This is a genomic window from Negativicutes bacterium, from assembly GCA_021372785.1.
Classification (GTDB): Bacteria; Bacillota; JAAYKD01; order JAAYKD01; family JAAYKD01; genus JAJFTT01.
In genome coordinates, this window is the sequence record JAJFTT010000036.1 from 1 (window position 1) to 57,671 (window position 57,671).

The 57,671-nt window shown below is 48.3% G+C and carries 53 protein-coding genes, 3 tRNA genes, 1 other RNA gene, 1 pseudogene and 1 other annotated feature (1 of these 59 running past the window's edge); of the genes and pseudogenes, 27 read left to right on the forward strand and 31 right to left on the reverse strand.

Annotation, left to right across the window (positions count from 1 at the left end; genetic code table 11):
• Nucleotides 1-29 precede the first annotated feature (29 nt).
• From dtd to LLG09_04720, 17 genes are all read left to right on the forward strand, one after another.
• Nucleotides 30-422 carry a D-tyrosyl-tRNA(Tyr) deacylase gene (gene dtd, locus LLG09_04640; protein ID MCE5196403.1) on the forward strand — a complete coding sequence of 131 codons (393 nt, stop codon included), beginning with the start codon at nt 30-32 and terminating at the stop codon, nt 420-422.
• A 10-nt stretch (nt 423-432) separates the two neighbouring features.
• Nucleotides 433-1,068 (forward strand): MBL fold metallo-hydrolase, encoded by a 636-nt coding sequence (locus tag LLG09_04645; GenBank protein ID MCE5196404.1) that lies wholly within the window; start codon nt 433-435, stop codon nt 1,066-1,068.
• Entirely contained in the window at nt 1,038-2,255 is a 1,218-nt protein-coding gene (gene hemZ / locus LLG09_04650) for a coproporphyrinogen dehydrogenase HemZ (GenBank protein ID MCE5196405.1), read from the forward strand. Before LLG09_04645 ends, hemZ begins: the two co-directional genes overlap by 31 nt.
• Nucleotides 2,245-3,513 (forward strand): histidine--tRNA ligase, encoded by a 1,269-nt coding sequence (gene hisS / locus LLG09_04655; GenBank protein MCE5196406.1) that lies wholly within the window; start codon nt 2,245-2,247, stop codon nt 3,511-3,513. Before hemZ ends, hisS begins: the two co-directional genes overlap by 11 nt.
• A gap of 37 nt (nt 3,514-3,550) precedes the next feature.
• A non-coding RNA gene (ssrS, locus tag LLG09_04660) (6S RNA) lies at nt 3,551-3,730 on the forward strand.
• A gap of 100 nt (nt 3,731-3,830) precedes the next feature.
• Nucleotides 3,831-4,868, forward strand: coding sequence for a low-specificity L-threonine aldolase (gene ltaE / locus LLG09_04665; protein ID MCE5196407.1), 1,038 nt, complete (start codon nt 3,831-3,833; stop codon nt 4,866-4,868).
• 14 nt (nt 4,869-4,882) lie between these two features.
• On the forward strand, nt 4,883-6,031 hold the full coding sequence (locus tag LLG09_04670; GenBank protein MCE5196408.1) for an amidohydrolase: 1,149 nt from the start codon (nt 4,883-4,885) through the stop codon (nt 6,029-6,031).
• Between the two features lies 1 nt (nt 6,032).
• Nucleotides 6,033-7,193: an amidohydrolase gene (locus LLG09_04675; GenBank protein ID MCE5196409.1), complete on the forward strand. Its 1,161-nt coding sequence runs from the start codon at nt 6,033-6,035 to the stop codon at nt 7,191-7,193.
• A 126-nt stretch (nt 7,194-7,319) separates the two neighbouring features.
• Nucleotides 7,320-8,222: a bifunctional enoyl-CoA hydratase/phosphate acetyltransferase gene (locus tag LLG09_04680; protein MCE5196410.1), complete on the forward strand. Its 903-nt coding sequence runs from the start codon at nt 7,320-7,322 to the stop codon at nt 8,220-8,222.
• Between the two features lie 9 nt (nt 8,223-8,231).
• Nucleotides 8,232-9,302 carry a butyrate kinase gene (gene buk / locus LLG09_04685; GenBank protein ID MCE5196411.1) on the forward strand — a complete coding sequence of 357 codons (1,071 nt, stop codon included), beginning with the start codon at nt 8,232-8,234 and terminating at the stop codon, nt 9,300-9,302.
• A gap of 62 nt (nt 9,303-9,364) precedes the next feature.
• Nucleotides 9,365-10,696: a replication-associated recombination protein A gene (locus tag LLG09_04690; protein MCE5196412.1), complete on the forward strand. Its 1,332-nt coding sequence runs from the start codon at nt 9,365-9,367 to the stop codon at nt 10,694-10,696.
• Nucleotides 10,686-11,309 carry a YigZ family protein gene (locus LLG09_04695; protein MCE5196413.1) on the forward strand — a complete coding sequence of 208 codons (624 nt, stop codon included), beginning with the start codon at nt 10,686-10,688 and terminating at the stop codon, nt 11,307-11,309. The genes LLG09_04690 and LLG09_04695 overlap by 11 nt, the downstream gene beginning before the upstream one ends.
• The gene (gene mnmA, locus LLG09_04700) at nt 11,306-12,391 is read left to right on the forward strand and encodes a tRNA 2-thiouridine(34) synthase MnmA (GenBank protein ID MCE5196414.1); all 1,086 of its coding nucleotides are present in this window, start codon (nt 11,306-11,308) and stop codon (nt 12,389-12,391) included. The genes LLG09_04695 and mnmA overlap by 4 nt, the downstream gene beginning before the upstream one ends.
• A gap of 22 nt (nt 12,392-12,413) precedes the next feature.
• Nucleotides 12,414-12,677 (forward strand): hypothetical protein, encoded by a 264-nt coding sequence (locus LLG09_04705; GenBank protein ID MCE5196415.1) that lies wholly within the window; start codon nt 12,414-12,416, stop codon nt 12,675-12,677.
• A 35-nt stretch (nt 12,678-12,712) separates the two neighbouring features.
• Nucleotides 12,713-12,798 (forward strand) — tRNA-Leu (locus tag LLG09_04710).
• 235 nt (nt 12,799-13,033) lie between these two features.
• Nucleotides 13,034-14,620, forward strand: a complete 1,587-nt coding sequence (locus LLG09_04715; protein ID MCE5196416.1) for an FAD-dependent monooxygenase — start codon at nt 13,034-13,036, stop codon at nt 14,618-14,620.
• Between the two features lie 5 nt (nt 14,621-14,625).
• Complete coding sequence (locus tag LLG09_04720) at nt 14,626-15,882, forward strand: aminoacetone oxidase family FAD-binding enzyme (GenBank protein MCE5196417.1); 1,257 nt, start codon at nt 14,626-14,628, stop codon at nt 15,880-15,882.
• 151 nt (nt 15,883-16,033) lie between these two features.
• Here the strand turns inward: LLG09_04720 and rocD are convergent, their stop codons facing one another.
• Nucleotides 16,034-17,233 (reverse strand): ornithine--oxo-acid transaminase, encoded by a 1,200-nt coding sequence (gene rocD / locus LLG09_04725; protein MCE5196418.1) that lies wholly within the window; start codon nt 17,231-17,233, stop codon nt 16,034-16,036.
• Between the two features lie 279 nt (nt 17,234-17,512).
• Between rocD and pepT the strand changes: the two genes are divergently transcribed.
• The 6 genes and pseudogenes from pepT to LLG09_04755 all read left to right on the forward strand — a co-directional run bounded on the left by pepT (nt 17,513) and on the right by LLG09_04755 (nt 22,101).
• Nucleotides 17,513-18,757 carry a peptidase T gene (gene pepT, locus LLG09_04730; protein MCE5196419.1) on the forward strand — a complete coding sequence of 415 codons (1,245 nt, stop codon included), beginning with the start codon at nt 17,513-17,515 and terminating at the stop codon, nt 18,755-18,757.
• Complete coding sequence (locus tag LLG09_04735; GenBank protein ID MCE5196420.1) at nt 18,758-19,504, forward strand: rRNA pseudouridine synthase; 747 nt, start codon at nt 18,758-18,760, stop codon at nt 19,502-19,504.
• 132 nt (nt 19,505-19,636) lie between these two features.
• Nucleotides 19,637-20,125 (forward strand): DNA-deoxyinosine glycosylase, encoded by a 489-nt coding sequence (locus LLG09_04740; protein ID MCE5196421.1) that lies wholly within the window; start codon nt 19,637-19,639, stop codon nt 20,123-20,125.
• The gene (mutY, locus tag LLG09_04745) at nt 20,122-21,237 is read left to right on the forward strand and encodes an A/G-specific adenine glycosylase (GenBank protein MCE5196422.1); all 1,116 of its coding nucleotides are present in this window, start codon (nt 20,122-20,124) and stop codon (nt 21,235-21,237) included. Before LLG09_04740 ends, mutY begins: the two co-directional genes overlap by 4 nt.
• 314 nt (nt 21,238-21,551) lie before the next feature.
• A pseudogene (locus LLG09_04750) lies at nt 21,552-21,695 on the forward strand (histidine--tRNA ligase).
• 330 nt (nt 21,696-22,025) lie between these two features.
• Nucleotides 22,026-22,101, forward strand: a tRNA-Trp gene (locus LLG09_04755).
• A gap of 416 nt (nt 22,102-22,517) precedes the next feature.
• Here LLG09_04755 and LLG09_04760 read toward each other — a convergent pair.
• The 4 genes from LLG09_04760 to LLG09_04775 form a co-directional block, all read right to left on the reverse strand.
• Nucleotides 22,518-23,171 (reverse strand): GNAT family N-acetyltransferase, encoded by a 654-nt coding sequence (locus LLG09_04760; GenBank protein ID MCE5196423.1) that lies wholly within the window; start codon nt 23,169-23,171, stop codon nt 22,518-22,520.
• Between the two features lie 18 nt (nt 23,172-23,189).
• Nucleotides 23,190-23,801, reverse strand: coding sequence for a glycerol-3-phosphate 1-O-acyltransferase PlsY (gene plsY / locus LLG09_04765; protein MCE5196424.1), 612 nt, complete (start codon nt 23,799-23,801; stop codon nt 23,190-23,192).
• Between the two features lie 35 nt (nt 23,802-23,836).
• Complete coding sequence (locus LLG09_04770; GenBank protein MCE5196425.1) at nt 23,837-24,322, reverse strand: sporulation protein; 486 nt, start codon at nt 24,320-24,322, stop codon at nt 23,837-23,839.
• A 747-nt stretch (nt 24,323-25,069) separates the two neighbouring features.
• The gene (locus LLG09_04775; protein MCE5196426.1) at nt 25,070-25,306 is read right to left on the reverse strand and encodes a hypothetical protein; all 237 of its coding nucleotides are present in this window, start codon (nt 25,304-25,306) and stop codon (nt 25,070-25,072) included.
• A gap of 232 nt (nt 25,307-25,538) precedes the next feature.
• Here LLG09_04775 and LLG09_04780 point away from each other — a divergent pair, with 232 nt between their 5' ends.
• Nucleotides 25,539-25,856 (forward strand): EamA family transporter, encoded by a 318-nt coding sequence (locus tag LLG09_04780; protein MCE5196427.1) that lies wholly within the window; start codon nt 25,539-25,541, stop codon nt 25,854-25,856.
• Nucleotides 25,857-26,084: 228 nt separating this feature from the next.
• Here LLG09_04780 and LLG09_04785 read toward each other — a convergent pair whose 3' ends face one another.
• Complete coding sequence (locus LLG09_04785) at nt 26,085-27,311, reverse strand: UDPGP type 1 family protein (protein ID MCE5196428.1); 1,227 nt, start codon at nt 27,309-27,311, stop codon at nt 26,085-26,087.
• 244 nt (nt 27,312-27,555) lie between these two features.
• Nucleotides 27,556-28,458 (reverse strand): hypothetical protein, encoded by a 903-nt coding sequence (locus tag LLG09_04790; GenBank protein MCE5196429.1) that lies wholly within the window; start codon nt 28,456-28,458, stop codon nt 27,556-27,558.
• Between the two features lie 203 nt (nt 28,459-28,661).
• Here LLG09_04790 and LLG09_04795 point away from each other — a divergent pair, with 203 nt between their 5' ends.
• Complete coding sequence (locus LLG09_04795; protein MCE5196430.1) at nt 28,662-29,078, forward strand: rhodanese-like domain-containing protein; 417 nt, start codon at nt 28,662-28,664, stop codon at nt 29,076-29,078.
• A gap of 168 nt (nt 29,079-29,246) precedes the next feature.
• Here LLG09_04795 and LLG09_04800 read toward each other — a convergent pair whose 3' ends face one another.
• Nucleotides 29,247-30,977 (reverse strand): ABC transporter ATP-binding protein/permease, encoded by a 1,731-nt coding sequence (locus LLG09_04800; GenBank protein ID MCE5196431.1) that lies wholly within the window; start codon nt 30,975-30,977, stop codon nt 29,247-29,249.
• A gap of 565 nt (nt 30,978-31,542) precedes the next feature.
• Between LLG09_04800 and LLG09_04805 the strand changes: the two genes are divergently transcribed.
• Nucleotides 31,543-32,160 (forward strand): hypothetical protein, encoded by a 618-nt coding sequence (locus LLG09_04805; GenBank protein MCE5196432.1) that lies wholly within the window; start codon nt 31,543-31,545, stop codon nt 32,158-32,160.
• A gap of 554 nt (nt 32,161-32,714) precedes the next feature.
• On the opposite strand, the gene LLG09_04810 is transcribed toward LLG09_04805, so the two are convergent.
• The 17 genes from LLG09_04810 to LLG09_04890 form a co-directional block, all read right to left on the reverse strand.
• Complete coding sequence (locus LLG09_04810; GenBank protein MCE5196433.1) at nt 32,715-34,163, reverse strand: tryptophanase; 1,449 nt, start codon at nt 34,161-34,163, stop codon at nt 32,715-32,717.
• Nucleotides 34,164-34,295: 132 nt separating this feature from the next.
• Nucleotides 34,296-34,559 (reverse strand) — a binding site (T-box leader).
• Between the two features lie 223 nt (nt 34,560-34,782).
• The gene (gene phoU, locus LLG09_04815; GenBank protein ID MCE5196434.1) at nt 34,783-35,433 is read right to left on the reverse strand and encodes a phosphate signaling complex protein PhoU; all 651 of its coding nucleotides are present in this window, start codon (nt 35,431-35,433) and stop codon (nt 34,783-34,785) included.
• A 78-nt stretch (nt 35,434-35,511) separates the two neighbouring features.
• Nucleotides 35,512-36,273: a phosphate ABC transporter ATP-binding protein gene (locus LLG09_04820; protein MCE5196435.1), complete on the reverse strand. Its 762-nt coding sequence runs from the start codon at nt 36,271-36,273 to the stop codon at nt 35,512-35,514.
• Between the two features lie 10 nt (nt 36,274-36,283).
• Complete coding sequence (pstA, locus tag LLG09_04825) at nt 36,284-37,120, reverse strand: phosphate ABC transporter permease PstA (protein MCE5196436.1); 837 nt, start codon at nt 37,118-37,120, stop codon at nt 36,284-36,286.
• A gap of 6 nt (nt 37,121-37,126) precedes the next feature.
• Nucleotides 37,127-37,972 carry a phosphate ABC transporter permease subunit PstC gene (gene pstC, locus LLG09_04830; protein MCE5196437.1) on the reverse strand — a complete coding sequence of 282 codons (846 nt, stop codon included), beginning with the start codon at nt 37,970-37,972 and terminating at the stop codon, nt 37,127-37,129.
• Nucleotides 37,969-38,817, reverse strand: coding sequence for a phosphate ABC transporter substrate-binding protein (locus LLG09_04835; protein ID MCE5196438.1), 849 nt, complete (start codon nt 38,815-38,817; stop codon nt 37,969-37,971). Before LLG09_04835 ends, pstC begins: the two co-directional genes overlap by 4 nt.
• A 151-nt stretch (nt 38,818-38,968) precedes the next feature.
• The gene (pstB, locus tag LLG09_04840) at nt 38,969-39,763 is read right to left on the reverse strand and encodes a phosphate ABC transporter ATP-binding protein PstB (GenBank protein MCE5196439.1); all 795 of its coding nucleotides are present in this window, start codon (nt 39,761-39,763) and stop codon (nt 38,969-38,971) included.
• Between the two features lie 343 nt (nt 39,764-40,106).
• Nucleotides 40,107-41,405, reverse strand: coding sequence for a DUF4173 domain-containing protein (locus LLG09_04845; protein MCE5196440.1), 1,299 nt, complete (start codon nt 41,403-41,405; stop codon nt 40,107-40,109).
• 43 nt (nt 41,406-41,448) lie between these two features.
• Nucleotides 41,449-41,661 (reverse strand): helix-turn-helix transcriptional regulator, encoded by a 213-nt coding sequence (locus LLG09_04850; GenBank protein ID MCE5196441.1) that lies wholly within the window; start codon nt 41,659-41,661, stop codon nt 41,449-41,451.
• Nucleotides 41,662-41,672: 11 nt separating this feature from the next.
• Nucleotides 41,673-42,128, reverse strand: coding sequence for a DUF2975 domain-containing protein (locus LLG09_04855; protein ID MCE5196442.1), 456 nt, complete (start codon nt 42,126-42,128; stop codon nt 41,673-41,675).
• Nucleotides 42,129-42,318: 190 nt separating this feature from the next.
• Nucleotides 42,319-43,446 (reverse strand): nitronate monooxygenase family protein, encoded by a 1,128-nt coding sequence (locus LLG09_04860; protein ID MCE5196443.1) that lies wholly within the window; start codon nt 43,444-43,446, stop codon nt 42,319-42,321.
• Between the two features lie 125 nt (nt 43,447-43,571).
• Complete coding sequence (locus LLG09_04865; protein MCE5196444.1) at nt 43,572-43,892, reverse strand: rhodanese-like domain-containing protein; 321 nt, start codon at nt 43,890-43,892, stop codon at nt 43,572-43,574.
• 211 nt (nt 43,893-44,103) lie between these two features.
• Nucleotides 44,104-44,541: a universal stress protein gene (locus tag LLG09_04870; GenBank protein ID MCE5196445.1), complete on the reverse strand. Its 438-nt coding sequence runs from the start codon at nt 44,539-44,541 to the stop codon at nt 44,104-44,106.
• Nucleotides 44,542-44,701: 160 nt separating this feature from the next.
• Nucleotides 44,702-46,501: a diguanylate cyclase gene (locus tag LLG09_04875; GenBank protein MCE5196446.1), complete on the reverse strand. Its 1,800-nt coding sequence runs from the start codon at nt 46,499-46,501 to the stop codon at nt 44,702-44,704.
• Between the two features lie 45 nt (nt 46,502-46,546).
• Complete coding sequence (locus LLG09_04880; GenBank protein MCE5196447.1) at nt 46,547-47,992, reverse strand: hypothetical protein; 1,446 nt, start codon at nt 47,990-47,992, stop codon at nt 46,547-46,549.
• Nucleotides 47,993-48,530: 538 nt separating this feature from the next.
• Entirely contained in the window at nt 48,531-48,710 is a 180-nt protein-coding gene (locus LLG09_04885) for a hypothetical protein (GenBank protein MCE5196448.1), read from the reverse strand.
• Between the two features lie 121 nt (nt 48,711-48,831).
• The gene (locus LLG09_04890) at nt 48,832-50,316 is read right to left on the reverse strand and encodes a hypothetical protein (protein MCE5196449.1); all 1,485 of its coding nucleotides are present in this window, start codon (nt 50,314-50,316) and stop codon (nt 48,832-48,834) included.
• Nucleotides 50,317-51,196: 880 nt separating this feature from the next.
• Here LLG09_04890 and LLG09_04895 point away from each other — a divergent pair.
• Complete coding sequence (locus LLG09_04895) at nt 51,197-52,741, forward strand: glycosyltransferase (GenBank protein MCE5196450.1); 1,545 nt, start codon at nt 51,197-51,199, stop codon at nt 52,739-52,741.
• 539 nt (nt 52,742-53,280) lie between these two features.
• Here LLG09_04895 and LLG09_04900 read toward each other — a convergent pair.
• The 6 genes from LLG09_04900 to LLG09_04925 all read right to left on the reverse strand — a co-directional run.
• Nucleotides 53,281-53,356 (reverse strand) — tRNA-Ala (locus LLG09_04900).
• 42 nt (nt 53,357-53,398) lie between these two features.
• Nucleotides 53,399-54,322, reverse strand: a complete 924-nt coding sequence (locus LLG09_04905) for an EamA family transporter (GenBank protein ID MCE5196451.1) — start codon at nt 54,320-54,322, stop codon at nt 53,399-53,401.
• A gap of 98 nt (nt 54,323-54,420) precedes the next feature.
• Complete coding sequence (locus LLG09_04910) at nt 54,421-55,422, reverse strand: M42 family metallopeptidase (GenBank protein MCE5196452.1); 1,002 nt, start codon at nt 55,420-55,422, stop codon at nt 54,421-54,423.
• On the reverse strand, nt 55,419-56,447 hold the full coding sequence (locus LLG09_04915; GenBank protein ID MCE5196453.1) for a M42 family metallopeptidase: 1,029 nt from the start codon (nt 56,445-56,447) through the stop codon (nt 55,419-55,421). The genes LLG09_04910 and LLG09_04915 overlap by 4 nt, the downstream gene beginning before the upstream one ends.
• Nucleotides 56,438-57,493 (reverse strand): M42 family metallopeptidase, encoded by a 1,056-nt coding sequence (locus LLG09_04920; GenBank protein MCE5196454.1) that lies wholly within the window; start codon nt 57,491-57,493, stop codon nt 56,438-56,440. The genes LLG09_04915 and LLG09_04920 overlap by 10 nt, the downstream gene beginning before the upstream one ends.
• A 42-nt stretch (nt 57,494-57,535) precedes the next feature.
• Nucleotides 57,536-57,671, reverse strand: the end of a protein-coding gene (locus tag LLG09_04925) for a DUF4438 domain-containing protein (protein MCE5196455.1). The gene runs 731 nt beyond the window's last position; only the last 136 of its 867 coding nucleotides appear in the window; its start codon lies beyond the right edge, outside the window — the gene reads right to left on this strand; it ends in the stop codon at nt 57,536-57,538.

Here is a 57,671-nt window from a genome sequence, read left to right on the forward strand (position 1 = left end):
CACGACGCTCTTCCGATCTAGGCGAAAGAATAGCAGAAATCGGAGCGGGACTGCTGGTTTTCTTGGGTGTCGGTAAAGAAGATGACAGCGCTGACTGCCGCTATTTGGCTGAAAAAATCGTCCATCTGCGCATTTTTGAAGATGAACAGCAAAAAATGAACCGATCTCTCAGGCAGACCGGCGGTCAAATCTTATTGGTCTCCCAATTCACGCTCTTTGCTGATACCAGAAAGGGCCGGCGGCCGGGATTCAGCGACGCAGCGCCGCCGGAGCAGGCAGATCTGCTTTATCTCGAGACAGCGGCTTGCCTGCGTGCCGAGGGAATTGAGGTGCAGACCGGTCGCTTTCAGGCGCATATGCAGGTGACTTTATGCAATGACGGTCCGGTTACCTTGCTGATTGACAGTAAAAAACAGAGTTGAGGTGGTAAATGTGAATATCAAACGTTTTCGGGTCGGATCGCTTGCTTCCAATGCCTATCTGGTATCCAATCAACAGCGGCAGGCTTTTCTGGTGGATGCCGGCGGCGGTGCCCAAGAAATCCTGGCTGAGATCAGCGCAAACCGGTTGTCCTTACTCTACCTGATTAATACGCACGGGCATTACGATCATATCGCGGATGATGCCGTCATTGTGGCGGCAACCGGAGCACGACTCCTGATCCACCAACAAGACCTGCCTGCTCTGCAGGATGCGAAGCTGAACCTGGCAGGCTTGCTGGCTTCTCAATTTACGCCTGTGCCGAACGGGGAAGCTTTGATGGGGGGAGAACGCATCCCCTTTGGTGAAACAGAGATCCAGGTACTGCATACACCAGGACACACACCCGGTGGTATTTGTCTTTTGCTCGGCGAAGATGTTTTTAGCGGTGATACGCTGTTTGCCGGTTCGATTGGACGCAGTGATCTGAGCGGCGGAGATCGCGCTGCTCTGATGGCTTCCCTTCAGTATCTTCTTCGTCTGCTGCCGGATCAGGTTGTGGTCCATCCCGGGCACAATCGGGAGACAACGATCGGAGAGGAAAAGGCAACGAATCCATGGCTAAAAATGGCGATGTCTGTCAAATGAAACCATGGGGGCAACTGAACGGGGTACGTCCGGGTAAGATCGTGCACAAATTATGGCAGCAAGGCAAAACAGATGCGGAGATTTTACGCCATCTGCAGGAAAACGATCAGGTCAGCCCAGCCAAAAGTCTGCTGCTGCTGCGCGTCTGTCAGGAGGAAAGGCTTGCTTTTACAGCTAACTTTCCTGTGGAAAAGAAAATCGGTATTTATCTGGGCATCCCGTTCTGCCCCAGCCGCTGTGTTTATTGCTCCTTCGCTTCACATCCGATCGGCAAGGTGCAAGCCCTGGTTCAGCCATTTTGTGATCAGCTCCTGCGGGAAGTGGAAGCAACGGTCGATGCTTTTCCGGAAATGCGTCAGCGCACCGACCAAATTTACATCGGTGGCGGTACACCCGCTTGCCTGAGCGGGGAGCAGGTGGAAACGCTGCTGGATTGCCTGCAGCGAAATTTCCCCCGGGCAACGGAAATCACTTTTGAAGGCGGCAGACCGGAATTGATGACCGAAGCGCTGCTGCGGCGCTTACAGGGACGGGTCAGCCGGATCTGTATCAATCCGCAGTCGCTGCAAACCAAGACACTGCAGCGCATTGGCCGTTTTCATACGGCGCATCAAGTGGAACAAGCACTGAATACGGCGCGCCGCTTAGGTTTTTCCTGGATCAATATGGATTTGATTGCCGGGTTGCCGGCGGAAAGCCGAGCGGAATTCGACGAGGGCCTGCAGCAGATCCTGCAGTGGCGTCCGGAAAATATTACCATTCATGCCTTAGCCCTGAAACGAGCCTCCCGTCTGCATCAGGATCAGGCAATGCTGCGGCAATTGGATCATCAGGTTACAGCCGGAATGATTGATGACTCGCAAAATCTGCTTGCCAGGCACGGTTATTTGGCGTATTATTTATACCGGCAGCGGGATATTCTGGCCGGTGCGGAGAATATCGGTTATACGCTGCCGGGGTTTGCCTCCCATTATAATATCCTGATGATTGCGGAACGCATGAATATCATCGGATTTGGAGTAGGCGCCGCTTCCAAATTTATGCTGCAGCAAGCAGGCGAGCGAAAGCCTTATCGTGTCGCCAATCCAAAAGATGTTTATATTTATTTACAGCGCGGGGAAGAGAATGCCGTCAAGAAATTCGCTTTCCTGGAAAAAATACTGAGAGGTGATCAGCTTGATGATTAATGCCCCACGCGGAACCATGGATATTCTGCCGAAAGACAGTCGGGTTTGGCGCTATGTGGAAGGCGTTTTTGCCGATGTTTGCGATGCGTTTGGTTATGGAGAACTGCGCCTGCCAATTTTTGAACATAGTGAGCTCTATTTACGTGGTGTCGGTGAGACCACCGACATCGTCCAAAAAGAAATGTATACTTTCAGTGACCGCGGGTTACGCTCTCTCACCCTGCGCCCGGAAGGAACAGCCGGAGTGGTACGCGCTTTTTTGGAGAACAAGCTGCAAAATGAACCGCTGCCGGCGAAACTCTATTATAACGGACCGATGTTCCGTTATGAGCGACCGGAAGCAGGCCGTTTCCGACAATTCAGCCAACTGGGCATTGAAGCCATCGGCAGTCATGATCCGGCTATGGATGCCGAAATTATCGCGCTGACCATGGAATTTTATCGCCGCCTGGGGATTGAGAAGGCGGATTTGGTGATCAACAGTGTCGGTTGTAGCAAATGCCGGCCGCTCCATCGCCGGGCCTTAATTGACAGTCTCAGCAGCCGTCGGCAGGAACTCTGTACCGATTGTCAAAACCGTCTGGAGAAGAATCCGCTGCGGCTGTTCGACTGCAAAAATGAACATTGTCAGGAGATCCTGGCTGCCGCTCCCAGAATTACCGATTATTTGTGTGATGACTGCAGGCAGCATTTGGAAACGCTGCAAGCCTATCTGCAGGCGTACGGTCTCGCGTATCGCATTGATACCAATCTGGTACGTGGTTTGGATTATTATACGCGAACCGTCTTTGAAGTCTATTACCCGGACAGAAGCGTGCTCAGTTCTGCCATCGGAGCCGGCGGACGCTATAACGGCTTAGTGGAAGAATTGGGCGGCAGTGCTTTGCCGGGTGTGGGGGTTGCTTTGGGCGTCGATCGGGCGATCATGGTTCTGCAGGCCGCCAAAACAAATCCTGTAGTCCAGCCGCCTCTGCAGGTTTTTTTTGCCGCCATCGGTCAGGCGGCGCATCTGCTCGCCACCGAACTGATGGCCGAGCTGCGAAAGAATGGCATTTATTGCGATCAGGATTATCTCAACCGCGGCTTAAAAGCGCAAATGAAATATGCCGACAAGCTCGGCGCCAAAAACGTGGCCATCCTGGGAGAAGAGGAATTGAGTCGTGGGATCTTTGTCTTGCGTGATATGGCAACGAAAGAGCAGACGGAAATGAGCAAAGCAGAGCTGCTGACCCGCTTCCTGGCGAAACAGGAAAAATAGGTCTTGCTTCACTCCGCGCTCTATGATACAATTAAAGTAGTTCCTGCGGTGTTCGATCGGATGATTCGTTTTGAGCCAACATCAAAACATAGGAGTTCTATATTTGCTCTAAGTCATGATACTCTTTTCCAAGAGGACTCAGCTTTTGGCGTGCGAACACCACCCTGCCGTCAAAGCAGGTTCAAATAGTCATCCAAAACGGCATTGCGGGAATAAAAAACGGCGTAACAGCCGTTTTTTATTATCTCATTTGAGAAAGGAATATCTGGTTCGGGAGTCGAAATACAGCTTTGATTAATGAGTTGGGAGGTAATTTCATGAAGATGCTTGATTTCCGCAGTGATACGATCACCAAACCCAGTCTGGCGATGCGAGCCGCAATGGCTGCCGCCGAGGTGGGTGACGATGTGTATGGGGAAGACCCCACCATCAACAAATTGGAAGAACTGGCAGCTGAAATGACCGGGTTTGAAGCCGCTCTTTTTGTCACCAGCGGTACTCAGGGCAATTTATTGGCTTTGCTCAGTCATTGCCGTTCCGGCGACGAAGTCATTCTGGAAGAAGACAGTCATATTTTTGTTAACGAAGTGGGCGGCATGGCAGCCTTGGGCGGCATCCAGGCAAAAACGCTGCGCGGACCGCTTTCAGCACAGGGTGCGCTGGATCCGGCTGCTGTGGAGGCCGCCATCCGGGCGGATAATATCCATTATCCCGTAACAACCTTAGTTTGTTTGGAAAATACCCATAACAAAGGCGGCGGCGCCGCTTCTACCCCGGCTCAGATGCAGGCAGTGGCCAAGGTTGCCCACGCGCACGGTATGCATATTCATCTGGATGGCGCGCGCGCCTTCAATGCCGCCGTGGCGCAGCAGATCACGATTAAAACCCTTTTGCAGGGTTTGGATTCTGCTCAGCTCTGTTTGTCCAAAGGCTTAGGCGCTCCGGTCGGATCGGTGTTGGTGGGAGAGCGTGATTTCATCAGGCGAGCCAGGAAATGGCGTAAAATGGTCGGCGGCGGCATGCGTCAGGCCGGCGTGATTGCCGCGGCCGGTTTGTATGCTTTGCAGTATAATATTCCGCAGCTGAGTGTAGATCATGCCCATGCCGCTTTGCTGGCCGATGCACTGGATCAAGTCAAAGGGCTGCAAGTGGTCAGACCGAATATCATGACCAACCTGGTCGTGGTGAATACGGAAGCTTCCGGTAAAAAAGGTACGGAATGGGTGGCGGTGATGGCCGGGAAAGGCATTAAAATTGGCGCTAACGGCCCTTACAGCATCCGTTTTGCGACGCATCTGGATCTCTCTCATGCGGATATCAAAGAAGCCGTCGAGCGGATTGATAGCATTGAATAGGAGGAATTGAGGTTATGCTGGCATTTATCAATGCAGAAATCTGGACAGCGGCGCACGGAAAACTTAAAAACGCCAAAATCCTGCTGCAGGACGGGAAAATCAGTGCGATTGGTCAGGATATTGTCATTCCGGCGGCGGCAACCGTGATTGACGCAGAGGGGAAGATCATCACGCCCGGTTTGATTGATACGCACAGCCATGTTGGTGTGATGGAAGAATCAATCGGCTGGGCCGGTGACGATGTCAACGAGTGCAGCGATCCCAATACGGCGCAGGTCAGAGCCTTAGACGGAATCAATCCTTATGATCAGGGTTTTACAGATTGTCTGGCCGGCGGTGTCACGACGGTGCAGGTGGGACCTGGTTCCGGCAACGTCATCGGCGGCGAAATGGTGGTCTTAAAGACTGCCGGCAGCGTGGTGGATCAAATGGTGATCAAGCAATTATCCGGTATGAAGGCCGCTTTGGGTGAAAATCCCAAGAATGTTTATGGCGGTCAAAAAAAGATGCCTTCCACCCGCATGGGGTCCGCGGCGGTACTGCGTACGGCTTTGCTGGAGGCCAGGAATTATCTGCTGAAAAAGGAAACCGGTAAGGAACAGGCCTTCGATATGCGCAAGGAAAATCTGAGCAAGGTTTTAACGCGTGAAATTCCTTTGCGAATACATGCGCATCGAGCCGACGATATTATGACCGCCCTGCGCATCGGCGAGGAATTCCAAATTGAAATTTCTTTGGAACACTGCACAGAGGGAGATAAAGTGGCGGAACTGATTGCCGCCAGGGGGATTTATGCCGCAGTCGGTCCGACCATGAGCGCAAAATCAAAAGTCGAGTTAAAGAATATGGGTTATCACACGCCCGTGGCTTTGGCCAAAGCCGGCGTAGCTTTTTCCATCATTTCGGATCATCCGATTATCCCGGAAAAATATCTGCATATTTCCGCGGGACTGGCCGTTCGCGAAGGTTTGGATGAAGAAATTGCCTTCCAAGCCATCACCGAAATTCCGGCGAAAATGTTGGGTCTGTCCGATCGGATCGGGTCTCTGGAAGTCGGCAAAGATGCCGATTTGGTTGTCTGGAGCGAAGATCCCTTTGAGCTGATGGCGCAGGTCTGCTATACCGTGATTAACGGAACGATCGTCTGGCAGGGAGGGGAATAAGATGCTGGCTATCATCAATGCTAACTTATATCCGATTTCCACGAGTAAGATGACTGGCGCTACCATGCTGGTGGAGAACGGCAAAATCATCGCAGTCGGTCAGAATATTGCCATCCCAAATGACGCGGAACGGATCGATGCCGCCACTTGCACGATTCTGCCCGGCTGGGTCGATGCGCATACCCACGTCGGTCTCTGGGGGGAAGCCGAAGGTCATGCCAGTTACGACGGCAATGAGAGTTCTTCTCCCATCACACCGCAGGTGCGCGGGCTGGACGCCGTCAATCCGGCGCACCACAGTTTTGCCGACGCCAGAAGCATTGGCACTACGACCGTGCAAACCGGTCCCGGTTCCGGCAACATCCTGGGCGGTGAAATGCTGACCATCAAGACGGCCGGCAATGTGATCGATCAGATGGTATTAAGGGCTCCCAGCGGTATTAAATCGGCTTTGGGTGAAAATCCCAAACGCTTCCACGGTCAGGTCATGAAGCGGATGCCTTCCACCCGGATGGGTTCTGCCGCCATGCTGCGCGAGTATCTGATCAAAGGCCGCGAGTATATGGCGAAACTCAAAGAGGGCAAGGCGGATTTTGATTTGGGCTTAGAGAATATCGCGAAAGTTCTGCGCCTGGAATTGCCGCTGCGCGTGCATGCGCACCGTGCCGATGACATTGTTACCGCCACCCGCATTGCCGCCGAATTCCAGATTCAAATTTCCATCGAGCATTGCACAGAAGGTCACCTGATTGCCGATTATTTGGCGGAAAAAGGGTTTCCCGCCTGTGTGGGACCAACGCTTGCTCACCGCTCTAAAGTTGAAACACAAAACTTGAGTTTTACCACACCGGCTATCCTGCATGCAGCCGGCGTGAAAATTGCTTTGATCACCGATCATCCCTTTGTGCCGATTCCCTTCTATAATGTGGTAGGCGCTTTGGCAACCGCCAATGGTTTACCGGAAGCGGCCGCCCTGCGGGCGATGACCTTGTCGCCGGCGGAGATTCTCGGTGTGCAGGCGCGGGTTGGTTCCCTCGAAGCGGGAAAGGATGCCGATTTCGTCATTTGGTCCGGTCATCCATTTAAAACCCGCTCTCAGGTTCTGGCCACCTATATTGAAGGAAAGCGAGTCTATCAAAAAGAAGATTCGTTTCCTGCATAACGATTTTTAACGGTTTACAAAGAGCAGGAATTTGGCATTGATTGGCCGATTCCTGTTTTTTTGTTGCTTTTCATCCGGAAAAATGATATGATTTGGAACAAAGAAACTCCGAAGGGAGAGAATAGCGTGGCTTTTCAGACTTTTGATCAACTGATCCGCTTTGCCCTGGAAAGACAGACCCAAAAGACGGTCGCAGCGGTTTGTCCGGATGATCCGGCTACGCTGCAGGCGCTTTTTGACTGCCAACAGCAAGGGTTGCTGCGCGTACTTTTCGTTGGTGAGCAAGAGAAAATCCGCCGTCTTTGGCTTGCTCTGGGCGGAAAAACCGCCGAAATTGAGATCATCGACACCGCGGACAAAACGCTGGCGGCCGAGAGAGCGGTCGCGGAAATCCGGGCCGGCCGGGCTGATTTTCTGATGAAGGGAAATCTCGAGACTGCGGTTTTATTGAAAGCCGTTGTAGACAAAGCAAAAGGTTTGCGCAGCGGTCAACTGATTTCGCATCTGGCCTTTTTACAAATTCCGGGTTATCCTAAATTAATCGTTTTAACCGACAGCGGGATGGTGCTGAAACCGGATCTCAGCCAAAAAAAAGCCATCCTGCTCAATGCGGTGCTGACACTGCAGTCTTTGGGTTATCCCTGTCCCAAAGTGGGGATTTTAGCGGCGGTAGAAAAAGTCAATCCGTCCATGCCGGAAACGCTCGACGCGGCTGCCCTGACCGCCATGAACCGCAGCGGGGAACTGCCGGGCTGCTGGGTGGAGGGACCGATCTCCTATGATTTGCTGATCAGCCGGGAAATCGCCGAAAAAAAAGGCTACAGCAGCCCGATTGTAGGGGATGCGGATATTATGCTGGTCAGTGATATGACCAGCGGTAATCTGTTGGGCAAAGCGCTGACCGTTTCCGCTCACGCCGAAATGGCCGGTTTGATTGTGGGGGCAAGCGTGCCGATCGCCCTGACTTCCCGCGGCTCACACCGGACAGAAAAGCGAAACTCTCTGATTTTAGCGGCTATTTGCTGCTGAGGAGGCTTTATGCAGACCATCTTAGTGCTCAATCCCGGTTCCACTTCCACCAAAGTGGCGTTGTTTCAGGATAAAAACAAACAGTATGAATGTAATTTGCAGCATGCAGCCGCTGTTTTAAAGCAATTTCCCCAGATTAACGATCAGATCGAACTGCGCAAAGCGGCAATCTTGGCTTATCTGCAGGAGATTGGTTTTAATACCAAAACTTTGACTGCGATCGCTGCCCGCGGCGGAGTCATCGGTCAATTGGAGAGCGGCGCTTATCGGATCGATGCCGCCCTGGTCCGGGCATCGCGTCTTTCCCCGGCGCCGCACGCCTCCAATTTGGCGCCGATCATCGCTTACGAATTAGCGGAACAATGGCAGCGGCCGGCTTATATCTATGATCCTGTCTGCGGCTGCGGTATACCGGAGCCGCTTTACACGATTTCCGGTATCAAAGAACTGCCCAGACTGTTCCTGTCCCACGTTTTGAACAGCAGAGCGGTTTGCTTTGAATATGCGGACCGGGCGGGACTGGATATCCTGCGCAGCAGCTTTATCGTGACCCATCTGGGCGGCGGCATCACCAGCAACCTGATTCGCAATGGTAAAATCCTGGATCTGGTGGCAGACGACGAAGGCAGCTTCTCGCCGGAACGTTCCGGCGGAGTACCCTGCCGCGCTTTGGTCAAACTATGTTATTCCGGCCGCTATACGGAAAGCGAAATGCAGACACTGCTGAAAGGCAAAGGCGGTTTGGTCGATTATCTCGGCAGCAATGATTTTATCGAAGTGGAAAAGAGAGCCTATGCCGAGGGAGATGAACAAGCTTTGCTGCTGATCCAGGCGCTGGCACTGCAGGTTGCCAAGGGTATCGGGTCGTTGGCGACCGTGGTCAACGGTGCCGTGGATGCGATCCTGCTGACGGGCGGCTTAGCGCATTCCGACAGGCTCTGCAGTCTGATCACACAGAGAATCCGCTTTTTGGCTCCCGTTGCCGTACTGGCCGGTTCACGTGAAATGGAAGCATTGGCTTTCGGTGTGCTGCGGGTTTTAAACGGGGAAGAAGCGGCACATACCTTTCCGGGAAAATGAAAGCGGCTGAAAACCAATCAACGGGTTTTTTAAGAGGAAAGAACGGAGAAGGAGACGGAAGCATGGATCTGTTTGATTTGGCGGCTGCGGACGACAATCGGCGCAGCGAACCGCTTGCTTCGCGTATGCGGCCGCGGACTTTAGATGAAATCATCGGGCAGGAAGCAATCATCGGCAAAGGGACCCAACTGCGCCGCGCGATCGAGGCGGATCGCATCGGCTCGATTATCTTCTACGGACCGCCCGGCAGTGGCAAAACGACCATAGCCCGTCTGATTGCTCATTATACCAAGGCGGAATTTCATTCGCTCAGCGCAGTTTCTGCCGGAGTTGCCGATGTAAAAAAAGTAATCGCCGACGCTGCGGATTTGCGAAAAATGTATCGCAAAAAAACCATTCTCTTTGTTGATGAGATTCATCGCTTCAACAAAGCGCAGCAGGATGCTTTGCTCTCGGCGGTGGAAGAGGGGATCATTGGCCTGATCGGCGCTACCACAGCCAATCCTTTTTTTGATGTCAATTCGGCACTCCTGAGCCGGGCGAGAATTTATAAATTGGAGCCTCTGACTGCGGCAAGCCTGGAAAGTATTTTGCGCCGGGCGATCACTGACAAAGAACGCGGTCTGGGCGAATTGCCTCTGGAAATCGAAGCGGAAGCGATGCGGCATCTGATCAACAGCGCCAACGGCGATGCCCGCAAAGCGCTCAATGGGTTGGAGTTGGCAGCGCTGACGACACCGCCGGGCGAGAACGGCAAAATCCAACTGACCCTGGAAATCATTGCGGAAGCGATGCAGAGCAAAGCCTTGCGTTATGATAAGGACGGCGATCAGCATTATGATATCATTTCGGCTTTTATCAAATCGATGCGCGGCAGTGATCCGGATGCCGCCTTGTTTTGGCTGGCTGCCATGCTGGCAGCGGGGGAGAGCCCTCGGTTTATCGCCCGGCGCGTGGTAATCTGCGCCAGCGAAGATGTCGGCAACGCCGACCCCATGGCTTTGTTGGTAGCCACTGCCGCGGCGCAGGCGGTAGAATTGATCGGCCTGCCGGAAGCGCGCATTAATCTGGCGCAGGCGGTTTCTTATGTCGCAGCCGCTGCCAAAAGCAACGCTTCGTACAAAGCCTATGAAGCAGCCGCTGCCGCAGTCGAACAGGCGGATAACATTGAAGTACCGCCGCACCTGCGCGACGCCAGTTATCAGGGGGCAATTTCGTTCGGACATGGCCAAGGTTATCAGTATGCGCATGATTATCCGGAGCATTTTGTCAAACAACAATACTTACCGACAGCGCTGCAGGGGTCCAGTTTCTATCAGCCGACGGAAAACGGTCAGGAAGCCAAGATCAAAGAACGATTGCGGCGGCTTTGGAGAGATCGTTATGACTCTTGAGTATTATGTGCCAGACCATCCCGCCAGCGTAAAAATCGCCGTGGGTCTTTGCCGCTTTTATGGCAATGCGGCCGAGGTGGAGAAAGAAGAGGAGATCAGAACTTTCCTGGAAGAGATGAAAAAGAAATATCCGGGTGCCTCGCATCATTGCTGGGCCTACCGGCTCGGCTATGACAGCAAAAGCACGTTTCGTTACAGCGACGACGGCGAGCCGTCCCAAACGGCGGGTGCTCCGATTCTGACAGCCATCGACCACCTCAAACTGACCAATACGATGGTCATCGTCACGCGTTATTACGGCGGTGTCAAGCAGGGGGTTGGCGGCCTGATCCGGGCTTACCATGCGGCGGCGGCCGGCGTGTTGCAGGAAGCCGGCAGAAAAACCGTAACAATCCTGACCGAGATCCGGATACCCTGCCGGTATGATCAGATCGGCTGGGTGACAAGGGAATTGCAAGCCATCCAGGCTGTCATTGTTGAGACGGAGTATCAACTGGAAGTGTTGGTGCGGGCAAAAATTCGTCCGGTGGACCTGGCACGATTCTCGGCGCGTCTGTTTGATTTGTCCGGTGGCAGCATTCGCGTAATAAAAGCAGAGGAAGAAGCAGAGTGATGAAAAAACAACGGGTGCTGATGGCAATGAGCGGCGGCGTGGACAGTTCCTTAGCCGCTTGTTTGTTGCAGGAGCAGGGTTATGCAGTGATCGGGGTGACGATCCGCAATTGGACACCGCCCGGATGGGAAGAATTAACCGCTGATCTTGGCGGTTGCTGTTCCCTTTCCGCGGTGGAGGATGCCAGACGAGTGGCTTTTCAGTTGCAGATTCCTTTTTATGTGCTGAATTTCGCCGAGAGTTTTGAAAACGAAGTGGTTAAACCTTTTGTTGCAGCCTATCTGGCGGGGGAAACACCGAATCCTTGTGTGCTCTGCAATAAAACCATGCGTTTCGGCTTGCTTTATCAGAAGGCGAGAGAATTGCAAGCCGATTTTGTTGCTACGGGTCATTATGCTCGCGTGTGTTATGCCGCAGGGCGTTATCACTTGCTGAAAGGGATCGATGTCCAAAAAGATCAAAGTTATATGCTATACAGCGCAACGCAGCAGGCACTGGCTATGACGCTATATCCGCTCGGCACTTACAACAAGCAGCAGACCAGACAAATGGCGCGCGAAAGAGGTTTGGCCGTGGCGGAAAAACCGGACAGTCAGGATATCTGCTTTATCCCGGACGGCAATATCGGTGGATTTCTTACAGCTTACCGGCCCGGTAATTACGCAGGAGAGATCGTATATCGTGACGGGCGGATTCTGGGCAGACATACAGGCTATCAGCAGTTTACCATCGGACAAAGAAAAGGGCTTGGTCTCGCCTGGCCGCAGCCGCTCTATGTACTGAAGATTGACGCCGTCAGCAAAAGGGTAATCGTTGCTGAAAAAGAATTTCTCTACAGCAGGAGCTTACTGGCCGATCAGCTGAATTGGATTGCCTTTGATGCACTGCAGGAACCCTTGCAGGCATCAGCAAAAATCCGTTACGCCGCAAAACCGGTGGACGTGCTGATCAAACCGTCTCCGGATGGAGGCTGTTTGGTGGAATTCAGAGAAGAACAGCAATCGATTACGCCCGGCCAGGCCATCGTATTTTACAAGGGCGACGAACTGCTCGGCGGCGGACGGATCCGCCAAATCATTTAAAAAACAAGGAGAGAAAATCACCATGCAATGCCAGACAATCGATTTTTGTGAAGATAACTTACGTACGGTGGCAGGCGCTGCCCAAACAGCGGAGAATATCAAAACGTCGCTGCAGAATACCCCGCTGCGTTTTTATACGCAAAGATGTATCAATGCCTGCCGGCCCTGTCACCGCAGCAGTTTAATCTTAAGATTAAACGATGAGCTGATCGAAGCCGGGACAAATGAGGAAATCATGGATAAAATACTAAAAAAAATCAGCCAAAGCGCTTGCGAAAACAGCTGAAATATGTTATATTCTTGATGCGCCAGAAAAAACATGCCGGAGTGGCGGAATGGCAGACGCACTTGACTCAAAATCAAGCGTATTTACGTACATGCCGGTTCAAGTCCGGCCTTCGGCACCAGAAAAGAACACACGCTTGTCTTTGAAGATAAGCGTGTGTTCTTTTCTGGTGTGTCCGCCCGCCGCGCATTATGTAGGCTGAAAGTCCAGCGGCGAACCGTGACCATTTGCCGCAAATGAGGCGGCAGATGCAGAGACAGCGGGGTTGAGACTCGTAGCATCGGAAAAAGCAGCGGTCACCTAAAATTACCGGCAATACAAAACAGTTTCTTCTGAGAAGAAAAGGAAGGATCACCATGGCATTTCTTGTGCAAAGTCTTCGCGTCCCTTTAGAGGAGCGCGGTCAGGTTCTGCCGCATTTGGCGGAACGCATCGGTTGTCCGATCAGCGAGATCGGGAACCTGCAGATCGTTCATGAGGCTATCGATGCCAGGCGCAACCAAATTACGTTTGTGTATCATCTCGAGTTTGAACTCCGGCAGCCGCAAAAATGGTTGTCCCGTTCGCACATTCCTCTGCTGCCGGCACCGCGGCGCGAATACATCACGCCGCAGCCCGGCAGCCTGAAACTGGCGCATGCGCCGGTGATTGTGGGAGCGGGTCCCGCCGGCTTATTTGCCGCCCTGCTTTTGGCGGAAAATGGCTATCAGCCGCTGTTATTGGAACGGGGAGGCCCGATTGAAGAACGCGTCAAAGCGGTTGAACAGTTCTGGCAGAGCGGCAGCCTTGATGTGCAAAGCAACGTGCAGTTCGGCGAGGGTGGAGCCGGTACCTTCTCAGACGGAAAACTGACGACGCAGATTCGCGATCCGCGCATTTATCGGGTTTTACAGCAGTTCGTAGCAGCCAGCGCACCGGCGGATATTCTTTACAGCCATAAGCCGCATATCGGGACGGACCGTCTGCGTCAAATCATGATCTGCATGCGGCAGCGAATTCTTGCCTTAGGCGGGCAGATCCATTTCTATTCCTGTTTGGATCGTCTGCTTCTGACAGACGATCGCCTGCGGGGAATCCGTCTGACTGACGGCAGGGAAATTGCCGCCGAAGTCCTGATCCTGGCCATCGGGCACAGTGCCAGAGATACCTTTGCCAATCTCTTTGCACAGGAACTGGCGATGGAAAGCAAGGCATTTTCCTTGGGCGTGCGCATCGAACACCTGCAAAGCTGGATTGACGCGGCGCAGTATGGCAGCTTTGCAGGACATCCCAAGCTTGACGCCGCCGATTACAAATTGGTCTACCATGCCAAGAACGGCAGAACCGTCTATAGTTTTTGTATGTGCCCCGGCGGGCAGGTGGTCGCCTCGGCCAGTGAGCCAGGTCATTTGGTCACCAACGGCATGAGTTACCATGCCAGAGACGGCAAAAACGCCAACAGCGGTTTGGTGGTGGCGGTTTCACCGCAGGATTTTGCTTCCTCTGACCCCTTGGCGGGGATGGAATTTCAAAGAAAATGGGAAGCGTTGGCTTTTGCTGCCGGCGGCTCGGCTTTTCGGGCGCCGCTGCAGCGTCTGGATGATTTCCTGCAGGGAACTGTGACAAAGGAACCGGTGGCAGTGCAGCCAACCTACCGCCCCGGCGTGAAAATTGCCGATCTGAATCGCTGTCTGCCGGGTTATGTCACGGAAGCCTTACGGGAAGCAATTCCGGCTTTGGCTCGCAAACTCAAAGGTTTTGATCAGCCGCAGGCCATTTTAACCGGTGTAGAGACGCGCAGCTCGTCACCTCTGCGTATTTTGCGGAAAGAAGACGGCGAGAGTTCCATCAAAGGACTGTATCCCGCCGGAGAAGGTGCGGGTTATGCCGGCGGGATCGTTTCTTCCGCCGTGGATGGTTTGCGTGCTGCCGAACAGATTATATTGCAGTATGCGGCGAGGTGACGAAGATGCAAAAGGAACGAAGCAGGACATACGATATCGCGATTTTGGGCGGCGGGGCGGCCGGGATGATGGCGGCGATTGCGGCGCACCGTGCGAATCCGCTGCTAAAAATTCTGATTTTAGAAAAGAACGACCAACTGGGCCGCAAATTACTGGCCACCGGCAACGGACGTTGTAATTTCAGCAATGCTGATCAATCGCTGCAGAATTATCGCAGCAACGATCCACAGATCGTCAGGCAAGTGCTGCAGAATTTCGGGTTGGAGCAGACACTGGACTTTTTTCAGCGGCTCGGTTTGTATTCGTATTGTGAGGAATCCCGTTATTATCCGCGCAGCAATCAGGGAAAAATCGTTCGTGAGCTTTTGAAAAATGAGATTGACAGTTATCCTCTAACGCAGCAGTTAAGCACGTCTGTGACTGAAATCGAGGTATTAACGCAAGGTTTCCGTTTGTCATCCTCAAACGGCCCGCTTGGCACGGCCCGCAAGCTGATCTTGTGCTGCGGCGGCGCAGCCGCGCCACAGTTGGGAACATCCGGTGATTTTTATGCCTGGCTGCGGCAAAACGGTCATCAAATCATCGAGCCGGTAGCGGCTCTAGTGCCGCTGCAATTAAAAATGGACCGTTTAAAAAAGTTAGCCGGTATCCGCTTTCAGGCTAAAGTCTCTTTGCTGGCAGACACTCAGACGGCAGCCCAGGCGACAGGAGAACTGCTTTGGACGAAGTATGGCATCTCCGGTATTCCAACACTTCAGATCAGCCGCTTCGCCGCTCGCGCACTGTCTGAACAGAAAAAAGTGGAGCTGCAATTGGATTTTTTACCGGAATTTGAGCCGCAGGCAGTACAGAATCTGGTATTCGACTGGCTGATGCAGGATGCCGCTCAGGTCACTGTCTCGCTGAGCGGTTTGCTGCACAGCGATCTGGCTGCTTATTTGGTTGGGAAAGTGGAACAGCAAATCGGTGTAATTCGCTTCCTGCATCCCGGACAAGCAGGTTATTTGGCAAGCTTGCTGAAAGGATATACGGTCGGCGTCAGCGGTTGCAAAGAGTGGTCGGATGCTCAGACCACCTGCGGCGGCGCTGTTTTAACGGAAGTGGAACCTGCTACGATGCAGTCAAAAAAACTGCGCAATTTGTTCCTGGCCGGCGAAGTCCTGGATGTGGATGGCAATTGCGGCGGTTATAATCTGCAATGGGCCTGGTCCTCCGGATTTTTGGCGGGCAGAGCAGCCGCCGGGGCTTGTCAGGAGCAGTGATTTCTGCGTAATCAAAAGCCTGAGTCAGTGTCTTTGCGACCGCTCCGTTTTCCGCTGGAGTTGTCGGCTTATGACACTGACTCAGGCTTTCCGTTATGCAGTTTTTTAATGTTATCATCCCATTTCCGTTCATTGTCGAGCTTTTTTAAGCTTAAGCTAGTTTTGTGAAAACCCTTTCGATACGCTCTAAGGCCCAATCGAGTTCCGGTTTGCTGATGATCAGAGGCGGGGTGAATCGGATGGTGGTGACATGAGTCTCCTTACAGAGCAGACCTTCCGCCATCAGCGCTTCACAATATTTACGGGCAGCGCCATATTCGGGCTTGATCTCCACTCCGATCATCAATCCTTTGCTGCGAATTTCTTTCACGGCAGGACAAACAATTGTTCTGAGCCTTTCGGAGAAATAATCACCCATTTCTGCAGCGCGAGCAGGCAGGTTCTCCTCAATTAAGACATCCAGAGAGGCGATGCCGATGGCCGCAGCCAGAGGATTGCCGCCGAAGGTGGAACCATGATCGCCGGGTGAAAAGACAGACATGATGGCGCGGTCGGCTAAAACCACTGAGATCGGATAGACGCCGCCACCCAGAGCTTTGGCTAAAATCAAGAGGTCCGGTTTAACGTTCTCATGTTCAAAACAGAACATCTTGCCGGTGCGGCCCAAGCCGACCTGAATTTCATCAAAAATCAGCAAAACATGATGCTGATCCGCGATCCGGCGGAGCTGCTGCAAATAGCCTTGCGGCGGTATTATCACGCCGCCTTCTCCCTGAATGGGTTCAACTAAAATAGCACAGGTGTTCTGATCGATCAACTGTTCGATCGCCTGGCTGTCACCATAGGGAGCGATGCGAAAACCGGGTGTAAAGGGACCGAAACCATCCTGATATTGTTCTTCGGTCGAGAAGGAGATCACGGTTATGGTACGGCCGTGAAAATTATTGGCGCAGACAATCAGATTGCCTTGATTCCTGGCAATTCCTTTGACTTTTTCTCCCCATTTGCGGGCGATTTTCAGAGCGGATTCCACCGCTTCGGAACCGGTATTCATGGGCAGCGCCTGTTCATAACCGGCCAGATCCGCAATCTTTTTCAAAAATAACCCCATTTGGTTATTGACAAAAGCGCGGGAAGTGATGGTGATTTTACCCATTTGATCGATCGCAGCTTTAATGATTTTGGGATGACAATGACCTTGATTGACAGCAGAATAGGAAGCCAGCATATCGAGATATTTTCTGCCTTCCGTATCCCATACCCAGCATCCCTGACCTCGTTCGATCACCACGGGCAGCGGATGATAGTTATGTGCCCCGTATTGATCTTCTAATTTTAAGTACTCCTGCATAGCATCCTTCCTTTCTTGCAATTTGAAACGGTTCCTTAATATAACTCGGTGTAATCAAATCAAACATGGAACCAATGCAAAGAATACTGTATAAAAATACTATGTTTTGATTTGATATACACGGATATTATATTATTCTATATCATATCAGTTTCGCTGCCGTTTGTCAAGACGGTGACTTCGGCCGATTCAAGCGAAGCGGTTATTGTGCTTTGGCGGCAAATGTGCTATGATGACGTTGTTATGACTCAGGCAAAAATAGAGGAGGAGTGTGTTGTTATGGACAGAAATACATTATTGAATGAAGGAATTCTGGCGAAGTTTCTCCGTTATGTGGAAATGGATTCGCAATCCCGTGATGGCAGTCTGACGGTACCCAGTTCTGACTGCCAGCTCAAATTAGCGGCGGTATTACAGGAGGAATTGCTTACTTTGGGATTAAAAGATGCGATGGTGGATGAGTTTGGCATTGTCACCGCCACGCTGCCGGCAACAGCGGGCAAAGAAAATACGCCGGCGATCGGATATTTAGCGCATATGGATACCGTTCCGGCTGTGCCTGCCAGCAATGTCAAACCACAAGTCATTCGTAATTATGACGGCGGCAAGATTGTGCTCGCTTCCGGTGACCTGATCGATCCGGATGTTTGCAAAGAATTGAAACTCGTAGTCGGACATGACCTGGTTACTTCCGATGGCAGTACTTTACTCGGTGCGGACGATAAGAGCGGCATTGCGGCGATTATGGAAGCACTTTGCCGTATGCTGAAAGAGGAAAGTCTGGTACATGGTCCTTTCAAAGTAGGATTTACCGTCGACGAAGAGATTGGTTCCGGCATTCAGCATTTTAATGTCAAACGCTTTGGGGCAGAAGCCGCTTATACCCTTGATGGTGGCATGATTGGCGATTATCAGGACGAAACCTTTAACGCTTACAATGTGAAAGTGAATATCAAAGGGCGCAGCAGTCATACCGGCAGCGCCAAAGGTGTGATGATCAATGCCATGCATCTGGCGGCCCAGCTCTGCGCTGCGATCCCGGCCAATATGCGTCCGGAAACCACCGATGGTTATGACGGTTTTGTGCATCCCAATACAATCAGCGGAACATTTGAAACCGTAACGATGAGCATGATCCTTCGTGATTTTAATGCGGAAGGTTTAAAGCGCAAAGTAGCTTGGCTGGAAGCGCAATGTGCGGCTTTGCAAGCTGCCTACCCAGGTTCTCTGGTGGAAATCGTGCACAGCGGCGGTTACCGCAATATGAATGAAGTGCTGAAAGACAAGAAAGAAATCGTCGAGATTGCCCGTACGGCCATGATCAATTGCCAGGTGGAACCGAAGAAATCGATCGTGCGCGGTGGTACCGACGGTTCTCAGTTGACCTTCATGGGTCTGCCGACGCCCAACCTGTTTTACGGCGGCTGCAATGCGCATTCCCGCACGGAATGGGCTTCGGTACAGTTTATGCAAAAAGCAGCCGATGTAATCGTGGAAATTGCCCGCTTATGGAGTATGCAATAGATGGTTAGTAAGCCGGAGCGCCTCGACAAGATCCTGGTGCATATGAATGTCGGTTCCCGCAGTGATATCAAAAAAATGGCGCGTCAGGGTATGATTGAAGTGAACGGTGAGATCGTCCGCGATAGCTCTCTGCATTTCAATGCGGAAGAAGTCATCATCAAAGTGGATGGCAAAGCAATCAAATATAGCCGCTTCGTCTACTGGCTGATGAATAAGCCGCAGGGTGTGATCACGGCAACCCGCGACGGACGTGAACGGACAGTCTGCAATCTGCTTAGCGAAGAAGATTTTTTATTTGAACCGTTTCCGATTGGACGTCTGGATCGAGACACGGAAGGCTTGCTGCTATTAACCAATGACGGGGAATTATCCCATTTTTTGCTATCACCGAAGTTCCATATAGCGAAAACCTATTACCTGGAGGTAAATGGTTTGTTGGACACTGCCGCCGTCGCTGCCTGTCAAGAGGGAATCAGGCTGGACGACGGTTATCGGACGCTGCCGTCTCAATTGAAAATCCTTACGGCTAGGCCAACAGCTTCCACAGCGGAGCTGACAATCCATGAAGGCAAATATCACCAGGTCAAACGGATGATGGAAGCTCTGGGTTGTAGAGTGACCTATCTGAAACGAATTTCCTTTGGACCGCTGCAACTGGATGCTACTCTGCCGTTGGGCGCTTACCGTCCTTTGCGTGAAGCGGAGATTGCCGCACTGCGTCAAGCGGTGCATTGGGACGAAAAATAGTCAGAGCGCAAAGCCATCCGAATGAAATGCTGAATCAAAAGCCTTCGGATGGCTTTTTCTGATTGAAAAAACATATTTCAAGCTCAGGTAAAAGATCGAGTGAGGTGTTTTCTTTTGCAGGAGGCAAATCTAGTGATCCATCCTTTGCAACCGATTTATAATCGGCAATCGAAGCTGCTGATTCTGGGAACGATGCCGTCGCCGGTTTCACGCCGGGTCATGTTTTACTATGGTCATCCTCAAAATCGTTTTTGGCCGGTGATGGCGGCGATTTGTGGGGAGACAGTACCGGAAGGAAATGAGAGCAGGAAGCGTTTTGCCCTGCGGCATGGTTTTGCCCTCTGGGATGTCCTGCAGAGCTGTATGATCCGCGGTGCGCAAGATACAACCATCCGCCGGCCGGTGGCCAATGATTTCAGCGAAATCTTACAGTCGAGTCAGATCAGCCGCATCTTTACGACCGGAATGCAGGCCACACGGCTTTATCAGAAGCTCTGTCTGCCGCAAACGGGTTTGCCGTCGGTTTATTTGCCTTCAACCAGCGCGGCAAACCGAGGCAGCTATCCCTGGCAGGATTTAGTGAATTATTATGCCAAAGAACTGCAGGGATTGTTACGATGAGTGATTGGATGCACATAAAACAGGTCCTGCAGTTGGCGGAGCCGGGATTGCTGACGGATTTTTGCTTTCCCAGGCGGGAATTGTTGGCCTGGTATGCCCAAAACGCCCGTGTTTTACCCTGGCGGCAGCAGCCGAGCGCTTACCATACCTGGATTTCAGAAATCATGCTGCAGCAAACGAGAGTGGAAGCCGTGATTCCCTATTATCTGCGTTTCCTCGAAGCATTGCCTGACCTTCCTGCTTTGGCTGCAGTCGAGCCGGAACGCCTGCTCAAATTATGGCAGGGTTTGGGTTATTATACGAGAGCGCGCAATCTGCAAAAGACAGCACAGCTGTTGCTGCAAAATGAGCAGGGCAAGCTGCCGGCTGCACCGGAAGAATTGAAGCAACTGCCTGGGATCGGAGAATATACGGCTGCTGCGATTGCTTCGATTGCTTATGGCGTGGCGGTTCCTGTTTTGGATGGCAATGTGCTGCGCGTGATGGCGAGATTATTGGCAGTTGAGGCGGAAATTGAAACGACTGCCGTTAAAAATGCGCTGCGGCAAATTGCGTTCGATTGGATCAGCAGGGAAGAGCCGGGTGATTATAACCAGGCGATGATGGATCTGGGGGCCACTGTTTGTCTGCCGAACGGGATTCCGCTCTGCGCTGCCTGTCCGCTGCAGGCCGTCTGTCTGGCTAAGCGCTTACAGCGCGGCGATCTGCCCAGACGCAGAGCCAAAACAGCGCGCCAAAAACAAATGCTGACGGTTTTAGTCATTCAAGCCGGAGAACAATTCCTCTTGCAGCAGCGCAGCCAGAAAGGACTTTTAGCCGGTTTATGGGAATTCCCCAATTTCCCCGGTCATCTTGAGAAAGATGAGATTTGGCAGCTGCTAGAGGATCGGCAAAGCCAAGCGCTCGGGCTGGAAGCGCTGCCGTCCGGCTATCATCTTTTTACGCATATCGAATGGGAAATGTCGGCCTGGAAAATCCGGGTCAGCAGCCAAAAGGGAGCATGGCCAGGTGTCTGGGCCACAAGAGAGGAAATCACCAACCATTATGCCATTCCCAATGCTTTTGCTTTTCTGCTGCAGCCGTTATTGCAGCAAACAGAAGAAAAATGTTGATCACAGCGGTCTTGCCCGTGTCATAACGCCATCACAATCAAGTTTCAGCAGAGAACGCTTTTGCGTGCAGAGAGGCAAGGGGCTCTCTGCAAAAAGAGAGTGGAGACGGAGATCACAGCGAATAATACCTTAAAAATGCCGTGAATTCCTATTCTCCCAACTTCTCAAAATACTAATTTTGAGAAGTTGGGAGAATAGGCAGCAAGTTTGCTTCCCGTATTCTCAGCTTCCTAACTGATTGAGACTTGACTATCAATTCCTTTCTTTTATCCTTTCTTTTTTCTTACCGCTTATTTCATCTTCTTCATATTTCAATTTTCAATCTACGTGGTGTCGGTGAGACTAGCGATATCGTCCAAAAAATAATGTAAACCTTCAGTGACCGCGGGTTACGCTCTCTCACCCTGCGCCCGGAAGAAACTGCCGGTGTGGTATGCGCTTTTTTGGAGAACAAGCTGCAGAATGAACCGCTGCCGGCTAAACATTATTATAACTGACCGATGTTTCTGTTACGCTGTCTCTGATACTGAAAGTAATCGCTGCCTGATTCAATCATCTGTTTCAGATATACTAAGCAACTCTTTGCTAAAATATTGAAAATACACCTCAATTTAAGAAAACTACGATGAATAAACCATATAATGGCAATCTATACAACGATAATTAAGGAAATATTTCGTTGAGCATACGATAATTGAAAATATTTCTTTGAAACCTGTTGACGAATCGAACTGATTTATAGTATAATGGCTTGCGTTGGGGTAAAAACTTGCCTCGAACTTATTTATAGGGGAGTAGCTCAATTGGTAGAGTACCGGTCTCCAAAACCGTAGGTTGCGGGTTCGAGTCCCTCCTCCCCTGCCAAAAAATATCGTCACAATGGATACAACTCTGTATCATTGTGACGATATTTTTTATAGGAACTTTTTTTTTCACTCTCGGTAGTCGTTAACAAAACCGGCAAGTGCATCTTAGGTATACCAAACAATTTGAAATGCCTTGCTGACTGGTTTTTCAAGGCTATAACCGCTCATCAGTATTTTTCGACTCCGCATTTTCCAATACCACGGATCAAAGTAAATGGTTTCTCGCACGAGATCATGGCTCCTTTGTCGATCGATTGTTTTGACACCTGCACACGCTGACAGGCAAAAGATTCGCGCAGGCCGGACTTTGCGGCATCTTTAAGCAAGAGACGAGTCTTTGCATTGCTGCGCCATACCACACCGAGTAGGGATCGCCGGACAAGGTAGTAGGAATAGCAGCGATTCCGATCATAGTTATTGCGGTTTGTTTGTATTTCTGATTCTGGCTTTTTGATCGGCCCGATTGAGTGTCAGACCAAAGGCGATGCCGCTGATCAAACCAATGGTCAAGCCATAAGCAAGGCGATCAAAAGCAATACCGAGATAGAGACCGCCGGCAAAACCCAGCAAAAGATAAATCGGCAGCCAGGTGAATTTTGGTTTTTCCAATTCGAAGCGCAACCTTTCCTCCCCTGCGCCGATCTGCCGAAAATGATTCTTTGCCAATACTTCTTGCGCCGCCGTGTTTTGCACTGAAGTCTCGGCCTGCACGTAAAAACAATCTGCATGACGAAACGCCCAAGCGCAGAGTTCTTCCAGCGCTTCTGTCCTATAGCCTTGATTCTGACAGGCAGCGCCTAGATCATAATCGATTTCGACTTCATGATTGTCATTGGGAGGGCCCATAAAGCGGGCGCTGCCGAGGATAAGACCGGATTGTTGCAAACAGATCTTCCAATTGGTATACCACAGGTACTGGTCTTGATGATCCCGCATGCCTTGCAGCATGGCACGATAAGCTTCGTTTTTGTTGCAATCATCCGTCGCTGCGATTAATTGATCCATTTCTTCCTCTGTATATGCCGATATGATCAGCCGTTTGCTGGTGACTTTATCGATGAAATACATGAATCTAACCTTTCCGCCTTATGTTTGCTCACTTTTTCGAAAAACAATTTCGCGTTCCGAATGATGCAGCAGTCGCTGAATATTACCTTGGTGCATCAGCCAGATCAGAACAGTCAGACAGCCGGCAAAGAGCAAATCAGGCCAAGCGGCAGAACTCGCAAAGAGCATCAGAGGCCAAAGCAGCGACATCACCAGCGATCCCAGGGAAACATAGCGGGTCAACCAAACTACGACTACCAGGATGACCAACGATAGGATACAAATCCGGGGGAAAAACAGCAGGATCAGGGTTGTAGAGACTGCAACACCTTTGCCGCCTTTAAAGTGTAAGAAAACCGGCCAGTTATGCCCGCAAATTGCCGCCAATCCGCTGATATAAAAGGCGCTTTGCGGTGCATTCAGATAAAAAGGCAGTGCAAGAGCCAGTAAGGTTTTCAGGATATCAAAGAGCAGAGAGATCAAAGCTCCTTTTACGCCTAAGGTGCGCAGCGCGTTGGTAGCTCCCACATTGCCGCTGCCGTATTTTCGGATATCAATGTTCTGCGTCACGCGGGCAATCAGATAGGCCGAGGGGATGGAACCGCAAAGGTAAGCGTAAACTGCAAAATAAAGCAAAGATAATTTATCCATTCAAAATCGCCGTTTCTATCATGTATTTGAAATCGTTAAAGCTTAGGTTTGGCAGGATTTTGAGCGGCTTCTTGAGCGGCTTTTTGAGCGGCTTCCTGCTTTATTTCCTCTGCCACTTGGTGCAAAGCCGCTTCGCTGGCCGTATCAGTGACTTTTTTTTGTTTTTTCAGGAATTGGTTCGATACTTTATCCACTAATCCGGGCATTATGTCAATCAAACGGTCCAAACTGGTATTGGCTTTTTGATTCTGGACTTGCAGCATGGTTACCTGGTCTCCATTGACAACCAAAAAGGCGATCGGACAGATTTTGGCACCAGCCCCGGCCCCTAAACCGCCGCCCGCTTTGGCGGCATCCTCCGCTTGTTTATCGTTGCCTCCGGAACCGAAGCCGAATGTAATATTGACTACCGGTAAAATTGTGATAGCGCCGATTTCAATCGGCTCCCCTATAACCGTTTCCGAAGTGACAAGATTTTTCAAATCTCCAATTAGTGTGGCAAGATATTCCTTTTGTTGCATAATCGTCCATCCTTTCTTTTCTTTGTTTTCCCTTTTCTTGAATTCGCTGAGTCTTCTGAAAACTGCCGCCGCCAAATTCATTCGAAACGAAAAAATTAAAGCTTGTCTGCTTTGTAAAGTTTATAAACCTGAATCAGAGGCCGCCTCAAATCCTTGTCCAGTAAAAGATGCAGTAAGATTTCTGTGATGGATATTCTGCACTTCAGTGTTAGATTGAGGTCGCAGGTGCTGTCGGTGAAGACAGGCTCTACGGTAAAATAACAAAACGGCAAAAAAGGCAGTAGTGTATAACACGCGGAAAACAAAAAAGCGGTGTCTGCCGGATCCGCTAAGCCGAATTGCCCTTGCAGTTGCAGTGGTCTGATGTGCAGCAACCGAAAGAATTTAAGCAGGAAGGTGAAAAAAAGATCTTTATATTGCATGCCCAAGCGAAGATAATCCATAATCTCTTGAAATTTACTGCCCAAAGAGGAGTTGGGAGCTTCTGCTTCTGATTCTGCTTCCGTTGCTGCTGTTTCGCTTTTTGTTTCGCTGTCTAGCCTGTCTGAGTGTGGCCGATCGGCAGCTGCAGGTTTTGCCGGTTCGTTTCGAAAAACAGCTGCGGCGCCGTTGTGTGCCGCGGGTTCCGGCTCTCCCGGAATGGTTTTTACTTTCGTTCTTCTGCTCTTCCTTTTTTTTGCGGAGACCGTTCTCTGAGGTCTGGCGGTTTTTGTACCCCACAATTGATTTTCAATCAAACGGGTGAGATCAAGCAGCCAAGCCCAGCGAAGCTGGAGCTGATAGTCGAATTTTTCCGCAGAAAAAGAACAGGAAGCTGTAATATGAAAAGGCAATGCTAAAATGAGCAGGATGAAAAGCAGAAGGTAGAAAAGAATAATGAGCAAAATACAGACGATTCTCCCTACCAACCAAAATAGCCAAATGGTACTCTTCAGGCAAAGAGCAATAAACAGCACGCTGCCGATTATTTTCAGTGGCAACCATAGAAGCTTATTGATACTCTTCACCTCACTTTCACCGACCGGGAATGGAATGGTGGCTTTTTGGCTTATCTTCTGCAACCTCTTGGTGTGATTGCCGTTATAGCCGGCAAAGCCGGTTTCTTTACAGCGTTTGCTGTAATCTCGGTGCCGTTGCTGCTGTTATTTCGGCAAAAAGCAAAGCCGCCGCCTTCCCCGCGCATTGGTGTTGTCTTTCCGGCATCCCGCAGGAACCAATGCGCTTCAATCGGGGAGATTTCCTGGTTTTACTCAGCGCTATGTGCTTTGCTGTTCAGATCATCCTGATTTCCAGAATGAATTCCAACGCCAATGCTGTTTGTATCGCTACCATTCAATTTGCTGTGGTCGGCTTGTTTTCCTTCTTATTTGCTTTTTTTCTGGAGAAAGTACCCGTTTGGGTAAATATTCCTCATGCTTGCCGGGCCGTTCTGATTTTTTTGGCCGTTTTCGCCACGGCGTTTGCTTTCATTGTTCAAGTTTTGACGCCAAAAAGCGATGACAGCCGGGCAACCGGCCACAATCATGACCGTTGAGCCGGCTTTTTCTGCCGGAATCGTTTCGCTGTTTTTACAGAAAAAATGACTTTGCCTGAGCTCTGCGGTGGCGTCTTGATTATTGTGTAGCTGTGCATCCGTCCATTTTACCGTGGGCCGGAAGCAAAATGCGTCGAAAAGAGTGCGGCAGATAAGTAGGGCAAAGCCTTGCCTGGCTTGTCCCCAATCGGTGAAATGCCGCGGTAACCGATCGGGGCTGACCGGACTTTATAATTCTATACCATTCTGCTGCAGTAATTTTCTGGCGCTTTCCAGTGAATCCACACCGGTGGGATTTTTGATCGGGGCAAATTCCTTCTCCCGCTCAACTTCAAAGGACAGACAATTCTCCATGAGATGGATCATATCCAACACAAGCAATTCAAATTTGTAGCCATTCGGCTGTTTCGGTTCAATGCAGATACCATTCTCATCCAGATAAGGTATTTTCTTTTCTACGATATGCAGTGGCAATTGCTGGTCTGAAATCGCTTCCAGTTTTTCTAGTTGGAAAAGATAGTTCAAAATCACACCCCAATTGTAGAGCAAATCGCCTTTTGCGTCTCTGGAATGGATCAATTCTTCCGTCAATTCATAATATTCAACAATGGAAGGTTTATCATCTTCCAGGCATAACACGCCAACATGCTCCTGCGGTTCTGTTTTTTTCACAACTTTGGCGGCGCAAAAGCATTGCTGCTGCACAGTTGCACCGATAAACACCGGGTCAGCAATGCGCTGCAAGGGATTATCAACGGAAAAGATATTCAGCCATTTCACGCCTTGCTGCTTCATTTGCCGTACCAAACCGGCCTTCTGCAGAGAAGTAAACCAACCGCCATTGCCGTTCGGCGATAGCGAAATTTCGTCCGGTTTTTCCAAATAGATCTTGCCGTCGTAGGCGACGGACGGCGCCATTTCCTGCTGAAAGAAGAAAACATATTCTTTCTGATAGCCAAAATAGTTCTGCTCCGCCAGAAATTCCATCGTATCCTGATGGTTCTTTTCGCTGGTCATAATATAAAGCGGCAGCCAGGCAGCAGCCTCTTGCACAACTTCCAGCAAATTTCCGATCAGAAGCTGAAATAAATAGAGGGTTCGATCGATACCGACATTCAGCATTCCTTTTGGTTTTTCGAAACCCAAACGGGTTCCCTGCCCGCCCGCCAGCAGAATGGCAGCTACTTGATGCTGTCGGATGGCTGTAAGGCCGAGTTCACGATAAACCTCTTTGTTGGCGGCAATTTCAGCTATTGTTAAGGCGTTCAGCGGAGCTAACTTCCCTTTGACGCTTTTTGCCTGCCTGTTTTGGAGCAGATCCAACAGTGAAAAATCGATGCGCTCGATTTGTGAGAGGAGATGCTCCTGCTGGGATGCGGTTAAGTCATCATAAAATTTTAAAAGATGCAGTTGATCATATTGGCTCAATTTATCGATTATACTTTGCGCTACCATTGTGCAATTCAGCTCCTTTTTCTTGCCAGCTTTTGTGGCTTCGCTTGATTTTTTTCAATTATAACAGATTCCTCTGAGAGTTCCAAGCATATTTTTACGCATACCGGTCTCCTTATAACAAGCATACTCTCTGTTGGATATAGGAGAAAGCAGGATTGCAGCATTCAGATGTAAAAAGAGCTGACCATCCCTATTTCCAAAAAACCTCTTGCCGGTTGATGAGGAATGATCAAGAAGAAAAGTTTTAAAAAATACCTGGCAGCAGATAGGACAGCCAAAAACCGCTGATAAACGAAGCGGCATTCGCTGTTAAGGCATATAGGACGGGACTGCCTGGCAATAAACCATGCTTTCGCTGATAATATCTGAAGAGAAAGCAATAAGCGGTTGCTTCAATAGCGAAAACAAAGACTCCCAGGAATACGAAAGCGAGTAAAAAAGCGACATGCCCCCAATGATAATGGACCAAATTGAGCAGCAGATTCAAACTGGTCTGAGTCAGCAAGCTCGTCAGAAGAAGAATACGCAAATGAAGCTTTGTCTGATAATGAAATAGAAACGCTATCCCGATTTTAACCAGTATCGTGATGCTTATTCTGAGCAGCAATGACAAAAATTCCGATTGAAAATCATAATCTTTTTCTGCCCGGATGGTTAAATTCGCAGCAGCCGCTTCGCCGGCAGAATTGGCGACAGTCGCTCGGTAATAACTTTCAAAAGCATAACGCTCATAAGGTTCACTGACAGCAAAAGTATTCGATGCCGGCAAATAAATCAGGATCTTGAAAACTGTCGGCGGGTAGTAACTCCATTGAAAGGACTCATTATTGCTGCATTTGCCAAAGTACTGCAGAAAATAAAAGCCATCCTGATCGCGATAGTGCAAGAAACGTTGATAGATATCATAATTCAGATTTCCTGGTCTGTAATATGCTTTTGTATACTGATCGGTCAGTGCGCTGTAGGGCCCGGTTGTGTCTGTTTGGGAGAGTAAGGTAACGTAATAATCAACATTTTCCAGTCCGCTGAACCGGATCACAACGGAAGATTTTTGGCCGACATCCGCGTATGCGATACCCGAGAGCAATACACTGCAAAAGAGCAGAATAAGCAGCAGCGCGCAGATTGGCAGACAGCGTTTTTTCAATTCACCTCTCCCCTCTCTCCGTCGGAATTTTTTATCGTCTGCACTGAGATTATAACATAACCAGGGCCCGAAGGAAATTCAGCAGCCAAAAAAACAGATCAAGTTTTCAAATTGATCGGCTCTTTGTGACAGAATCACAGAATGCTGATCTTTAAACTGCTATCATCAACAAAATAAACCAATCTGTGGAGGAATATGATAGGATGAAAAAAACTTTGACATTGCTCTTCCTGCTGCTTCTTGCTGTCTTGCTTGTCTCCTGCGGCGTCTCTGCAACCGGCTCCGGCGCAGGGTATCAGAAAATTAGCGCGCAAAGCGCTAAGGCACGCATCGACAGCCAGGATGAGCTGACGATTGTTGACGTTCGTACGGAAGAGGAGTTTCTGGTAAAACATATTGAAAACGCCATCCTGATTCCGAATGAAACGATTACGACCGAAAAGCCCGCTCTCTTACCGGATTTGGATGCGGAAATTCTCATCTATTGCCGGTCTGGCAATCGCAGCGCACAGGCTGCGAAAAAGTTAGTAAAATTGGGATATCGCAAAATATACGATCTCGGCGGCATCAACGACTGGCCTTATGCTACAGTAAGTGAGTTAAAAAGCAGCACACCTTAGTTAACAAAAAAACCACCTTCCGCCGGCAGTCGTTAACGGGAGGTGTTTTGCTGTTCCGGTTATCAAATTAAACGCTCGGACCCGACAGGCGGCATGAAGTTTCTTTTCACTGTAAACCAGGAGACAGGATTCATCGCGGTTTACGCCTTATCTTTGAATTTCCAATCTCTAAACGGGATTCTGAATTTGATTCATTTTCCAGTAATAGCCGTGTTTGGCCAGCAGCTGCTCATGCGTACCGCTTTCCACAATGCCGCCCTCCTCGATGACAAGAATGAGATTCGCATGCCGAATGGTAGACAAGCGATGTGCGACGGCAACAATGGTGCGTGATCCAGCCAACTGGTTGACCGCTTCTTGAATCTTCCGTTCGGTTTCCAAATCGACCGACGCAGTTGCTTCATCGAGAATAACAATCGGAGAATTGCGTAAAATGGCGCGCGCTATGGCAACGCGTTGCTTTTGGCCGACAGACAAGCGTATCCCTCGTTCGCCGACTTCGCTATCATACTGTGCCGGCATCGTCAGGATGTCTTCATGAATGTAAGCTGCTTTGGAGGCTGCGATAATCTCCTCCCGCGTCGCCTCGGGGCGGGCATAACGAATGTTTTCCAGGATCGTTCCGCTAAAGAGAAAAGTTTCCTGCAAAACCGGCGAGATATTGCTGCGTAAACTGGCTTTGGTCATTGTCCGGATGTCAATGCCGTCAATCCGAATAACACCGGAATCCGGCTCATAAAAGCGAGGAATGAGCTGCGTCAGGGTGGTTTTACCGACTCCGGTTGGACCAACCAAAGCTACCATTTGTCCCGGTTCACAGTGAAAAGTTATATGGCGCAGGACCGGCAGATCCTGCTGATAACTAAAACTGACATCCTCAAAATCCAGCCTGCCTTTGAGGGCGCCAGCATCGATAGCACCTTCCTGTTCTTCGATTTTAACCGGTGTGTCCAGAATCAACATGACCCGTTCCGCACCTGCCAAGGCTTGCTGTGCGTTTTCTAATAGCTGTGAGAGACCGCTGACCGGCGCATAGAATAAGGATAAATATAAGAGAAAGGCTACGATATCTGAAACTGAGAGTTGTGCGCGAAAAGCCAATACCCCACCTGCTCCAACCACGATCACCATACCAACGGAAGAGAGGAATTCGACAAAAGGATGGAATACGGCGCCCGCTTTCAGCGCCAGCAGCATAGTATTCACTTGGGCAAATATTTTTTCCTGCATGCGGTTCGATTCATCATTTTCGCGGACAAAAGATTGAATTTCATGCATACCGGCCAGGTTGTCCTGCAGTTTTGCATTCAGTTCTCCGACTGCTCTTTGAGAGTTCTGGAAATAGGGCCGCACTTTTTTGGCAAAAATGATCCCGGAAAAAACAATAAATGGAATAGGAATGCAAGTCAATGCAGCCAAGCGCCAGTTGATAGTCAGCAGAATGCTTAAAACACCGAAAAAAGTAACGAGATTGATCAGCATTTCCGGAATGATATGAGCATACAGCAATTCAAATTCGCGGGTGTCGTTGACCACACGGCTCATTAAGTCACCGGTCTGTTGATCTGTAAAGAAGCCAAGATCCAGGCTTTGCAGTTTATTATAGATTTTTGTGCGCAGATCACCCACCAAAAGCCAGGCGGCTTTGTGTGCCTGATAGTTGCTTAAAAAGCGAAACAAAATGCGTAACAGATAGAGCAGCAAGAGTTCCAAAGTAAGAATTTTGATTTGATTCAGGTCGGCTTGTGTCATACCGCTGCCGACGAATCCGGTCATGCCGGACAACAGTCTCGGCGCGGTTAGGTTGATCAGGGTCAGGGACAATGCCGAGATAATTGCAGCCGCATAAAGCCGTTTGTAGCGAAAGGCATCACGGGAAAATTTAATAATCAGCTTCATGGACCCTGCGCCTCCTCTCTCAGAAAGATATTCGCCCAAAGCTGAAGCCGGGTTATTCTTTCCTGTTCGCTCAGTGCTGTCATCGCTTTTGCTTCCGACCTGATTTCAGCGGGCCATTTTGTCTCCACGGGAGTTTTTCCCTACTCCGTCCGATAAAGCGCAGCAGCACGTCGTTCATTTGACAATTTCTCCCGCAAGACCTGCTTCTTCCGGACCAGGGATAGGATCAATTTTTTTGAAAAAAGGCGGAGCTGCAGTGCAAAAGCAGCAGGAGCTGAAAGCTGACAAGTTGAGCCAGGCAATACCTTTCTTCGCCATCGGTCATTGAGCATGGGTATCTATTGAATAAGTATGACATACTATCTCACAATGTCAAGCTGCTTTCAAGCAAACTCGGTTCGCTTTCTGACAGACTATCTTTTGTTTCCAAGCATAAATATTTCTTTTGAAAAGACACACTTTTGCCACAATTCTTTGTTATGATAGGACTGCAGTGAATTCCGGTGTGCATGATAGCGCGCGGAAAATCCAGAAAATCTTCACTGCAAAAAAGGAGGTTTTACAAATGAAAAAAACGACCCGGATTTTGCTGGTCATAACGATGATCCTGGCTGTCAGCAGCGGAGCTTTCTTCGTTTTTGCAGCTTCCAGTTACTCCACACCGGCTGAAATCGTTGCAGGTTTGACCGGACGGAGTTTGGAGAGTGTGATCGCGGAGCATGAGGCAACCGGTGAGAATTACGGTCAGATTGCCGCAGCTGCCGGTCTGCGCGATGAATTCATCAGTGAGATGGCTTTGCTTCGCCAAGATAAAATTGCCGCCAAAGTAGCTTCGGGAGAGATTACCCAGGCGCAAGCCGACGAAATCCTCAGCCTGCTTGCCGCTCGTCGAGTGCTGGGCAATGGTTTGGCTGCCAGAATCAGCCAAAAGTTAGGCTTGGGTCGCGGTATGATGAATGGCTTTGGTCAAAATATCGAAGTTCTCAAAGAGAAGATCGCTGCAAAAGTAGCCTCCGGCGATTTAACCCAAAACCAGGCTGATCAAATTCTTGCTTTGATTGCAGACCGCCAGGCGAATTTCGCAGACGGCAATCCGGGAACAGCGAATCGCTGGCGAATGGGTATGCGAGCCGATTTACGTCAGAAGATCGCCAATTTCCAGAACAACAAAACCAATCGTTAAGCTTCAATGGAAGCGCCTCTACCGGTAAGAACCCCTGTGCCTGAATTATCAGCAGGCATAGGGGTTTTTCATGGTCATCTGAACAACTTGGCTTTCACGTTTGATCATTTTTGCCGTATACAGTGACATAATCTTTTCGAAAAGATAAATAAACATAGTCATTGATCTTGCACTGGCTGGCAGTGGAATTGCCCAATGTAGGCACCATCAGGTTTCCCCTGCCAACAAAACCAGATATCTGGAACGAAACCCCAAATATTCTTTTTGCAGGATCCTACCAGGTATCTCGTTTTCGGAAAAAACGAGATACCTGGGCGCAGCAGCAAAACTTCCTTGTCTTTGCCGGCGGATTCCTTGCCTAAAATTTGAGCGATTCTCTGCTGACCATAAAAAATTCGCCCGGCCCACAAAGTCAGCCACAAATTCATTGATCGGCTGTTGGTAAACAGCAGCAGGAGCAGCCGTTTGCCAAATGCCTTCCCGAACCATTACGCAGATACGAAATCCGCAATACTCATCGTTTCTTCAGCGGCAAATTATTGAGCTTTTTCTATTTAAAGGCTGTCTGGGAAATCATTCCTGAACTGATGCACTAGATTTTCCTGCCAATCAGAGGTTGCTTGCAAACGGCCAAAGAAGAATCTGAGATTCTTGGGTTCTTCGACAAATTCCAGCCCTCCCACCAGGTGACGATTCTGGTGCAGCCAGGCAATGCGATCGATCGCATATTTAATCTGCGATAAGGTAAATACCCGTCTGGGTACGGCTAATCTCAATAATTCCATGGTCGAAAGTGTTTCGTTCCCTGCCGGGTCACGCTGTTCAGACATCGTGCCGCGTTCCATACCGCGCACTCCGCCGGCCAGATAGAGAGCCGCCGCTAAAGCGCCCGCCGGATATTCCTGCTGCGGTATCTGATCGACAAAAGCCATGGCATCCAAATGACAGCCCAATCCGCCGGCCGGTGTCACTACCGGCACACCGCGTTTTACCAATTCATCTGTCATAAAAGCGATAAATTGCGGACCCTGGCTGATCACGTCTTCTTCCATGGTTTCATCCAAACCCACGGTCAGTGCTTCCATTTCCCGCACGGACATACCGCCGTAGGTCAGGAATCCTTCGTATAAAGTAATCAGCTCGCGCATTTTCAAATAGAGCTTTCGATCGTGCATGCAAATACCGCCGCCTTTGGCAAAACCTAATTTGCGCGCCGAGAAATAGGTAATATCACAAAGTGAAGAAATCGCCAATGTGATTTCCCGGATGCTCATCGATTTGCACTGCTCTTCCCTTTCTTTCATGAAATGCAGATTATCGGCAAGTAAGCTGGCATCGAGCACCAGGAGAATCTGATGTTTGGCGCAGACTTTATTAACCTCCTGCAGATTGGCCAGGGAAAACGGCTGACCGCCGATCAGGTTCGTCCCTGCTTCCATGCGGACAAATGCGATTTTCTCACTGCCATGCCGAGCAATGCAATTCTCCAGTTTTTCGATATCCATGTTGCCTTTGAATAATTCCTGGCTGGTCACCTTGGTACCGCGGTCAGAGAGCAGTTCTTCAACCGAGCCGCCATTCAGCGTAATATGAGCTTTGGTCGTCGTGAAATGATAGTTCATCGGTGTGATCATACCAGGTTTGACGAAGACTTGCGCCAGGATATTTTCACAGGCCCGGCCCTGATGCGCAGGCAAGAAAAACTCTGTCCCGAAAATCCGGCGGATTTTTTCTTCCAGGCGCACATATGTTTCACTGCCGGCATAACTGTCGTCAGCCACCATCATGGCGCCTAATTGACGATCACTCATGGCATTGACACCGCTGTCGGTCAGCATATCCAAGAAGACATCGCGGTTATTCAAAAGGAACGTATTGTTGCCGGCTTTTTTAATGCAAAGCAGGCGCTCCTCAATCGGCAGCAACTGCAGTTTCTGTACGATGCGGACCTTATGCATCTCCAAGGGGATTTGTTCTCCACTGAAAAATTGAATGTTTGACATGAAATTAGCCCTCCTTATTTTTTTGATTGATTCTTACACGGATGAACTTGCAATCATTGTAGCCGGGTTCCATTTCATCATCCCTCTCATCAGAAATTAAAAAAAACCCGTCCTTTGTGTATCAAACAATACACAAAGGACGGAGAGTTTTCCGTGTTACCACCTTAATTTTTTTGACATTTCACAATGCCAATCTTATCAAGTATCAGCCGAAAGGCGAATACTCTAGCACGATAACGGATGCAGAGTTCCGGCTTAACCTACTAAGGGCAGCACCCCGTTCAGCAAGCAGCTCGGAAGATGTATTCGGAATACCATTCCTTGCCCCTCTCACCTGCCGGTAGCTCTCTGTAAGGAATTCTCGTATTCGTACTGGTTCTTCGTCAAAGCCATTTACAATTTTCATCATAGTAACATTTCGTGAGAGCTTCTGTCAAGCGTTATTTTCTTTCGAATCACTCTTTCGAATCGCTTTCTTGCGGTTTCATCATACCGGAGTATCCCGTCTACCTTAGCGCAGGGAAATGATACGCATTGACCGCAATCATGCTTCGCCCAGAAGCTGGAGGCGGTACTGCTTCATTAAATATCGGAGCAGACATCATCAGAATTACACGAACTATTCGTTATTCCGATGATCTCCGGTGATCGCGAATTCTACCCATTCGGCAATATTAACCGAATGATCACCGATCCGTTCAAAATACTTGGCGATCATCAGCAAATCGAGGGCTTGCCCTCCCTTTTCGGGTGCAATTGTGATGATACCAATCAGCTCTCTCTTGATGGTATCGAATAACTCGTCCACGATATCATCCATTTGCATGACTTCCAGTGCAAGCGCCAAATCTCTTTTGACAAACGCATCAATGCTTTTATTCACCATTTTTATGGTTTCCGCAGCCATCATCGGTAAATGCTCGATTTTTTTGATATAGGGCTCATCCGCCAGGTAAACAATGATTTCGGAGATATCCCTGGCTTGGTCGCCGATTCGTTCCATGTCGGTTATCATTTTTAAGGCGGCTGAAATAAAGCGCAGATCTCTGGCTACCGGTTGTTGCTGTAATAAGAGTTTCAGACAAAGATTCTCAATATGGCGCTCCTTTTCATTGATTTCCACTTCGAAAGAAATTGCCTTGTTCGCTTCCTCAACATTCTTCTGCAGCAACGCGATCGATGTGGTTTGAATTGCATTTTCAATCAGTAATCCCATTTCAATCAGCTCGGTATTCAATAGATCCAATTGTTCGTCAAATTTTGTTCGCATTTGATAAGCCTCCTCTTTCGTTGATTTATTGATTCATCGTTCTCCGTGCGCAAACATCTTTTCATCACCACAGTGGGTTTAGCCAAATCTTCCGGTAATATAATCACTTGTGCGCTGATCTTTCGGATTGGCAAAAACTTCTTCGGTCTGGCCGTGTTCAATCAGGTTTCCCATCAGCATGAAGGCGACCCTGTCCGCAATGCGTGCTGCCTGCTGAACGGTATGAGGCGCAATGATAATGGTATAGTGCTCTTTCAGCTGTCTTAAAGAGTCCTCGATTTTTGAGGTTGAGACCGGATCCAGGGCAGAACAAGGTCTGTCCAGCAAGATGATCTCCGGTTCCAGCGCCAGGACACGAGCAATACAGAGACGCTGCTGTTGCCCGCCGGATAACCTGGTTGCCGGTGTATGCAGCCGATCCTTTACTTCATCCCAGAGCGCCGCCAGACGAAGCGACTTTTCCGCTTTCTCAGCCAAAATCGTGTTGCTCTTCAGTCCGAGCATCCGCGGACCCAGGACGATATTGTCAAAGACGGACATCGGAAGCGGCGTAGGTACATCGAAGACCATGCCCACTTTACGCCGTAATTCGGTAACATTGATCTCGGGAGAGAAAATACTGTTGCCATCAATCAGAATTTCACCTGTCCTGTGCGCATTGAGGTTCAAATCGCTGAGCCGATTGAGTGTACGGAGCAGTGTCGTAATGCCGCTGTTTGCCGGCCCAAAAACTGCCAGAATTTCATTTGCCGGGATCTCCAAACTGAAATTGCGGATCGCCTGATTTGTCTGATAATAGAAATTTAAATCCTTAATTGCTATTTTGGCCTGTTGACTCATTTTTCACCTCTTAACGGCCTTTCGATACGAAACGATCGACCAGCATGTTGAATACGACATTGATGAGAAAGATCAGAATGATTAAGAGCGCTGCGGTAGCGTAGGCATTTTTCATGGATAAACCTTCTCGTGCCAGAATGTAAAAATGAACCGCCATCGTCCGGGTCGGTGAAAAGAGTGAAGTTGGCATGCGCAAGGCAGAGCCGGCCGTTAAACTGACAGCGGCGGTTTCAGACACACAGCGACCAATGCTCAAAATGATGCCATTGGCGATTCCCGGTAAAGCAGATGGAATGACCGTCTGGGTTATGGTTTGCCATTTGCTGGCTCCCAAAGAAAACCCAACTTCCCGATAAAGATTTGGCACTGTACGAATGGCTTCCTCCGAGGTTCGAATGATGGTCGGTAAAATCATGATTGCCATGGTCAGACCACCCGAGAGGATCGACCATCCCATATGAAGATAAGTTACAAAAAAGATAAAACCAAAAAGTCCGAAAACAATCGAAGGAATTCCGGCCAGTGATTCCGCACTGAAACGAATCACCTGCGTCATTTTATTTTCACGCGTATACTCGGTCAGGTAAATTGCCGTGCCGATGCCGAAGGGGGTGGCGATCAGGACAGCGACGGCGGTTACCAATAACGTGCCGACAATGGGGGAGGAAATACCGCCGGAGCGTCCCATATTGCGGGGAATTTCCGTTAAAAACTGCCAGCTGAGGGCCGGTAAGCCCTTAAGAAGAATATCGCCGATGATCGCAAGAAGAACCACGATGACGAGAAGGGCGGCTGACCAGATGACAAATTTGGCTATTTTTTGACTGGTTCGCGGATTAATCTTCATACTGTCTCATTTCTTTCTTGTAATATATTGCGCGCTGGCATTCATAATCATGATGATGATAAAGAGCACAATACCGGTGGCGAAAAGGGCCTGTTGATGCTCGCCCGCCGCGTAACCCATCTCAATACCAATGTTGGTCGTCAAAGTTCGAGCCGGATCCAGAATCGATTGAGGAATGGCGACAGCATTTCCCAACACCATAATCACAGCCATCGTTTCACCAATGGCGCGGCCGAGCCCTAGAATCACAGCTGCGACCACCCCGGATTTGGCTGCCGGCAGTAATAGATAATAGATTGTTTGCCAATGCGTCAAACCCAAAGCAAATGCGCCTTCGCGATATTGCTGCGGTAAGGCAAGCAAAGAGACTTCCGAGATGCTGATGATTGTCGGCAGGATCATAATCGCCAGGATAATAGAACCAGCCAAAATACTCAAACCCGGACCTCCTAAATAATTACGGATCAGTGGCACAATGAACAGGACACCCCAAAAGCCAAAGACGACCGAAGGAATCCCGGCCAGCAATTGAATCGCCGGTCTGAACAGAGTTCTGACCACGGCAGGGGCAAATTCAGTTAAAAAAATACTACAGCAGATGGCAATCGGAACTCCCAAAACAGCGGCACCCAAAGTAACGGAAACGGAACCGACAATCATGGGAAAAATACCATAGGCTCCTTGACTGGGAGCCCATTTCATACCGAAAACGAAATTGATCACGCCGACCTTGGCGATGATTGGTAACCCATGCATCAAGATAAAAACAGTAATCAGTGCCAAAACAGAAAGAGCCGAAAGAGCAATCAACAGGAAGATGCGTTCCGATAGGTTTTCTTTAAATTTCTTCATTTTGTTGTCCCTTCTGTTGGGGGAATGAGCCCTTCACTGTTCAGAATGGTCTGCCCTTGCGGCGAGAGCGTGAAATCGATGAATTGTTTGGCAATTCCGCTTGGGCTTTTGCTGCAAATGAATAAAAATGGTCTGGTCAGGTTATAGCTGCCATTAAGAACGTTTTCTTTGGTGGCTGCGATTCCTTCCAGCTGAAGAGCTTTGACTGCCTGATTGACCAACCCTAAGGAAATATAACCAATTGCATTGGGATCATCTTTCACCAGCTGCAGCACCGCTCCATTGGAATCCTGCACGATTGCTCTGGGAGTGATTTCGGTTTTACCCATCACCAATTCTGTAAAGGCACTTCTTGTTCCGGACCCTTCCTCTCGTGTGATGACATGAATCTTAGCGGCAGCACCGCCCAGCCGGCTCCAATCTTGACTGGCACCAGCATAAATATCACGCAGCTGATCCAACGTCAGATTCTCTACCGGATTAGCCGGGTTGACAATAACAGCCAAGCCATCGCGGGCTATTTCCACAAACCAGAGGCTTTTTTCCTCCGATTTTAAAGCCCGGGAAGACATACCGATGCCGGCGGTACCGGATTGCGCAGCGTTGATTCCGGCTGAGGAACCACCACCCTGAATATCAATTTCAGCCTCGGGATAGAGGATCATATATTCCTCGGCTAAAATCTCCGCATACGGCTGTACGGAAGTGGAACCGGCTAAAATAATGCCACTTGCGGCAGTCTTGTTGCAGGCAGCCGTCAGACAAACGCTCAGCAGCAAGAGAAGGACAGCGAGCATGCTGCGTATTCTTTTCTTTGGTTTTAAATTAACTGTCGTCAATCTCATAATTTACCTATGAAGATCAAACAGCAAGTCTTTTCTGTCAAGACTGTTCTTTGTTTGATTTACTCCTCTCCTTTAAAAATCAAAAAAGATATCCGCCAAAGCGGAGCAATTCAAAACCCAAATTCCTGAACACGGTGTGCTTGAATTTTCTTTAACCGAAACGACCTGTGATATAATCTTCGGTGCGTTTGTCTTTGGGAGCGGAAAACAGCTGGGCAGTTGCTGCATACTCAACCAGAATTCCCGCCTTATCCTGATCCATCAGCATAAAGGCAGACATATCAGAGACGCGGGCAGCTTGTTCCATATTATGAGTCACAATCACAATGGTATAATCGCGTGCCAATTCCTGCATGAGATCTTCAATCTTCATGGTGGACTCCGGATCCAGCGCACTGCAGGATTCATCCATCAGAATCACTTCGGGTTCCACAGCCAACGCCCGCGCGATACAGAGGCGCTGTTGCTGACCGGGAGCAAGCTCGAAGGCGGAGTGTTTTAAATTGTCTTTCACTTCCTGCCAAAGGGCTACTTGACGCAAACTTCGTTCCACTATTTCAGCCAACTCAGCCGGACGATTGATGCCATGGTGTTTCGGACCAAAAGCAACGTTATCAAAAACGGACATGGGAAAAGGATTTGGTTTTTGAAAAACCATACCTACTTTTTTCCTTAACGCTACCACATCCGTATTTTTTTCATAAATAGAAGTGCCATCCAGACGGACGATTCCTTCTACCCGGACTCCCGGAATCAGGTCATTCATGCGATTGAAGAGACGCAGCAGTGAAGATTTGCCGCAGCCTGACGGACCAATGATCGCTGTGATGGAACAGCTTGCAATCGCTATCGTCACATCTTTTAAAGCATGAAAAGCGCCATAATAAAGATTAACCGCTTCGGTAGACAATTTAGTGGATTGTTTGTTTAAAATTAGATCGTCCATATGTTACCCTCGCGTAAAACTGATTTAAGATAAACACATTATAGCAAAAAAAACTGATAAAGTCTAGAGAAACAAACGATTGCCTTTCTTCAGAACTTTCAAAAAAAACAAATGCGGGCGCTGATCCTCGCTTTGCTGTCTGCTTTTTTGTCTGATACTAAGCTTTGAACAAAGCACATACTTTTAAACGGTAAAGAACCGAAAGCAGGCTCCTTACCGTTTTTGATAATTGTTTGCCTGACACCCGTAAGCAGAAACTCCGGGATGGCAAACTTCGCGGGAATCTCAGTCTCCGGAAAGGGCAAGTGACATAAAACAGCATTCTGATGATACGATTCTATCACTAATAAAGGTGAAGCAGCGTTAAAGTTACACCGCTAAAAAGCATCCAGGGCTTCACCGATTTTTTGCCGGTCCAAAGAGAATAAATTGCTGCAACACAACCGAGAAACAAAATACTGACCAGCCAACTGCTCTGCAGACGAAGCGGTGTAAATCCAAAATTGCTGATATAAAGCAGCAGTTTGGAAAGAGCGGTAATGGAAAAAAGAATGCTTTCGCACAGCAGCAATGTGGACATCAGGCGCAAAGCGCGATGTTGACGAATATCGCGGTCACTGCTCAGGGCAACAAGCAAGAGCAAAATAAAATTCAAAGCCAATATCCCGCAGAGTTCAAAAAACCCTTGCCGTGCATATTGAGCAACTGTAAAATCGGCCGGCAAGCGATGCAGAAAAGCGCCAAATAAATAGGAGCCCTGAATCAGAAAAAAAGAAAGATAGAGCAGTAAAAAAGCAGCTAAAATAAACATCCAGATTTTTGCCGGTATCTTACGGAACGATTCGATAGTCTTCAGGATGAATACTTTTTGTTCCTGCAAGTGTTCTGTTTCTTCTCGTTGCATGCCAATGACCAGGCTGTACAAATAGGCGCCGATTGGCAGACTGATCAGAAAACGCAGCAGAAGCTCACCGAAATGATTGATTTGAAAAAAGCGCAGAAAATTGCCGAATAAATGATCAAAAAAAGGATCCGCTGCCGAAAGCAGTGTAACAGCCAGATAGAAAAGCAAGAGCGATAATATGAAAACAATCAATATTCCGCCTTTCAGTGCGGCCGACCCTCTGCTTTTTATTTTATCATTCACCACTGACCAGATAATGTGCCAACGCAGAAAAAACCGCCGAAACGGAAACAGAATGAGACCGTTGAACAGGTCGATCGCAGCAAAAATTCCCGTCTCCCCTTCCAACAGGCGGCCTGAACGCACAAGCAGCCAATAAACTGCCTCAAGATGGAGAATCCAGACGGCAGCGAAACCCCAAACCTGGTTTCTGCCGAACAAATAGCCAACAAGGCTGAGCCAAAGGCAACCCAGCCAAATAAAACTTTCCCAGGTTGCCTTGTGTTTATGAAAGACAAGCTCCGCAGCCAGCCAGAAACCAAAGACAAAAATCACTAAAAACAGTTTACGATCGCTTTCTTGGCTGCTGAAAATATAGGTATAGAGAAAAGCGAGCAGATAACTGATCGGCAGCGCAACTATATCGGACTGAGAAGCTGCAAGCACTGCCCTGGATTCACTTTGAGCCGGCAGCCGATTATGCTTGGCTGCTTCGTTGTTATTGCTGTTACGATCCATCTTTTTTCTCCGTTCTGTTTTTCTGATTCCAACCGAAGAGAAGCTATAAACTGTCATCCCGAAATTCTAGAATATCACCCGGTTGGCATTGCAATTCGTGACAAAGCGCCATTAAAGTGGAAAAGCGAATCGCCTTCGCTTTGTTGTTTTTCAAAATGGAAAGATTCGCCGGGGAGATTCCTACGCGTTCGGCAAGCTCACCGGCAGAGATTTTCCGTTTGGCCATCATCACATCGAGATTGACAATAATTTCCATATCAAACCCTCTCAAACTGTAAAATCCAATTCTTCTTTCATGATACGGGCTTGTTCAAACACATTCTTCACAATGCGGACGATCAGTCCGACAAAACCAGCCGCAATTGCGATCAGAATGATCGGAAAGTAAAAAAAGGCACTGGCAAAACCAATGGCGCAGACAGCAAAGCAGCACCAACTTGTGATCCGCAGATAACGCACATTATCAATTTGGAAAACAATCCCCGCTTTCATATTCTGCAGCAGTTTCCAAAGTGAAAAAAGCAAGATCCATGCCATTATGCTGCAGGAATAAATGACCGCAAAGAGGAAACCGCTGTTTTGCAGACTACCAAGAATGACAGAGAGACTGAGCAGCCGGGGAACCAACCAGCAGGCTCCAAAATCAATGGCAGCCAAAAGGACGGCGAATGCGATGATACAGAGGCGGGACAATAGAATGCTTTTGTTCTGGTTCCAATCCATCGTATCACCTCCCTTCCGGAATTGAAGCAAATATAGCATGTTATTTCTTGTTTGTCAATATATATATATTGATAAACGATAATTTACTTTGCGCTGGAAAAGATGAGGCGTATAAAAAAATCCCTTTGCAGCGATACCTGACAGTTGGCTGACAGGTATTGCTGTAAAGGGAGTATACTGTTGAATTATCCTAGCGTACGGTACTTTCCACTGATTGTTGCCCGCAGCTTTTTGCCGCAATCGCGTCGTTATATTCTTGCACCAAGGAATTGATTAATTCCCGCACCGATACAATTTTGTCTGAGCGGTAGGCATTGGCGCCCGCAAAAACGAAACCATGCTGCATTCTGCCTTTTTTTGCATTGATCAGTGCCAGCGAGATACAGTAGGGACTGGTTTGATAATTGCAGGTGCTGATACAATGGAACGGGCAGACAAAGGGTATTTTGGCGCCGGCTTTTACCTCTTGCAGAAATTCATTGATAATCGCACGTCCCGGCATACCGACCGGGCTTTGGATAATGCCAATATCCTCTGCTTTGCAGCTAAGATAAGCATTTTTAAATTCCGGCGCAGCATCACATTCTTCTGTCGTAACAAAGCGGGTCGCCATTTGCACACCGGCAGCACCGAGCTGAAACATGCGGGCAATATCTTCACCGCTGTAAATGCCGCCTGCCGCGATGACCGGAATCGTTTTTCCGGTTTGAGCTGCAATTTTCTTCGTTTCGGCGATGACTTCAGGCAAGATTTTTTCCAGCTGGTAATTCGGATCCGTTAGCTGTTCGACCTTAAATCCCAGATGACCGCCTGCTTTCGGTCCTTCTACGACGACAGCGCTCGGCGAATAGTTGTATTTTTCCACCCAGAATTTTGCAATCAATTTAACCGCTCTCGCGGAGGATACAATGGGGGCCAGCTTTGTTTTACTGGATGGAGTCAGAAAGGAAGGCAGAGTCAGAGGGAGACCGGCTCCGGAAAAGATCAGATCAATACCTTCTTCAATTGCCGTTTTCACCATATCCGCAAAATTCGAAGAAGCCACCATGATATTTACACCAAGTACCCCTTTGCTCAATACACGGGCCAACTTGATTTCTTTTCTTAGTGCTCTGATATTCGCTTCCAAATAATTCGTGTTAAAATCAGGTTCCGACATGCCGATGCCGGCAGTGGAAATGACACCGATACCACCCTGATTGGCGACGGCTGAGGCTAATCCGCTTAACGAGATGCCAATTCCCATGCCGCCTTGAATGATCGGTAATTTTACAGTTAAGTCGCCGATGGTTAAGCTGGGACCGCTCCAAGAAATCATGCAAATTCTCCTTGTACTTTAAATTCATAAACCTATTATAGCACAAAAAGAACAGCCTGACCAGAAAAATCGATCCACACCCCCTGGCAGGCTGGCAAAGTAGGCAAAGCCTTCTTCTGCTTTCCCTATTGTCTTTTGCTGCCGACATACGAGCCTACGCCGCCGGCAACATTCGTCACATCATAGCCTGCCTTAGTCAATTGTCTGCAGGCACTCTGACTTCTCGCTCCGGACTGGCAAATCAGATAATACGGCTGATCCTTTTGTAAATAGCCCTCCGGCTGACGCAGCAGTGTCTGCATCGGGATATTCTTGGCGCTTCGGATGGATCCCGCACGAAATTCACTCGGTTCTCTGATATCAATCAGGTTGATTGTGCCGATCAGGCGATCGATGTCGTTGACGTGAATCGATTTGATTGTTGGCTGATTAAAAAAATTAAACATTCTCTACCTCCACTAAAATCTGATTTTTACTCATGATAACCGTTCTCTTTGGCGAATTCAGTAACTAAATCACATACAAAAAAAACTGACCCTTTTGCCAACCACCGAAGCAATTTCGGAACTATGGTTTGCAATCGGGACAGTGTTTGATTTCAAAGCGAAATTTGATGATCGCAGCGAAGAAGAAAAGAGGATAACTCCAATCGTAAGTTTATTCCGGTATGACTACAACAGCAACCTCGGAGTCGCGTACGATCTTGGAAGTGACCGAACCGATCAGCCTGGACAATCCCATTACGCTGGATTTTGTCATGACGATCAGATCAAATCCGCCTTCTTTGGCTGTATCGAGAATCACACTGCCACTCTGACCTTCCAGTGAGAGTTTCGTCACTCGATAGCCGTCCAGCATTTTTTCGCCTTCCTCTAAGGTTTCAGTGCTTCTCTTTTTGGAAATTTCATACATTTCGCTGAAATCATATAACGGGCTTTCCCCAAAAGACGACATCTGCGGGATATAAGCCGAGAGCTCAATCACGTTGAGCAAAGTGATTTCCGCTTCGTCCTTGGAAAAGAATTTTTTCAGCCAGAGCAAAGAGTGTGTACTTTTCTCGGAACCATCCAACGGGACTAATATTTTCAACTGCACAGATAACACATCCTTTTCTTTCTAAGATAATGAAACCGTTCGACGTCAGCGTCCGATTTTCCTCCTGTTGTGATGAAACAGAAGAACGATCGCACTTTCTTTGCCGGTGGTCATCCGCTATGGTAATCGAATTGAATTTTAAAAAAAACAGAGAGAGAAACTAGAACGTCCGGAGCTTTAAATCTGGCAACACATCTTTCAGGAAAACGTCGACAATTTTACTGTCAAAATCAAGATCAGCGCAACGTTTTAATTCTGCGACGGCTTCCTCCATGCTCAACCGTCTTCGATAACTTCTCTCATTGGTCATAACATCAAAGGCATCCGCAATGGAAAGAATTCTCGCTTGCAGCGGTATCTCTTCTCCCTTTAAACCATTCGGATAACCGCTGCCGTTCCATTTTTCATGATGCGCAATGATGGTATTGGCTACCTCGGAAAATTCGTTGACAGAACTCAGAATGCGCCAGCCAATTTCAGGATGCTTTCTGATTTGATTCATTTCATCCTGGGTGAGTCTGCCCGCTTTATTGAGAATCACTTCATCAATACCAATTTTACCAATATCATGAACCAGACCTGCGATTCGAATCTGACCGATTTCATCCGGTTTCAGGCCCATTTTGACTGCAAGCGCCTGGCTGATCGCGCTGACTCGTTGAGAATGATTGGATTCTCTGCTGCTTTTCGCAAATAGAGTATTCAGGATAATATCGATGGTATGGCTCCTCAGGCTGGAACGCTCATAGAGTTTGTTGCGGAACAGATCATTCTCCGCGTTGATCAAAACCTCGGAAATGGCCTGCTCCACAGTCTCTTTTGTATCAGAACCCAAAGAAATAGAATATCCCGGTTTGCTGGTTTTGACCTCCAGAGCCAATTTTTTAATTGTATTGATCCTTTCCTGCGCGGCAGCGGAATTGGTATGCGGCAGGATGACAGCAAATTCATCTCCGCCAAGTCTGCAGCAGATCTCTCCGTCCCGGCAAGCTTTCTGCAAAATTTCAGCAGTACTGCGCAGAAATTCATCACCGACAAGATGTCCAAAAGAATCATTGATCATTTTCAGACCATTGATGTCACACATTACGACCGAGAGCGGAAGTTTGGCTGCAATATCAAGCCGGTTCAATTCTTCTTCATAAAATCTACGGTTATACAGCCCGGTCAATAAATCGTGATAGCTCAGATAAATGAAGTTTTCTTCCGCTTCCTTTCTGGCTGAGATGTCTCTCACAATACAGAGCCGCACTAATTTATCTTCAAGCATCATGCGGCTTTCACTGACTTCTACTTGAATGGGAACCTGGCTTTTCGTGTAGTGGATCGTTTCATAAAAATCGCGGCTGTCATCTACTTTTTTGTTTTCTTGCAATGTCGATGTCCCTTGGTCAGGAGCGCTTAAGTCGTGAAACCGCAAGCGTAAAAACTCCTCAAAAGAGTAGCCGTACATGGCGATCGCGGCCTGGTTGATCTCCAAAATATGACCTTCCAGATCAATAAAGAGCATGGCGTCACTCGCTTTATCAGCCAGCAAATGATAAAGGTTCATTCGCTTTTGCAATTTCAGATTTTCTTTCCTCAATTTTGCTTCTTGATACTCGCGAAGAACTACGGATGGAATTCTACCCATGTTGTGCTTCATGATACAGTCGCGGCAACCGCTTCTCATTAATTCAACGGCTTGTTCTTCTCCGATCACCCCTGAGACAATAATAATGGGTAGAAACGGATTGAATTTCTGGATACTCTTAATCGCCTCAACAGCATGAAACGACGGCATGGCATAATCGCAGAGGATAATATACCATTCCTGTTCCTTCAGCTGCGCTTCCATAGCCCGAACATTGTCTACCTGGCTATAGATAACCGGAATTTTCGCTTCATCAAATTTGTTCATGATCAGCTCGGCGTCAAGCTCGGAGTCATCAATTAAGAGGATTCTTAAAGTCTCATTCATTTCTGTCCCTTCTTTGCTTTTAAAAATTTAAAGTGCAGCCAACCACTAGGACTGTAAATCTCTCTCATACTTTGGTAACGTGAAATAAAACGTTGCCCCCGCGTCGGGCATACCTTCTGCCCAGACGCGTCCGCCATGTCTGCGGATAATTCTCTGCACATTCGCCAGGCCGACTCCTGTCCCTTCAAATTCCTCTGCACTGTGCAACCGCTGAAAAATCGTAAATAATTTATCTTTGAACTGCATATCAAAACCCACACCGTTATCTTTGACATAAATAACCACATATCTGCTGTTCATTTCGTCTTGCGACCACCCAATTTCGATGCGGGCTTTCGTTTTGTAGCGGGTGAATTTCAGCGCATTGGAAAGCAGATTTTGTAAAACCAGCTGAAGCATATTGCGATCTGCCATCACGACAGGCAGATCCGATAGAACCCAGTCAATTTCTCTGCCGGCCACCTCGGCATGAAAACTTTCGATGACCTTGGCAAGCAGTTCGTTTAAATTTACACGCCGATTATTTAAGTCCATTCTGCCCATATTGGAAAAATCAAGCAGATTGTCAATCAATCCGCCCATATTGTTGCCGGCCTCCATAATCACTGTCAGATAGTGCTGACTTTTTTCATCAAGCTTGCCTTGCAAACGGGCAGCTAATAATTCGCTAAACCCGATGATATGCCTGAGCGGCGCCCGCAGATCATGAGAAACAGAATATGAAAAATTCTCCAGTTCCTTGTTGGCTGCTAACAAGACATTTTGTTTGACTAATAACTCTTCCTGATAAATCAGCAACTCCTGCTGTTTGATACTCAGCAAAATAGATTTTTTATAATAATTCTGTGCCAAATAGACAGCAACTAAAGTTGTCAAAGAAATGAGCAGACCAAAGTATAGTACCGTTTTGGTTTCTGCAATTTTGTTGCTCACCAATTCCGGTGTGGGAGCAAAGGATGCATTCCAGATCTCAGAATTCAGCAAGGCAATATCCTTATTCACCGTTAATTCGGACCGGCGCTGAGCCCAGCCGCCCGATTCGAAAACAGTATTCCCGCCGCTGGTAATCTTGAGCATGTATTCTGTGCCAATATCAACCAGAACAGGTGAAATCAGATAATTGCTGTTGACAATCCCTAAAACAAAACCTTTCAGTTCATTTGCTGCATAAAGCGGCTGCCATATCTTGATTGCGGAAGGGCTATCGTTGATTTCAGAGGCACTGGCGTTGAGCAGCTCTTCATTGCCCTCCCCGGGAACAATACGGATGATCTTCATGCTGTCATCTACTAAGAGTATTTTCTCAAGTTCACGATAAGTACTCATTAAGAAAACAATTTCATCATCCCAATTCTCGCTTTGCTTCAGATCAAGTCCCGGGTTTTGTCCGGCCAAATTTTTAATTTCCCAATAGATCTTGCTATATTTATACTCCACGTCGCTGGAATAGGATCTGGATTTTGATAAAGTTTGCTCATATAATTCTGACAAGCCACGCGTTTCTTGCGTCTTCCAGCTGAAAACACACAGTAGAATCAGAATAACGGCCAACAGCAGCAAAAAAATTCTTGAGGTAAAGAAGTTTCTGCTTAATTTTATGAAATGATCTTCTCTGTCTTCGGGCAAATTCTCCCCCCCCTTTTTGCTTTGTATTGAAATTGATCGCAGCTTTCATGCTATCTTTTGAACCGGACGACAGTTACGAAAAAGTAACCGGCATGGAATCTGTCAACTTCATGTTATTGCAGCCAAGCAACCGTGTTATGGCCAAAAAAAGAACAATTATCTTTAAATTATCATATCAAATTGCCGCTTTTTTAAAAAACACAGAACTGCGGAACCCGATCTTCCTGCCTCGTATTTTAGCACAGATTTCAATAATTTCCAATACGATTTATATCTTTTGGCAAAACCGACTGTTCAATTTATGGTTTAGTTGTTTTTTTAGCTTTCATTCGATAAACAAATTCCGATGATTGAAAAAGCTCGCTGGAATGTTGGCTCCACAGGTATTACCATCCTCAATGTTTCAGTCTTCTTTTGAGAATGTCAGAATGATGACCGGAATAAATCTCAATAAGGGGTTCTCTTTCACCCGCTTTAGCACTTCAAAATCATTCGCTTTCGGAAGCTTGAGATCAGGCATGATGGCGGCTGGGTGACCAAAAGCCCTCTGCGCATTTTTCCCGCAGGAATTCAAATCATGCAAAGCCGTTCTCCGTCTCCGGCAATTTCTGCCTGATTGGCCAACTTGCACTCGGCTCCAGCCATGAGTGTCGGTTCCAAATCATTGCGGTTGGCTTCCGTCAATCATATTCGCTGGAACTCCGTCATAGCAGGTCCTCCTGATACTTTGGCAGTGAAAAATAAAAGGTTGCTCCTTCATCCGTTACTCCTTCTGCCCAGACCCTGCCGCCATGTCTTTGCACGATTCTCTGGACATTCGCCAAACCTACGCCTGTCCCTTCAAACTCTTCAACCGTATGCAAGCGCTGGAAAATACCAAACAGCTTGTCCTTGTATCGCATATCAAAACCCGCACCGTTGTCTTTGACATAAATTACGATGTACTTTTCATTGACTTGATCAGGCAGCGCAGCTATTTCTATCTTTGTTGTCATTTTTAAGCGCGTAAATTTTAACGAATTGGAAATAAGATTCTCCAAGACCAATCGAATCATATTTCTATCTGCTGTTACTTCGGGCAAAGGCATGATTTTCCATTCAATCTTTCTCCCGATGATATCAGGCTGCATACTTGCGATGACTTGCGATAAGAGCTCGTTGAGATTCACTTGTTGGTTCATGAGTTCCTGCCTGCTTATTTTGGAAAAAGCAAGCAGATCATCAATTAATCTTCCCATGGTTTGACTGGCTTCTAAAATGACCGCCAGGTAATGCTGGCTTTTTTCATCCAGCTGACCTTCTGAATTTTTATTCAGCATTTCCGCGAAACCAGACATATGCCTTAAGGGTGCCCGTAAATCATGAGATACGGAATAGGTGAAACTCTCCAGTTCTTTATTGACAGCGATCAATTGATTTTGATATTGGATTAATTCCTCCTGATGGATACTCAGCATCTTCGATTTTTTATAATAATTCTGCGCCAAACAGACGGAAATCAAACCAAAGGCAGAGATGAGGATACTATATAAAAAAGTATTTCTGGCTGCGCCAATACTGTTCTGAATCTGTGCCGAAGTAGGTGCAAAGGAGATATTCCAGACCGCAGAATTGAGTAAAGTGACCGTCTTTGTCACAGTAAATTCTTCCTGATGCGATTCCCAGTCAGCAGAACGGAAAATGGTCTGATCCGGGCTGCTGATTTTCAACAAATAATCCGATTTGAGATCGGGCAGGACCGGTAAAATCAGTTTATTGCTGTCCAGAATCCCTAAAACAAAACCTTGCAAGACTTGATTTTGATCAATAGCTTGCCGGATCCGAATCTCGGAGGAATCGCTGATTTCCTGCAGCGCACTGCTGTGAAGCAGCGATTCATTTCCCTGTGCCGGTATGACTTCGTCAATTTGCATATCCGGACTGACCAAAGCCAGCAAGCGCACTTCCGGAAAAGATTTCAAGAACTCTCCAGCCTCTGAAGACCAAACTTCGTTGTTGGCAAGATCGGCTTCGAGCGACATCGTATCGGCCAGCTGAGCGATTTCCCAACAAAGCTTATCATATTTTAATTCAATTTGAGCGGAACAGGCTTGCGCAATGGCATCAATATGCAAAGAAAGCTCGGACAGACTGCGGTTTTCTTGAATTTTCCAGTTATAGAAAGAAACAGCAAAAAGGAAGACAGCCAAAAAGCCTAAGAAAATCCTCGATGTAAAAAATACAACATACTTTCTGGTTTCCTTGATTTTTTGATTTGCTTGCGTTTGCGCTTCCCCTCCCCTTTGCCGCTTTGCCGCCAAGATAATTTTACGGAGCCGAAGTCTCTGATTTGATTGAATCGCTTTTTTCAGAAGAGAAACGATACTTGAGCCGACTTACCCGAAATTTCCGCTGTTTTTAAGCTGATTGTTCATATTATACATCCGATTTGCCAAATAATAAAGTATTCTTATTTATTTTTTTCAGATTTGAATGGTGTAAAAATAGTCACGACAAGCCGGTCGGACCGGCGGTCCCTCGCAGCAGCGCATTCATCCCAATCCGATGCAAAGCAAAAGCTGTGGAGAAAACGACGTACGATTTACGTTCTGTCTATCGTATAAGCCGGGAAACTGTCTTTACTCATTGCAAAAAAAAGCCGGCTGTCATACCGGTGAGGATAATCTAAGTAGTTATCTTTCAGTTCATCCCTCCGCGTGAGGTAGCGCAGCGCTTCCAGAGGAATAGAACGCACCAAAGCAGCAGGTCCGGTCCGCTGTTTCCACTAATCCCGTTAGAAAAAAACCTGCGGCAAAGAACCTTTTGAAACGGTTCTCTCGCTTCTTGATGCAATAAAGTATTGCCGGTTGGCTCAATCATATTCCGGCTCAGTAATTTTTCGAAGATTTTTTGATTAAATGAATATTTTGTGATATAATTATATTCATAATTTGATGACACGCGACACTGAAAAAGCCAAAAAATCAAAACGATGCAGAACCACTTTCAGATGAGTTGGTTTTTTCATTTTGTCATGAAGAAGGTCGGGAAATTCTGTAACAGAAAAAATCACATAAGGAGAAAAGTTCAATGCCGAAAGAAAGAGCTTTAGTCGCCAGTCCGGTCTATCAAAAACCGGCGATCCTCGCTTTGTTTTTAACTTCCCTGAAAAGTCTTAAAATGGACAGCTTCGTTTTGGATTATCTTTTCGTCGATGATAATGCCGATCAAAATTCCAGCGCTCTCTTAGCTGATTTTCAAAGAGAAGGGTCCGAAGTAATCATTCTGAACAGCAAGGAACAGGGAACCTATCTCTGCAACGATGAATCTCATCACTGGGATGATAACTTAATGCTGAAAGTAGCCAATTATAAGAATTCCATGATCAATTATGCGATCGAAATGGATTACGATTATCTGTTTTTTGTTGATTCCGATTTAGTATTGTACCCCGGACTGGTTGAACATCTCAAGACAAAAAAGAAAGATATCCTGTCAGAGATATTTTGGACGAAATGGCATCCCGATCAGCCGCCGGAGCCCAATGTCTGGTTGTTCGACGAATATGATCTGGTACCGAAAAATCCGGGAGAAACGCTGAACCAGAAAGAGATGGAGATTCGCCGGAATAGATTCTTACATCAACTGCGCATCCCTGGTCTGTATGAAGTGGGCGGCTTAGGTGCCTGTACCCTGATCAGCAGGAGTGCTTTGCTCAAAGGCGTCAGTTTTCAACCAATTCGCAACTTAACCATCCATGGCGAAGACAGATTTTTTTGCATTCGGGCGGTAGTTCTCGGTCTTGATCTATTTGTGGACACGTATTATCCGGCTTTCCATATTTACAGAGAACAGGATCTAGCCGCAGCAAAAACTTATCTGCAAAGTAATGCACAAAATCTAACTTTTGTCCGGCGATTCAAAACGCAGGGGAATAAAATTACCCTGTCCATGATTGTCAAAAACGAAGAGGGACGTTATCTTGAGCGAGTACTCCGCAGTCTGGTTGGTCACATTGATGCTGCAGTGATGATCGACGACGGCAGTACGGATCATACAATCGCTATCTGCAGAGAAATCCTCAAAGGAATTCCTTTGCGTCTGATCGAGAATGACCATTCTTTATTTGCGCAGGAAGTATCTTTGCGTAAGCAGCAATGGGAGGAGACAATCAAAACAAATCCGGATTGGATATTGAACCTTGACGCGGATGAAATATTGGAGGAAAGTTTTTGGCTGCATGCACAGGAACTGATCAACAATCCGGATTGTGATTTATATTGCTTCCGATTATACGATATGTGGGATGAGAAGCATTATCGCGAGGATGCGTATTGGAATGCGCATCTTAGCTACAGACCGTTTTTATTGCGATATCAACCGGATTTTGCCTATCAATGGAATGAAACGCCGCAACACTGCGGCCGTTTCCCCGCCAACATTTTCTCCTTCCCCGCTCTTCATGCGGAAGCGCGCATACAGCATTTTGGTTGGGCTGTCGCCGCAGACAGAATCGAAAAAAAGAAACGCTACGAACTGCTTGACCCGGATGCCATCTACGGCATCAAAGAACAATATGATTCGATTCTGGATTCCTCTCCCAGACTGCTGCCATGGCAAGAAGAAGACAATTAGCCTGTGCAAAACCGGAGATTTCTTCTCTGAATCGATACGCTTATCTTTGCAGTAAGTATAGCGATAGAAGATATGTCTATAAGCTCAACAATTTCTTAACACCTGCGCTGCGGGTGTTTTTTATATTCTGTCAGTATACCTGAGCAAAAACACCAATGGCGCATCAGTGCAGTTTTACTTCTTCCGAATGATCCCAGAGATAACCATATGCCTGCAGCAGAGAGGGTAAAAAAAACGATCCTCTTACCGATTTGAAAATTGTCAGAGCAGCAGGATCGTTTTCTCTGTTGAAATTCGTGTGTGAATCGCAGAAATCAGCGATTGCAGCGGCTGATCGACTTTGTCTGCCAGCTCATACCCGGAAGCGGTCAGACCGAGATAGGTGAGAAATAAGGATTCGTTTGCCTGGATTGTGATCGGTCTAAAATCAACTCGTTTTTGCGGCTCATCCCAGAATGACGGTCTGTATCGGTTTCTCAAGTAAAAAAGCAGCGGAAATGTTTGAAACCAGGTGTTTCAAATATTTCCGCTGCTTTGGTTGGTGGAGACGAAGAGGATCGAACTCTCGACCTTACGGATGCGAACCGTACGCTCTCCCAGCTGAGCTACGTCCCCGTAAATCAACGTTCCTCATTATACATAAAAAGAGTCCTCCGGTCAAGAGGCAATCACCGTTTTTTTCTCAGTTTTCTTCGTTTCTTTCGTTTCTTCTTCCCTTTTATGAAACAGTGTCAGCAGCACAACGGAAGCTAAAATCATGATGGTGCCAAGCAGCGTACGAGTGGTAAATCTTTCATGGAAGGCCAGAACTCCCACAACAATGCTGGCCAATGGCTCGAAGGTACTTAAAATCGCCGTATGCTGCGCACCAACCAGATTGGTGCCGCTTTGAAACAGGACGACAGCGACCAAAGTCAGCAACATGGCGAAGACCACCATCCAAAGCCAAGCCAAGCTTGTCATCTGATAAACAAAGCTTTGTGTCAGCATGGAATAGAGAAAGATTAAAACGGAACAGATGGAAGCGATGTAGAAACTGTATTTAAAAGGATCAAGTTTTCCTATTCCACTCTTGGCCAGGTAGACGATATAGGCGGCATAACTGACTCCGGAAGCGCAGGCAAGAAAAATCCCTCTTAAATTTGCTTGCTGTCCCGGCGTATAGCAAAAAAAGACACCAAGCATACATAGAATAAGGCAGGCTCCGTGCAGCGGAGCGATTTTTTCCCGGAAAAATAACCAGCAAAAAAGAAAAACAAAGACCGGATAAATAAAGTGCAGCGTCGTTGCCATTCCGGAATTAATATAGTGAAAGGAAGAATAAAGTACGATTGGGGTCAGGACCGCACCAATTGCGCTGCAGAGAAAAAGCTTGCCGAATTCAGCACGGCTGAGTTTCAGATTGATTTTTTTCCGTTGCAAAATAAAATAAAGAAACGGCAGGGGTAAGAAATTGCGGTAAAAAACAATGCTGATGGCATTGCCGCCGCCAAGATATATGTTTTTTACAAAGAGCGAAGCGCAGCCGAATATGGTCGCGGAAAGAATGACAAAAAGGCATCCTTTCAAATAGCGATTCATCAACGAAAACTCCCTTTAAGCCGATTTTCTTCTCCACAGGGAACTGGGATACAGCCGCCGCGGCAAAAAACCGTATCCCAGTTTGATATTTTCTTTATCTAGACGCTGGGGAACTTTGTTTCCAATAAAGCGACAATCAGTTTAATGCCGTTTTCCACATCGTTCATATCGACCATTTCGGAAGGGGTATGAATGTAGCGGGTCGCGATCGACATCACACCGCTGGGGACTCCGGCTTTGCTGGTATGGATCGCGCCGGAATCGGTGCCGCCGGATTCCAAAACTTCCAACTGATAGGGGATTTTATGTTTCGTGGCGACTTCTTTCATGAAGCGGATCATGGTCGGGTGACATAAGACGGAAGCGTCGCGCACCTTGACCGTCGGTCCTTTACCCAATGCGACATCCATCGTAATCGATTTGGGTGTGTCACCGGTGCGGGTCACATCGATGGCAATCCCGAAATCGGGATCCACGGCAAACGCTGAGGTGCGGGCGCCGCGTAAACCTACTTCTTCCTGAACGGTAAAGACAAAATTCATCTGAACTTTTGCCTGTTTGACCCGTTTGATGGCTTCAATTAGGATCACGCAGGCGATCCGGTCGTCCATGGCTTTGGATACCATGCGATTGCCCAGATCAATGCATTCGTAACAGCCGCCGGCGCAGTCACCGACCTGCACCTTCTGCTGCGCTTCCGCCTTGCTGTCGGCACCGATATCGATAAACATTTTGCTTAATTCCAATGTTTCGCCGGCATTGAGTTTTTCCGCGCCGAAAACGCCGACCGTACCGTTCGCAAAGACGCAGCGCGAAGCTAATAATATCTGCGGACTGAGACCGCCCAGGTTCGTGAAACGCAAAAATCCTTTATCATCGATATGCGTTACCATCACGCCGATTTCGTCCATGTGAGCAGCCAGCATCACTTTGGGACCGCTGCCGTTTTTCACTGCGATGACATTGCCCAAAGCGTCGATTTTCACACTGTCGACATAAGGCTTGATTTCCTCCACAATCAGATTGGCTACGTTGGTTTCATCACCGGTTGGTCCATACGCAGTGACAATTTTTTTAGTTAAAGCTTTCAGATCGTTCATTTTATTGCAAACCCTCCTCTTTCAATGGCGTGAATAAACGCTTTTACCAGCGCAATGGTTTGTTCGTAATCGCTTAATTGGATGATTGAGATAGGCGAATGGACATAACGGGTCGGTACTGCCAATTCAATGGCGGCCACGCCGCCGCGTGTCTGGTTGATTTTGCCGCCGTCGTTGCCGCCGGTGGCCGTGTTGCGGAATTGATAAGGAATTCCCAGTTCCTCCGCTGTCCTGGCCGCCAAAGCGATCAATTTTTTATCGCTGATCAGTGATTTATCCATCAACGTAATGGAAGGGCCGGCGCCAAGGTGCGTGGAAACCAAATGATCTGCCACATCGGTCACGTCATGAGCGGTGCAGCCTTCAATGGCGATGCCAACCTGCGGATCAATCGCGAAGGCGGCAGTGCCGGCGCCGCGCAGACCGATTTCTTCCGAAACGGAAAAAACGGCGTAAACCGGCAGATTGAATTTCTCTTTCAGGACTTCCACGATCACAGCGCAGCCGATACGATCGTCAAATGCTTTGGCTTTGGCTTTGCCGTCACCGAATTCTTCATAGTCCGTCGCAAAAACCGCAAAATCACCAACGGAAACAACCTTTTCCGCTTCTTCTTTATTCTTTGCACCGATATCAATATATAACGCCTCAATCGGCAGCGGCGACTGCCGCTCTTCCGGCTTTTGCAGATGAATGGCTTTGGCTCCGATCACACCGGGGATTTTCTTGGCGCCAATCCGGACTGTTTTCGCCACCAAAACGCGGACGTCAATGCCGCCTACCGGCTTAAAGCGCAGCAGACCGGTCGGCTCAATAAAAACGATCATCAGTCCGATTTCATCCATATGCGCATCCAACAAAATCCGGGGACCTTGGGCATCTTTGTTTTGTACGGCGATCAAATTGCCCAGCATATCGGTATGGATTTCCTCCACAACACCGTCCAGGGCTGCCCTGATCACAGCACGCACTTCAGATTCATCACCGGCCACGCCGGCCGCTTCCGTGATTTTTTTTAGTAACATGTCAAACCCTCCACAAAAGCACTGTCGATGGCGGCAATGAAATAAGCCAACAGCTTGCCGGATTGACGCACATCGGAATAGGATAAGGTTTCCACTGCGGTATGCATATAGCGCAACGGAATCGATACCACACCGGTGGCAACTCCGGTCTGCGCAATTTGCATGGTCCAGGCATCCGTACCGGTAGCACCCGGCGCCGGCTCCGGCGAAATGGCAATCTGATGCTCCGCAGCCACTTTTTTCAGCAAAGCAAAAATTTTGGGATGAATATTGGGTCCCATCGCCACAGCCGGACCGCCGCCGATGGGTGAGGCATCATAATCGGCTACGCCGGGCATTCTGCCGTGGCAGACATCAATGGCGATCCCAATCTGAGGATGGATACCGTAAGCGGAAGTCAGGGCGCCGCGGCAGCCCACTTCTTCCTGGACTGTTGCCACCGCATACACATCCGCCGCGTGATGCAGTTTCTTGAGTTCCTGTAAGCATTCCAGCATGACCACGACACCGGCCCGGTCATCCATCGCTTTGCCGGCCAACCAATCGCCCTGCAGTTCCTGCATGCTGCGCCGGATGGTAATCAAATCACCCACCGCTACGAGTTCTCTGGCTTGTTCGGCCGCATAACCGATATCGATCAATAAGTCGGACAGCGGCACCGTCTGCTTGCGTTCTTCGGCTGACAAAAGGTGCGGCGGCTTGGCGGCAACCACGCCCGGGTAATCTTTTTTGCCGTGCACGATCACTTCCTGCGCCGGCAAAGTGCGCTGATCAAAGCCGCCGATTTGCGTAACATGCAAAAAGCCGAGATCATCTACTTTGGTCACCATTAAGCCGATTTCATCCATATGTCCTGCCAGCATTACGGAAAGATTGTGCTCTTTTGCCTCTCCTTTTACTTTGGCAATCACACTGCCCATCGGATCGCGGCGAATCTCTTTGGTAAACTCAAGAAAATTCTGGTAAATCGCGTTGGCTACCGGAGCTTCAGAACCGGATACGCCGCTATTTTCGATTAAACTTTTGAGTATCGCTTTCCCATCCAAATCAAATACCTCCTCAACCTCATAATCTGACCAACCGAACCGTTAAAGATCCGTCCTGATCCCCAGGAACTTTGCAATATTGGCATGTGCGGATTTTACACCTTGGATTTTCCCGTTTTTGCTCGTAAAGAGGGTGGTTACGCCGGGGCCGTGCCCCATGATCACGCAGTTGCTGTGC

Bases quoted from the DNA above. Each gene is read 5' to 3' on its own strand.
- hemZ (MCE5196405.1), top strand. From the start codon at position 1,038: ATGGCTAAAAATGGCGATGTCTGTCAAATGAAACCATGGGGGCAACTG.
- ltaE (MCE5196407.1), top strand. From the start codon at position 3,831: ATGAAGATGCTTGATTTCCGCAGTGATACGATCACCAAACCCAGTCTG.
- LLG09_04670 (MCE5196408.1), top strand. From the start codon at position 4,883: ATGCTGGCATTTATCAATGCAGAAATCTGGACAGCGGCGCACGGAAAA.
- LLG09_04675 (MCE5196409.1), top strand. From the start codon at position 6,033: ATGCTGGCTATCATCAATGCTAACTTATATCCGATTTCCACGAGTAAG.
- buk (MCE5196411.1), top strand. From the start codon at position 8,232: ATGCAGACCATCTTAGTGCTCAATCCCGGTTCCACTTCCACCAAAGTG.
- LLG09_04690 (MCE5196412.1), top strand. From the start codon at position 9,365: ATGGATCTGTTTGATTTGGCGGCTGCGGACGACAATCGGCGCAGCGAA.
- LLG09_04695 (MCE5196413.1), top strand. From the start codon at position 10,686: ATGACTCTTGAGTATTATGTGCCAGACCATCCCGCCAGCGTAAAAATC.
- LLG09_04705 (MCE5196415.1), top strand. From the start codon at position 12,414: ATGCAATGCCAGACAATCGATTTTTGTGAAGATAACTTACGTACGGTG.
- LLG09_04715 (MCE5196416.1), top strand. From the start codon at position 13,034: ATGGCATTTCTTGTGCAAAGTCTTCGCGTCCCTTTAGAGGAGCGCGGT.
- LLG09_04720 (MCE5196417.1), top strand. From the start codon at position 14,626: ATGCAAAAGGAACGAAGCAGGACATACGATATCGCGATTTTGGGCGGC.
- rocD (MCE5196418.1), bottom strand. From the start codon at position 17,233: ATGCAGGAGTACTTAAAATTAGAAGATCAATACGGGGCACATAACTAT.
- pepT (MCE5196419.1), top strand. From the start codon at position 17,513: ATGGACAGAAATACATTATTGAATGAAGGAATTCTGGCGAAGTTTCTC.
- LLG09_04735 (MCE5196420.1), top strand. From the start codon at position 18,758: ATGGTTAGTAAGCCGGAGCGCCTCGACAAGATCCTGGTGCATATGAAT.
- mutY (MCE5196422.1), top strand. From the start codon at position 20,122: ATGAGTGATTGGATGCACATAAAACAGGTCCTGCAGTTGGCGGAGCCG.
- LLG09_04760 (MCE5196423.1), bottom strand. From the start codon at position 23,171: ATGTATTTCATCGATAAAGTCACCAGCAAACGGCTGATCATATCGGCA.
- plsY (MCE5196424.1), bottom strand. From the start codon at position 23,801: ATGGATAAATTATCTTTGCTTTATTTTGCAGTTTACGCTTACCTTTGC.
- LLG09_04770 (MCE5196425.1), bottom strand. From the start codon at position 24,322: ATGCAACAAAAGGAATATCTTGCCACACTAATTGGAGATTTGAAAAAT.
- LLG09_04775 (MCE5196426.1), bottom strand. From the start codon at position 25,306: ATGGTTGCCACTGAAAATAATCGGCAGCGTGCTGTTTATTGCTCTTTG.
- LLG09_04780 (MCE5196427.1), top strand. From the start codon at position 25,539: ATGCGCTTCAATCGGGGAGATTTCCTGGTTTTACTCAGCGCTATGTGC.
- LLG09_04785 (MCE5196428.1), bottom strand. From the start codon at position 27,311: ATGGTAGCGCAAAGTATAATCGATAAATTGAGCCAATATGATCAACTG.
- LLG09_04795 (MCE5196430.1), top strand. From the start codon at position 28,662: ATGAAAAAAACTTTGACATTGCTCTTCCTGCTGCTTCTTGCTGTCTTG.
- LLG09_04800 (MCE5196431.1), bottom strand. From the start codon at position 30,977: ATGAAGCTGATTATTAAATTTTCCCGTGATGCCTTTCGCTACAAACGG.
- LLG09_04805 (MCE5196432.1), top strand. From the start codon at position 31,543: ATGAAAAAAACGACCCGGATTTTGCTGGTCATAACGATGATCCTGGCT.
- LLG09_04810 (MCE5196433.1), bottom strand. From the start codon at position 34,163: ATGTCAAACATTCAATTTTTCAGTGGAGAACAAATCCCCTTGGAGATG.
- phoU (MCE5196434.1), bottom strand. From the start codon at position 35,433: ATGCGAACAAAATTTGACGAACAATTGGATCTATTGAATACCGAGCTG.
- LLG09_04820 (MCE5196435.1), bottom strand. From the start codon at position 36,273: ATGAGTCAACAGGCCAAAATAGCAATTAAGGATTTAAATTTCTATTAT.
- pstA (MCE5196436.1), bottom strand. From the start codon at position 37,120: ATGAAGATTAATCCGCGAACCAGTCAAAAAATAGCCAAATTTGTCATC.
- pstC (MCE5196437.1), bottom strand. From the start codon at position 37,972: ATGAAGAAATTTAAAGAAAACCTATCGGAACGCATCTTCCTGTTGATT.
- LLG09_04835 (MCE5196438.1), bottom strand. From the start codon at position 38,817: ATGAGATTGACGACAGTTAATTTAAAACCAAAGAAAAGAATACGCAGC.
- pstB (MCE5196439.1), bottom strand. From the start codon at position 39,763: ATGGACGATCTAATTTTAAACAAACAATCCACTAAATTGTCTACCGAA.
- LLG09_04845 (MCE5196440.1), bottom strand. From the start codon at position 41,405: ATGGATCGTAACAGCAATAACAACGAAGCAGCCAAGCATAATCGGCTG.
- LLG09_04850 (MCE5196441.1), bottom strand. From the start codon at position 41,661: ATGGAAATTATTGTCAATCTCGATGTGATGATGGCCAAACGGAAAATC.
- LLG09_04855 (MCE5196442.1), bottom strand. From the start codon at position 42,128: ATGGATTGGAACCAGAACAAAAGCATTCTATTGTCCCGCCTCTGTATC.
- LLG09_04860 (MCE5196443.1), bottom strand. From the start codon at position 43,446: ATGATTTCTTGGAGCGGTCCCAGCTTAACCATCGGCGACTTAACTGTA.
- LLG09_04865 (MCE5196444.1), bottom strand. From the start codon at position 43,892: ATGTTTAATTTTTTTAATCAGCCAACAATCAAATCGATTCACGTCAAC.
- LLG09_04875 (MCE5196446.1), bottom strand. From the start codon at position 46,501: ATGAATGAGACTTTAAGAATCCTCTTAATTGATGACTCCGAGCTTGAC.
- LLG09_04895 (MCE5196450.1), top strand. From the start codon at position 51,197: ATGCCGAAAGAAAGAGCTTTAGTCGCCAGTCCGGTCTATCAAAAACCG.
- LLG09_04905 (MCE5196451.1), bottom strand. From the start codon at position 54,322: ATGAATCGCTATTTGAAAGGATGCCTTTTTGTCATTCTTTCCGCGACC.
- LLG09_04910 (MCE5196452.1), bottom strand. From the start codon at position 55,422: ATGAACGATCTGAAAGCTTTAACTAAAAAAATTGTCACTGCGTATGGA.
- LLG09_04915 (MCE5196453.1), bottom strand. From the start codon at position 56,447: ATGTTACTAAAAAAAATCACGGAAGCGGCCGGCGTGGCCGGTGATGAA.